Below are 57225 nucleotides of genomic sequence, written 5' to 3' on the forward strand. Positions count from 1 at the left end.
TACTCACCCGTTCGCCACTAATCCACCCGAAGGCTTCATCGTTCGACTTGCATGTGTTAAGCACGCCGCCAGCGTTCGTCCTGAGCCAGGATCAAACTCTCCAACAATGTCAAATTTGATCGAGGCATGTTTAATGCTCTCAAAGGAACCCCAAACGAGGTTCAAAAACAATAAGCTCTACTGGCTTAGTTCACTAGCACACTGTTGAGTTCTCAAGCAACACGCTTTGTTTCAAAGCGATATTCACAAGCTTTTGGTCGAGCATACCGAATCCTACGCTGTTAGTCGTAGGGAGTCGGCGGCCGCTCGTGGGCCGACGCTGAACATTACCTGGTCCGGTTCGCGGTGTCAACCCGCTCGGCCCTGGTTCCTTGCCTCGGGGCTTTCGGCCCCGGCGGCCCGGTGTTCCTGGCGACGAAGAGAAGATTACATGCCCCGGAACCCCCTGAAAACAGGGGGGTCACTTAACGACATCGCCGCAGGTCAGCCGGTGTGAACCACCCTCATCCGACGGTCTTCAGGTAGCGAGGCGGTTTGCGGGCGGGCGCGACGCGCTCGAAGTCGGCCGCGTAGGCGAGCACTCGGGCGTCCGTCCACTGCCCCGCCATGAACGAGACCCCCACCGGGAGCTCGCCGACGAACGCGGCCGGCACGGTCACCGCGGGGTAGCCCGAGACCGCGGCCGGCGTCGACGACGGGATCACGTCGTTGTCGCCGGTCTTGCAGTCGGTCTTCCAGGCGGGCGGGTTCGTCGGTGCGGCGATCGCGTCCAGGCGGTACTTCGCGAGGGTTTCGTCGATCGAGCGTTTCGCCAGATCGGTGAGCTCGCGGCGCATGGCCTGGTAGCCGGGATCGGACGGGGCGGGCGCGGCGAGCGCCTGCTCGAAGAGTTCTTGCCCGGCGAAACAGGTCCGCTCCAGCGGGTCGGACCGGTTGTAGTCGATGAGCGCGGCGAGGTCGCGCGGACCTTCCGGGCGCGTGGCCAGGTAGCGATCGATGTCCCGGTGGAACTCGGTGAGCAGCGCCGGGAACTCCAGTTCACCGAGCCTGGCCTGGTACGGCGGCGTTACCTCGACGACCTCGGCACCGGCCTTGACCAGCGAATTCCTGGTCTTCGTCATGACGGCATCGACATCCGGGCCGAGCACGGGCAGGCGCCAGAGGCCGATCCGGGAGCCCTTCAGCACGCCCGGCCGGAGGTGCGCAGCGTAGTCGGTCGGCTGGTTCGGCGGGTACGCGCCGGTGGCGGGGTCGCTCGGGTCGCGGCCCTGCAGCGCGGACAGGGTCAGCGCGACGTCGACGACGTGCCTGGCCATCGGGCCCGCGGTGTCCTGTTCGACCGAGATCGGCACCACGCCGGTGCGGCTGACCAGGCCGAGGCTCGGTTTGTGCCCCACCGTCGCGGTCATCCCTGCCGGGCAGACGATGGAGCCGTCGGTCTCGCTGCCGATCGCGACCTGGGCGAGTGACGCGGCGACACCCGCGGCGGATCCGGCGGACGACCCACACGGGTTGCGGTCGAGCACGTACGGGTTGTTCGTCTGCCCACCGACGCCTGACCACCCGGAAGTAGGTTTGGCGGCGCGGAAGTTCGCCCATTCGGACAGGTTCGCCTTGCCGAGGACCACCGCGCCCGCGTCACGCAGACGGCGGATCAAGGTCGCGTCCTTCGCGGGCTTGCTGCGCAATGCGCGCGAACCCGCCGTCGTCTGTATGGAGCGGGTGTCGACATTGTCCTTCACCAGGACCGGGATGCCGTCCAGCGGCCCGCGCGTCTTGCCGGCGCGACGCCGGACGTCGCTCTCCGCGGCTTGCGCGATCGCGGCCGGATTGACCACGATGACCGCGTTCACCTTCCGGTCGACCTTGTGGATGCGATCGAGATAAGCCGAGGTCAGACCGACCGCGGTCAGTCGTCCGGAGGACATCCGGGCCTGGAGCGCGGGGATGTCGGCGGAGTCGAGATCGAGTGGTTTCCCGGTGGCGGACGCCGCCGGCGCGGCACTCGCCACGATGGTCGCGGCGACCACTGTGACCACTGTCGTCAGAACTCGGAACACCGGTCGCCGCACCATCAGGTCTCCTTCGTCTAGAGAACCGGAAGCAGGGTCCGCAGCTCGTACGGGGTCACCGCGCTGCGGTAGTTATCCCATTCAACACGTTTGTTGCGCAGGAAGAAGTCGTAAACGTGCTCTCCGAGCGCTTCGGGCAGGAGTTCCGATTTTTCCATCTCCGCCAGCGCCTCCCCGAGGTTCTGCGGGAGCTGGGCATATCCGGCCGCGCGGCGCTCGGCGTCCGACAGCTGCCAGATGTTGTCCTCGGCGGGCGGTGGGAGCTCGTAGCCCTTCTCGATGCCCTTGAGACCGGCGGCCAGGATGACCGAGTACGCCAGATAGGGGTTGCACGCGGAGTCGAGCGTGCGGATCTCCACGCGGCGTGACGACGCCTTGCCCGGCGAGTACATCGGGACCCTGACCAGCGCGGAGCGGTTGGCGCGGCCCCACGAAACGGTCGTCGGGGCCTCGCTGCCGCTGATCAGGCGTTTGTAGGAGTTCACCCATTGGTTGGTGACCGCCGAGATCTCCTTCGCGTGGTGCAACAGCCCCGCCACGAAAGCTTTACCCGTCGCCGACAACTCGTACGGGTCTTCGGCGTCGTAGAAGGCGTTGCGGTCACCCTCGAACAGGCTCACGTGGGTGTGCATCCCGGAGCCCGGCTGGTTGGTGAACGGCTTCGGCATGAAGGTCGCGCGGACGCCCTGCGTGAGCGCGACCTCCTTGACGACGTAACGGAAGGTCATCACGTTGTCGGCCATAGTCAGCGCGTCGGCGTACCGGAGGTCGATCTCCTGCTGGCCGGGCGCGCCCTCGTGGTGGCTGAACTCGACCGAGATCCCCATCGCCTCGAGGGTTTCGATGGCGTGACGACGGAAGTGGGTCGCCGTGGCGTGGCTGGCCTGGTCGAAGTAGCCGCCGTTGTCCGCGGGCTCGGGCTCGCTGCCGTCGTCCGGCAGGCTGGCGAGCAGGAAGAACTCGATTTCAGGGTGGACGTAGCAGGTGAAACCCGCTTCGGCCGCCTTCGAGAGCTGCCTGCGCAGGACGTGCCGGGGGTCCGCCCAGGACGGGGAGCCGTCCGGCATCGCGATGTCGCAGAACATGCGCGCCGAGTACGGGCCGCCGTCCGGGGTCTCCCACGGCAGGACCTGGAACGTGGCCGGGTCGGGCTTCGCGACCATGTCGGACTCGTAGACCCGGGCGAATCCTTCGATGGCCGATCCGTCGAAGCCGATCCCCTCACTGAAGGCGCCCTCGAGTTCGGCCGGCGCCACCGCGACGGACTTGAGAAACCCCAGCACATCCGTGAACCAGAGCCTGACGAAACGGATGTCGCGCTCTTCCAAGGTACGGAGCACGAACTCCTGCTGGCGATCCATGGCCGCACCCTAACGAGAACGTGTTAACGACATGTTTCGCGACGCGCCGATCGACCGGAAGTGGTGGATCACCCGACGAGAACCGGTTCGGGTTTGGCCGCCTTGGTGATCGCCAGCGACGCGACCGAGGCGACCACGGCGAGGCTCGCCGCGATGTACCAGGCGAGCGCGTAGCTGCCCGACGAATCGCGGATCGCGCCCGCGCCGAAGGCCGCGAGACCGGCGCCGAGCTGGTGACTGGCGAAGACCCAGCCGAAGACGATCGGCCCGGCGGCGCCGTATTGCCGGACACAGAGCGCGACCGTCGGCGGAACCGTCGCCACCCAGTCGAGGCCGTAGAAGACGATGAACGCCCACATGCTCGGTTCCACCGTTCCGCTCAGCAGTTGGGGGAGCAGCGCGAGCGAAACGCCGCGAAGGGCGTAGTAGACGCCGAGGAGGATCCGCGGATCGACGCGGTCGGTGAGCCAGCCCGAGGCGATCGTGCCGACGACGTCGAAGATCCCGACGAGGGCGAGCAGGCCGGCGGCGGTCGTCTGCGGCATGCCGTGGTCGTGCGCCGCGGGCACGAAGTGGGTACTGACCAGGCCGTTCGTCGTGGCGCCGCAGATCGCGAAGCCGACGGCGAGCAGCCAGAACGTCCTCGTGCGCGCTGCCGAGCCGAGTACCGAGAGCGCGCGGCGGACGGAACCCCCCGTGCGGGTGGCAGGGGCGACTTCGCCGGGCTCCGCGCCGTAAGCGGTCAATCCGACGTCGGACGGGTGATCGCGAACCACCAGGAGAACGACGGGCACGACGGCCAGTGCGGCGATGGCGATGACGAGCGACGCCGTCCGCCAGCCTTCGTCGACGGCGAGGTTCGCCACGATCGGGAGGAAGATCAGTTGGCCGGTGGCGCCCGCCGCGGTGAGGACCCCGGTGACGACGCCGCGGCTGCGGACGAACCAGCGGGCGGCGACCGTCGCGGCGAAACTCATCGCCATCGAGCCGGTGCCGACGCCGACCAGGACGCCCCAGCAGAGGATGAGCTGCCAGCTCGCGTTCATGAACACCGTGCCGCCCGCGCCGATCGCGACGACGAACAACGCCGTCGAGGCGACGCGCCGCATGCCGAAGCGCTCCATGAGAGCCGCGGCGAAGGGCGAGAAGAGGCCGTAGAGGACGAGGTTCACGGAGACAGCCGAGGCGATCGTCGCGCGCGACCAGCCGAACTCGTTGTGAAGCGGGTCGATGAGCACGCCGGGAGCCGCGCGGAAACCGGCGGCGGCGAGCAGGGCGATGAATGCGGCTGCGGCGACGAACCACGCGCGGTGGAGCCGGGTCTCGGATTGCACGGGTACAGCGTCACGGGCGGCGGCGCTCGGCGAAAGCGGCCGGAAGGACACTGTGCGAAAGATTCGGGCCACGCCATAGGCTTCGGTCATGCGCTGCCGTCACCTCGTGCCGGCGCTGCTGCTCACGATCGGGCTCATCGGCGGCTGCGCGGGGTCTCCCCCGCTGCCGCCTGCCCAGGATTACGTGAGCGCGGCGGCCGACTCCCTCGTCTCGTTGCGCAGCGTGCGGTTCACGCTCGGGGTCAACGGCGTCGTCACCGGGCTGCCGGTGCGCGGGCTCGACGGCGACGTCAGCCTCGAGGGTGGGGCGGTCGGTAATGCCGACCTGCAGGATGACTTTGAACGGATGAAGGTCAAGTACCGGCTGTCGGGTTCGGAGATCACGCTCAGCGGACCTCGCGGGGAGCGCGTGATTCCGGCTTCGGAGCCGTACACGCCTGAAGCGATGCTCGGGCCCGAAGGCGGGCTTCGGCGACTGCTGACCGGGGCGACCGAGCTGAAGGGTGAGCGGTGGGAGCGGGTGCAGGACACCGAGTCGTTCCGGATCGCCGCGAAGGTGCCGGCCGCGGTGATCGGCGGGATCGTGCCGGAGATCAAGTCGGACGTGTACGTGAAGCTGTGGATCTCACGGGACGAGCCGCGGCGGCTGGTGCGGGTGTGGCTGCAGGTGCCGCCGACGAGGCCGGAGGAGTTCGCGGTGATGCTGGAACTGGCGTTGACCAGGCATAACGCGGTGGTGGTCGGGGCCGGGCGGTAGCAAAGGTCCCTTGCTCTGTTTTGGCGGGAAATGGCTGGTCAGCGGGGTCGGCGATAGCAAAGGTCCCTTGCTCCCCCGCTAGGAGCAGCGGGTGTCGGGAGCGGGTAGCGCACCGTCGGTCAGGTAGGCGATGCCGGCCTTGTCGACACACTCGTTCCCGTCGAGGAACACCGTGTGCTGCGCTCCCTCGAACGTGAGCAAAGCTCCCTTGAGGTCCTGCGCGAGGTTCACGCCGGACGCGTACGGTGTCGCCGGGTCGTCGGTGGTGGAGATGATCAAGGGCTTCGGCAGGCCGTCGACGTCCGGCTGGTGCACCTCCGAGGTGGCGGACACCGGCCACACCGAGCAGATGTCGAGCTCGCTCATGTCCGGGGTGCCACCGGCGAGGAACGGCGCGCCCTGGAACATTCGCTGGTGGGCGCCTTCGATGACACGCCTGTCGGCGATCCGCGTGCTGTCGACGCAGCGGACCGCGAAATACACGTCGAGGATGCCGGTGTAACGGCCGTCCGTTTCACGGCCGTAGTAGTTGTCGGCGAGCGCGACCAGGGTTTGGCCGCTCCCCCGTTTCAGCTCGGCGAGCCCGTCGTTGAGGAACTTCCATGCGTCCTGCGAGTACAGCGCGGCGCTGGTTCCGGTGATGGCGTCCTCAAACGAGAGCTTGCGGGCCCCCGCGGGCACCGGTTCGGTGATCAGCGGCCGCACCAGATCCTGAAACGCCTTCGTCACCGCGCCCGAGTCGCGGCCGAGCGCGCAGTCCGCGCGGGCGGCGCACCACTTGCCGAATTCGGCGAACGTGTTCTGGAACCCGGCCATCTGCGTGACCAGCGATTCTGCGGTGTCGAGTTCGGGGTCGACCGCGCCGTCGAGGAGCAACGCCCGCACCTTGTCCGGATAGGCCTCGGCATAAGCGGTCCCGATCTGGGTGCCGTACGAGAAGCCCAGGTAGGTGAGCTTCTCGTCGCCGAGGGCCGAGCGCAGGACGTCGAGATCGCGGACGACGTCCCTGGTCCCGATGTTGGCGAGTAGCTCTTTACCGTGCTTCGTGCGCTCGGCGCACTTCGTGGCGTACGCCCTGGCGTCGGTGAGCTGCTTCGCGATCCCGCCGGGTGACGAGTCGCTTTCCGAATCCTCGGCGCGGTCCGCATCGCGTTCGGCGTCGGTGAGGCAGACGAGTTTCGGTTCGCTGGTCCCCACTCCGCGCGGATCGAAGCCGACGATGTCGAAGCGTTCGGCCAGCGCCACCGCGGGCCGGGACTTCGCGATCCGCGCCGCGGCCGAGACGCCCGAGCCACCTGGGCCGCCCGGATTGAGTACGAGGGAACCGATCCGCCTGCCGGTGTTCTTCGTCTTGTGCCGAAGAACTCCGATCGAGATCGTCTCGCCGTCCGGCTTCAGGTAGTCGAGCGGCACGGTGAGCTTCGCGCAGTCGAACGCCTTGTCCGAGAAGGACTCACACGCACCCCACGCCAGCTTCTGCTGAGTGAACTTCTCCAGCGCCTTCGGGTCCGGCGTCGGTGACGCGGTGGTCGTCGGAGACGCCGTCGGCGCGGGTTGCGGCTGCTGCGTCGTGCATGAGGCGGCCAGCACGGCGACGACGAGCACGGCCGGGACGCGGCGAAGGCTCATCTCGCGATCTTCGCAGCGTCCCGGCCGCTCAGGGACCTTCGCGCCGAACTCGTTACTTGGCGGCGCAGCGCGTGCCCTCGTCCGGCAGGGCGCCGTTCACCAGGTAATCGATGCCGATCCGGTCGACGCACGACACGCCCTGGAGGAAGACGGTGTGCTGGTTGCCCTCGAACGTGAGCAAAGCTCCCTTGATCGCTTTCGCGAGGTTGACGCCCGCCTGGTAGGGGGTCGCGGGGTCGTTCGTCGTCGAGATGACCAGCGTCTTCGGCAGCCCTTCGACGTTCGGCTGGTGCGGCTCGGACGTGTTCGGCACCGGCCAGAAGGCGCAGGAGTCACGCGCCGAACCGTCCGGCCTGCCGTCGTCGAGGAACGGCGCCGCCGCCGCGTACCGCTTCTGCGCGTCGAGGATCTTCGCCGGATCGGTGACCCGCGGGTCGTCGACGCAACGGATCGCGACGAACGCGTCCTGCGTCGTCCCGTAGCGGCCGTCGGCACCGCGTTCGTTGTAGAGATCGGCCAGTTTCTCCAGGCCGTCGCCGCGCTGGCGCTTCAGGTCGTTGAGCGCGGTGTTCAGCGGTTCCCAGAGATCTTCCTGGTAGAGGGCCTGTATCACGCCTGTCGTCGCGTCCTCGTACGACAGTTTCCGGCCGTCGCTGACCGGCACCGGGAAGTCGATCAGCGGCCGCACCAGATCCTGGAACGCCTTCGTCACGCCGACGGCGTCACGTCCGAGGGCGCAGTCTTCGCGCGCGGCGCACCAGTTCGAGAACTCCCCGAACGCCTTGCCGAAGCCCTGCCCCTGCGCGACCAGCGACTCCACCGCGTCCTGCTCCGGGTCGACGGCTCCGTCGAGCACCAGGGCGCGGACGTTCGCCGGGAACGCCTCGGCGTAGGCGGATCCGATCCGCGTCCCGTAGGAGTAGCCGAGGTAGCTCAGCTTCGGCTCGCCGAGGACCGAGCGCAGGATGTCCATGTCCTTGACGACGTCACGCGTACCCAAGTTCGCGAGCATCGCGGAGCCGTGCTCGGTCCGCTCAGCGCATTTCGCCGCGAAGTCCTGGGACTCGGCCTCCTGCTTTTTCACCCCCTCGGGTGAACCGTCGGTCTCGCTGTCGTCCGCGCGGTCCGCGTCGCGTTCGGCGTCGGTCAGGCAGCGGACCTGCGGCTGGCTCGCGCCGATCCCGCGCGGGTCGAAACCGACCATGTCGAAGCGTTTTCCCAGCTCGTTCGTCGCCGTCCGGGAAGCGAGACCGGCCGCGGCCTGCATCCCGGAGGCGCCGGGACCGCCGGGATTGACCACGAGCGCGCCAATCCTTTCGTCGGTTTCCAGCGCCTTCCGGCGCAGCAGGCCGAGGGTGATCGAGTCGCCTTCGGGTTTCGCGTAGTCGAGTGGGACGGTCAACCGGGCGCACTGTGCGTCCTTCACCCGAAACGCCGCTTTCGCGTCATCGGATGTCGCGTAGGGTGCACAGTCGGCCCAGGTCAGGCTCTGTCCGTAGAACTTCTCGAGTCCGGCGGGCACCGGTCCGGTCGGAGCGTGCGACTCGGTGGCCGGAGGCGGCGGCTGGGTTCTACCCTCTCCCGACGAGCACGCGGCGACGGTGACCGCGAGCAGGCCGGACAGCGTGATCGCGGCGAATCGACGGGCACGGGACCTGGCGCTGACATGAGTGGACACGGTTGGATCGTGCCATCGGCCGTGGAACTCGGCCGCACCACCACTGCGTTGGTGATACGAGTGCGGACGGCAGAAGAGCAGACGGGAGCACAGGGGTGGCAGCACTGATCAGCCGGGTGGGCAAGAAGCTGCGCCGGATCATCCAGCGGCCGGGCAGCGTCGAGCTGACCCGCTACGAAGCGCTGCTGCCGGCCATCGAGAAGCTCGAGCCCGAGTTGGAAAAGCTTTCCGACGAGGACCTGACAGAGCGGGCCGGCAAGCTTCGGGACGCGGCTTCCTTCGGCAACGACCAGCTGGTCGAGGTCTGCGCGCTCGGTCGCGAGGCCGCGCGGCGGGCGCTCGGCGAGCGTGCCTTCGACGTCCAGCTGCTGGGCACGATGGGCCTGCTCAGCGGGCATATCGTGCAGATGGAGACCGGTGAGGGCAAGACGCTGGCGGGTGCGCTGGCGGGCGCCGGGTACGCCCTGCGCGGGAAGCATGTCCACGTCGTCACGGTGAACGACTACCTCGCCCGCCGTGACGCCGAGTGGATGGGCCCGATCTACGACCTCCTCGGCGTCTCCGTCGGCTGGATCGAGCCCGCGCATTCCCGCGACGAGCGCCGCGAGGCGTACGCGAAGGAGGTCACATACGGCGCTGTCAGCGAGATCGGCTTCGACGTGCTGCGCGACCGCCTGGTGACTCGCGAAGAGGACCTGGTCCAGCGCGAGCCCGAGGTCGCGATCGTCGACGAGGCGGACTCCGTGCTGGTCGACGAGGCCCGCGTGCCGCTGGTGATGGCGGGGTCGATCGACCACACCGACGCCGACGAAGAGGTCGCGAACATCGTCCGGCGGCTGCGGCTCGGGCTGCACTACGAGACCGACGCCGACGGCCGCAACGCCTGGCTGACCAAGGCGGGCGCTTCGGTGGTCGAGAAGGCCCTCGGCGACGACATCAACCTTTACGACGAGACGGGTTCGGACCGGCTGCCCGCGGTGAACGTGGCGCTGCACGCGCACGCGCTGCTCACCCGCGACGTCGACTACCTCGTGCGCGACGGGAAGGTGCAGCTCATCAACGCCGCACGCGGCCGCGTCGCCGAACTGCAGCGCTGGCCCGACGGCCTCCAGGCCGCCGTCGAAGCGAAGGAGCAGGTGAAGGCCACCGACCGCGGCGAGATCCTCGACTCGATCACCGTGCAGGCGCTGCTCGCGCGGTACCCGGAGGTCGCGGGGATGACCGGTACCGCGGTCGCGGTCGCCGAGCAGCTGCGCGAGTTCTACAAGCTCGAGGTCGCGGTCATCCCGCCGAACACGCCGAACATCCGTGAGGACCAGGAGGACCGGATCTTCGGATCGCCGTCGCAGAAGCTGCGCGCGATCGAGGAGGAGATCCGACGGGTGCACGAGACCGGGCGGCCGATCCTCGTCGGCACCCAGGACGTCGCCGAATCCGAAGAGCTGGCCGAGAAACTGGCGAAGGCCGACCTCGAATGCGTCGTGCTCAACGCGCGCAACGACGCCGAGGAAGCCGAGATCATCGCCGACGCCGGCAAGAAGGGCGCGGTCACCGTCTCGACGCAGATGGCGGGCCGGGGCACCGACATCCGGCTGGGCGGCAAGGACGGCGACGGCCGCGACGAGGTCGTCGAACTGGGCGGCCTGCACGTGATCGGCACCGCCCGCTACCCGTCGAGCAGGCTGGACGGCCAGCTGCGCGGCCGGTCCGGACGCCAGGGCGACCCGGGCAGCGCGGTGTTCTTCGCCAGCCTGAACGACGAGCTCGTGCTGTCGAACGCGCCGGACATCCCCGAGGGCATCAGCTCCGACGTGGGCAGCGGCGAGATCGTCGACCCGGCGGCGCTGCGGCAGATCAACCACGCGCAGCGCGTCGCCGAGGGCGTCGACCTGGAGATCCACCGGAACACGTGGCGCTACACGCGGCTGATCGAGCGGCAGCGCGGCGAGCTGCTGGAGCACCGGGACAAGGTGCTGCGGACGGCGCACGCGGCGGAGGTGCTGGAGAAGGCGCACCCGGAGAAGTTCAAGGAGCTTTCGGAGGCCGTCGACGACGAGGCCCGCGTCGAGCAGCTGTGCCGTGAGGTGCTGCTGTTCCACGTCGACCAGCTGTGGTCGGACCACCTGGCGTTCCTGACGGACGTGCGGGAGAGCATCCATCTGCGGGCGCTGGCACGGGAGACGCCGATCGACGAGTTCCACCGCGCGGCGATCCCCGAGTTCCACAAGATCATCCCGGAGGCTGCCGAGCGGGCGGCGAAGACGCTCGAGGAAGCCGAGATCACCGAGAACGGGATCGACCTCGGTGACGCCGGCGTGCGGCGGGCGAACACGACGTGGACCTACCTGGTGCACGACAACCCGTTCGATTCCGACTTCGAGCAGACCATCAAAAAGGTGCGGAGCATGATCAAGCGCAAGTAGCGCGCGGGAAGCGGGGGACCTTTGCTCTCGCTTCTCTCAACGTTGAGAGAAGCGAGAGCAAAGGTCCCCCGCTCCCTTTTTCGCCCGGCCGGCCCCCAGGTGGGCGATTCGGCACATCCGGTCGTCCCCTCGGGCGCCGGTGGGTGAGAATGTCGGCATGCCGCAACTGCGCATCGCACTGGCCCAGGTCAACACCACCGTCGGGGACCTCGAAGGCAACGCCGAGCTCACCGTCGAGTGGACTCGCAAAGCCGCCGAAGCAGGCGCCCACATCGTCGTCTTCCCGGAGATGTCCCTCACCGGCTACCCCGTCGAGGACCTCTCCCTCCGCCCGACCTTCGCGTCCGCCTCGAAGCAGATGGTCGAAGCGCTCGCCAAGCGGCTCGAAGACGCCGGATGCGGCGAGGTCCTCACCTACATCGGGTACCTCGATCTGGACGAGACCGGCCCGCGCGACGCGGCGGCCGCGCTGTACCGCGGTGAAGTGGTCGCCCGCCAGTTCAAGCACCACCTGCCCAACTACGGCGTCTTCGACGAGCACCGCTGGTTCAAGCCGGGCCACGATCTCGAGGTCGTCCGCTTCCACGGCGTCGACGTCGGCATGGTCATCTGCGAGGACGTCTGGCAGGACGGTGGCCCGATCTCCGCACTCGGCAAAGCCGGGGTGGACTTGGTGGTCGCGCCCAACGCTTCGCCTTACGAGCGCGCGAAAGACGACATCCGCCTGCCACTGATCGCTCGCCGCGCGGCCGAGGCCGGGGCGCCCCTGGTGTACACGAACCAGGTCGGCGGTCAGGACGACCTCGTCTTCGACGGCGACTCGATCGTGGTCGGGGCGGACGGACGGCTGCTGGCGCGCGCGCCGCAGTTCGTCGAGCACCTGCTCGTCGTCGACACGGAACTCGAGTCGGGCGGGCACACCGCCGAAGGCGAGTTCGAGGGCCTGCGGGTGAAGCGCCGAGTGCTCAGCGAGGAGCGGGTTCCGGCCTACACCCCGCGCACCGAGTCCACGATCAGTGAGCCGCTGTCGGACGAAGCCGAGGTGTGGCACGCCCTGGTCGTCGGCCTGCGCGACTACGTGCACAAGAACGGCTTCTCGTCGGTGACGTTCGGCTTCTCGGGCGGCATCGACTCCGCGGTCGTGGCGGCGCTGGCCGCCGACGCCCTGGGCGGCGACAACGTCTACGGCGTTTCGATGCCTTCGGAGTACTCCTCGGAGCACTCGAAGGGCGACGCCGAAGACCTCGCCCGCCGGATCGGCGCGCACTACCGTGTCGAGCCGATCGCGGACATGGTCAAGGTCTACGTGGAGCAGCTTCAGCTGACCGGCCTCGCCGAGGAGAACATCCAGGCCCGTGTTCGGGGCATGCTGCTGATGGCGCTGTCCAACCAGGACGGTCACCTCGTGCTCGCCACCGGCAACAAGACCGAACTCGCCGTCGGCTACTCGACGATCTACGGCGACGCCGTCGGAGCCTTCGCGCCGATCAAGGACCTGTTCAAGACGCACGTCTGGCACCTGGCCAAGTGGCGCAACGCGGAAGCCGAGAAGAACGGCGAGACCCCGCCGATCCCGGAGAACTCGATCACCAAACCGCCGTCGGCCGAGCTGCGGCCGGGTCAGCTGGACAGCGACTCGCTGCCCGACTACCTGATGCTCGACGACATCCTCGACGACTACATCGAGGGCGACCGCGGTTACGTCGACCTGGTCGACGCGGGTTTCGAACCGGAGACCATCGACCGCGTGGTGCGGATGGTCGACAAGGCCGAATACAAGCGCCGCCAGTACCCGCCGGGCACCAAGATCACGTTCAAGGCGTTCGGACGGGACCGGCGGCTGCCGATGACCAACGGCTGGCGAGAGGGCACTGTCGTGACTCGCTCAGCTCAGCGCGACCTGCTTCCCCGCTGAGTTCGTCAGCACGGCCACCAGGCCGGGCTTCGTGTCACGCCGGACGAGCATGTCCATCCCGAGCGCGCGGACCGCGGATTCGACCGCGACGGGCTCGGGGTGGACGCCGGTGAGCATGAGCAGCGGGATCGACGGGAGCCCCCGCGTCGTCGGATGCGGAGTGCTCCCCCAGTCGATGAGGAAGGGCGCTAGCCCGCCGAGGCCGCCGGCGCCGGTGAGACGCCAGGTCAGCAGTTCGCCGTCGTCGGTGGTTCGCGACATCTCGGACGCTTCGCCGGGGTCGTAGCCACGTTCACGCGCTTCGGCGATCGCCTCGTCGATGCCTTCCACTCGTGCGGCCCAGGTGATCAGGGCGGGAGCGGTCAGCTCGTCGATGCCGAACGGGCGCGGTCCGATGTGCTCGGGTTGATCCGGGTCGGGGCCGACCACTTCGAGATAGGCACCGGCGCCCAGATCGGCCAGGTAGTTGGCCGTGCCGAACCCGACGTGCCTTCCGCCGCGTTCCGGCGTGACGCCGGTCAGCTCGGCGACGCGCGCGACGGCCTCTTCGAGATCCGGCCCGGCGTAGACGAGGTGATCGAGCACGAGGTCGTTCATGTCCATACTCCTACCGCAGCCACGGCTCCAGCGGCACCGCGGCATGGCCGTCGATCCGAAACTGTCGGACCGCTCTCGTACTCTGGGCACATGACGGCACCGGGCTACTGCGTGTTCGGCACCGCGATCGGCGACTGCGGTATCGCGTGGTCCGAACGCGGGATCGTCACGGTCCAGCTCCCCGAGGGCAGTGAAGAGAAGACGAGGGCGCGACTGACCGCGCGCCTTCCCGAAGCGACCGAATCCATGCCGCCGGGCGAGATCCAGCGCGCGATCGACGGGATCGTCTCGTTGATGGACGGCAAACGCACGGATCTCACCGGCATCGGCCTCGACTACGAAGGAGTACCGGACTTCCACCACCGCGTCTACGAGTTCATCCGCACCATCCCCGCGGGCAAGACGCTGACCTATGGCGACATCGCGAACATCCTCGGTTTGCCCGGCGGCGCGCAGGCCGTGGGGCAGGCGATGGGCCGGAACCCGTTCCCGATCATCGTGCCGTGTCACCGCGTACTCGCCGCGGGCGGTAAGGACGGCGGCTTCTCCGCGCGCGGAGGGGTCGCCACCAAGCGCCGGATGCTGGTCATAGAAGGCGCTTTGGCGGACGAACCGACCTTGTTCTAGCTGCTCGGGTTCTAACCGCTTTGGGCCGGGGACCAGGGCTTGAGCCACGGCGTCTCCGGCCAGCCTTCCGCGGCGGCCATCAGCGGGATCGCCGTCGCGCCGTCGATGTGCTCGCGGATGATGTCGGCGTGCCCGGCGTGGCGCGCGGTCTCCTCGATGAGGTGGAGCAGCACCCAGCGGACCGACCACGCGTCGACGTCCTGTGGATACCAGGGCACGCCCTTCGGCACCGGAACCGGCTGGCCGAGGTCGGCGATGCCGGCGATGACGTCCGAAGTACGGCGAGCGACCTCGTCGTAGCGCGCGAGGACGCTTTCGACCGTCTCCTCTGGCGTCATCACGTACCCGGCTTCGTACTCCTTCATCGCTTCGTCCATCGGCTTCGAGGGCTTCTGGAGAAGGATGTCGATCCAGCCGTCTTCTGTGAACGCGGTGTGCTTGATCAGGCCGCCGACGCTCAATGAGCTTCTGGTCGGGACGGCTCTGGCCTGTTCTTCGGTGAGGCCGTGCGCCGCGATCCGCAGAACGTGGCGCTGCTGCTCGAGGTAGGCGAGAAGACCTTCGCGCTCGTCGGCGACCGGGGGAACGTTTCCAGCCATGGCGGCTCCTTCCGTTGGGAAGGGGATCATGGCATCCGATCGCGGCTTCGTGCGGCGATTCGGCGCGGAAGAGAGCAAGGGACCTTTGCTATCACTTCTCTCGACGTTGAGAGAAGTGATAGCAAAGGTCCCTTGCTCCCCCGCTAGCCCTGCGGCCGGACGAACGGGAACAGCACCGTCTGCCTGATCGACGCCCCGGTCAGCATCATCAGCAGCCGGTCGACGCCGATGCCGAGCCCGCCGGTCGGCGGCATGCCGTGTTCGAGCGCGAGCAGGAAGTCCTCATCCAGCTCCATCGCCTCGACGTCCCCGCTCGCCGCGCGCAGCGACTGGGCCTCCAGCCGCCGCCGCTGTTCGAGCGGGTCGGTCAGCTCGGTGTAGGCCGTGCCGACCTCGGAGCCGAACGCGATCAGGTCCCAGCGCTCGGCCAGCCGCGGGTCCACTCGATGCTGCCGGGTCAGCGGCGAGACGTCGGTCGGGTAATCGGTGTAGAACGTCGGCAACACCGTCGCGCCTTCGACCAGGTGCTCGTGCGCCTTCAGCACGAGATCGCCGTGCCCGGCCTCCTCGTTCACCGGCACTCCCGCCGCGCGGCACAGCCGCTGGAGTTCGGCGACGGAGGTGCCCGCGTCGATCGTTTCCCCGAGCGCCGCCGAAACGGCTTCGTGCACCGGGATCACCGGCCAGTCACCGGAGATGTCGTACTCGACGACCTGCCCGTCCGGCCCCGGACGGCGAACGACCTGCGCGCCGTACGCGGCTTCCGCGGCGCACTGCACGAGTTCCCGCGTCAGCGTCCGCATCGTGTTGTAGTCGGCGTACGCCTGGTACGCCTCCAGCATGGTGAATTCGGGGTTGTGCGTCGCGTCGACGCCTTCGTTCCGGAAATTCCGGTTCAGCTCGAAAACCCGCTCGACGCCGGCCACGCACAGCCGTTTCAGGTACAGCTCGGGCGCGATCCGCAGGTACATCCGCATGTCGTAGGCGTTGATGTGCGTGATGAACGGGCGGGCGTTGGCGCCGCCGTGCACCGTCTGCAGCATCGGCGTCTCGACTTCGAGGTAATCGCCCTGGTGCAGCCGTTCCCGCACGGCCCGCACCACGGTCGAGCGCATTCGCAGCATCGCCGTCGAATCCGGGTTCACCGCGAGGTCCAGGTAACGCTGCCGCACCCGCGTCTCGGGATCGGTGAGGCCCTTTCGCTTGTCCGGCAACGGATGCAGGCTCTTCGCCGTGACGGTCCACTCATCGACGAGCACGGAAAGCTCACCGCGGCGCGACGTCACGACCTGCCCGCTCACACCAACGTGGTCGCCTAGATCGACACCGCGCCGCCAGCCGCCGGGATCGAGCACGGAAGCGTCGAGCATCAGCTGGATCTCACCACTGAAGTCCTTCACCCGTGCGAAGCAAAGCCCGCCGAGATTACGCATCGCAAGCACCCGGCCCGCGACTCGAACCCGGTGACCGGTATGGGTATCCGGGCCCAGATCGCCGAACTTCGAGACGACGTCGCCGAGCAGGTCCTCTCGGGCGAAACCGACCGGATAGGGGTCGATCCCGGCTTCCCGCAAGCGATCCAGCTTCGCCATCCGCACCCGGACCTGGTCGGGGCGCCGCACCTGTTTCGGCGCGGGAGTGGCCGCGTTCGCTTCGATGCGGTGGACCTCGGCGACGAATTCGTCGGTGACGGTCTCCAGTTTCAGTGCTCGCCCCGACCGTCCTGTCGGGACGAATCCTTCGAGCGCGCCGGCGACGATGCCGACCCGCGGCAGCCGTCGAGCCGAGGAGTAGCACAGGAAACGCGGCTCCCAGTCGGGGCCGTACTTGGCGTTGGACCGGTAGAGCGATTCCAGCTGGAAGAAGCGCGACGCCATGCTGAGGACGCCGCGCCAGGCGCGCAGCACCGGGCCCGCGCCGATCCGCTCCCCCTCGGAGAAGACCGCGCGAAACATCGCGAAGTTCAGCGAAATCCGTTGTGCGCCAAGGTGTGAGCTCGCCGCGACGACCTCCGCGACCATGTATTCGTTGAGCCCGTTTTCGGCGTCGCGGTCGCGCCGCATCAGGTCGAGGGACAGCCCGCGGCGGCCCCACGGCACGAACGACAGCATGCCGCGAAGCTCGCCCTTGGCGTCGTACGCCTCCACCATCACGCTGCGGCCGTCGCTCGGATCACCGAGCCTGCCGAGCGCCATCGAGAACCCGCGCTCGGTTTCCGCTCCGCGCCACTGCTGTGCCTGCAGCAGGAGCTTGGCCATCTCCTCGGCCGGAATTTCGCTGTGACGGCGGACTTTCGTGGTGTATCCGGCCCGTTCGATCCGTTTGACGGCTTGGCGGACCGAGCGCCGTTCCGGCCCGGCGAGGCTGAAGTCACGGACGTCGAGGACGGCTTCGTCACCTATTTCCAGCGCGCGCAGGCCCGCGTCGGCGTAGACCTTCGCGCCACGTTCACTCGCGCCGAGCACGCCGGGCGTCCAGCCGTAGGTGCGCGCTTCGTTCAGCCAGGCCCGGACCGCGTCGGGCCAGGCGTCGGGATCCCCGATCGGGTCCGCGCTCGCGACGCTGGTGCCCGCGAGCACACGGTAGGCCACGGCGGCACGGCCGTTGGGCGAGAAGAGGACGCTCTTCTCGCGCCTGGTGGCGAAATAACCCAAAGAGTCGTCTTCGCCGTGTTCGGCAAGAAGGCGACGTACGCTCAGTTCTTCCTCGTCCGTCCTCAAGCGACGGCTACGCACTCCGCGGAAGAGCGTGTACAACGCGGCCGTCGCGACGGCCGTCGCGCTGAGGTCGAGCACGAGGTCGAGCCAGGCAGGCCCTTCACCGATGCCGACCCGGCGAAGCTGGACGTTCTCACCGGTCGTGTGGTTGACGACCCAGGCGAAGCGCGCCCAAGTGTCGGCGAGACGCCCCGGGAAGGCTTCGCTCAAGCCCCAGCCGACGAGGATGACCGCGGCCAGGCCACCGAACAGGACGGTGAGCCCGTCACGCCACGCGCCGGGCGCGAGCCGGGCCGGGAACGCCGGACGCAGAATCCACAGGAACGCGATCATGCCGAGGGAGATCAGGTCGGCGATCGCCAGCACCCACACCTGATGCGGGATGTGTCGGACCTGCCACGGGCCGAGTTTCAGCAGCTCGGGCCACCACAGCAGGGCGGCCTGGAAGGCCAGCGTCACCGCCAGTCCGCCGACCTGGAACAGCAGCAGTGTGTAAAGCGCGGCTCGTTTGCGACGGCGGAGCGCGGCGCCGAGGACGACGAGCAGCAGGACGATCACGAGACTCGCGTTCGTCGGGATGCTCAGTGCCGAGAAGGCGATGTCACCCGTCCTGAGCACCGGCCCCTTCACACCGCCGGCGAGCAGGAGGATCACCGAGAACACGGCCGCGAACTGGACGAGGGTGGCGACGATTCCGCCTGCCCTCGCCTTCCACGGCGCGACTCGGCTCACTGGGTTTGCCATTCTGGTCCTTCGCGGTACACACAGGAGATCGACAGCTGCACTTACTTGACGTCACACAACCCCGTGTGGTTGTCAACGATCATCATCCTCTGGTCTGAATTTCCTCATTCGCGGGTGTGACGGCGCTGTGTGAAGCTGGTCGCAGGGCCTTGGGACGGTCATATCGGCATGTCACGCTTGGCCTGTTCAGCTCCACGACCCGGGGACCTCTCCGAGGCCTCGAGGGAAGGACGGTCGACAAGGATGTCTGCCACCGAAAAGGATTCCGGCGAGCTCGCGGCTCCGTACGGGACCGGCGCGGCACCCCAGGCCACATCGGGGAAGAAGGTCCGCGTACATCACCTTCGTGACATGAAAGAGCGCGGCGAAACCTGGCCGATGCTCACCGCCTACGACATGTACACCGCCGCGCTGTTCGACGAAGTGGGCATTCCCGTGCTGCTCGTGGGGGATTCGGCGGCGAACAACGTCTTCGGCTACGACACTTCGCTTCCGGTGACCGTGGACGAACTACTCCCGTTGGTCCGGGCGGTGACCCGATCGGTGAAGCGGGCGCTGGTCGTGGCCGATCTGCCGTTCGGCTCGTATCAGCTCTCACCGCAGCAGGCACTGGAAACCTCGGTGCGGTTCATGAAGGAAGGCCGCGCGCACGCGGTGAAACTCGAAGGCGGACGGAAATTCGCTCCGCATGTCGAGGCACTGACTTCGGCCGGCGTCCCCGTAATGGGACATATCGGATTCACACCGCAGAGTGAACACAATCTGGGCGGCTACCGAGTCCAGGGACGCGGCGAAGCGGCCGAAGCGCTGCTCGCCGACGCGCTCGCCCTGGAGGAGGCAGGCGCCTTCGCGGTCGTCATGGAGATGGTGCCCGCCGAAGCCGCGAAGCGGATCACGCACGAACTGAAGATCCCGACCGTCGGCATCGGCGCCGGGCCCGACTGCGACGCGCAGGTGCTCGTCTGGCAGGACATGGCCGGGCTTCGACGCGGCAGGACCCCTCGCTTCGTGAAGAAGTACGCCGATCTCGCCGGCGTGCTGGCCGGGGCCGCGAAGGCGTTCGCGGAGGACGTCCGGCGAGGCGAGTTCCCGGCTCCGGAGCACTCGTTCCACGACTGAGTCGCCTCTGACCTGCAAAAAGAGAGCAAGGGACCTTTGCTACCACTCCCGCCGGAGAGCGCGGCAGCAAAGGTCCCTTGCTCCCCCGCGGGGCACTGCGTGGGCTTCTGGTCACCCAACGCACCAAGATCCACACGGTCACCACGCGGCGTAGGAGGTGTGTGGAAATAGGGACACTCAACGTCTCTATTTCCACACACCCCCGCCCGCCGGGGAGCGCGGTAGCAAAGGTCCCTTGCTCTCTTTCCGCAGGTCCGCGCAGGGCGACCCTCCTTTAGTTGTTCACATACGTGAACTTCAATCATGTCCTTGACGCGCGTTCGTAAAGAGGCTTAACGTCTAGGCCGTCGCCGCCACGACCGAGCTTCGATCCCTCGACGAGGAGGACCACGGATGCGTGTTCGTGAGCGGGTTCTGACCCTTGCGACCGGCGCCGCTTTGCTGTCCACGCTGGCGGCGTATCCAGCTCAGGCCGCGACGGTCCGCGTAGGGACTTCGGAGCAGCTAACGGCGGCGCTCGCTTCGGTCACTCCGGGCACCGTCATCGAACTGGCGGCCAGCACGACCTTCACGGGCAACTTCAAGGCGGCGAAGAGCGGCACGTCCAGCAGCCGTATCACCCTGAAGGGTCCCCGAAGCGCGGTCATCAAGGCCTCGGCCGGGCGCACGCTGGAACTGACGGGCAGCTACTGGAACCTGACCGGCTTCACCCTCACCGGTGGCCAGAAGGGCTTGATGGCGACGGGCGTCAAGAACACCGTCGTCGACGGCATCAAGGTCACCGGCGTCGGCCACGAGGGCATCCATTTCCAGTACACGAGCACCGACAACGTCGTGAAGAACTCCGAGGTGACCGACACCGGCCGCGAGTACGCGGGTTACGGCGAAGGCATCTACTTCGGTTCCGCGAAGGGCAACTGGCCCGGCGGCACGGCCGACCGGAGCGACCGCAACAAGGCGCTGAACAACAAGATCGGCCCGGACGTGCGAGCCGAATCGATCGACATCAAGGAAGGCACCACCGGCGGCGAACTGCGCGGCAACGTCTTCGACGGGGCCGGACAGAGCGGCGAGCACTTCGCCGACAGCTGGGTGGACATGAAGGGCAACAACTACGTGGTCGCGGACAACCGGGGCAGCAAGGTCTTCGTGCACGACGCGACCTACGGCGGCTTCGAGGTGCATGTCCAGCTCGACGGCTGGGGCCGCGGCAACACCTTCTCCGGCAACACCGCGGACGTGCGGTCCCCTTACGCCTACGGCTTCTATCTCGTGAAGGCCGCGACGGGGAACAAGGTCTGCGCGAGCAACAAGGTGACCGGTGCCGGGAAGGGATTCGCGAACGTGACCGCCACGGCGGGCTGCTGACGCGACCGAAGACCGGGGGCCCGCTCAGCCCGGCGGCGGGGGCGGGCCCCCACCCTTCGGACACTCGCCGATTCGGGCAGAGTGTCCTTATGGATGACCTGTACCCGCCGATCCACGTGCGCGCCGAGGGCATGCTCGACGTCGGCGACGGGCACCGGATCTACTGCCAGGAAGCCGGGAACCCGGACGGCAAACCCGTGGTCGTCCTGCACGGAGGCCCTGGGAGCGGCATCTCCTCCATGGCGCGGCGGCATTTCGACCCCGAGGCCTACCGGATCATCCTGTTCGACCAGCGCGGCGCCGGCCGCAGCACCCCGCAGATCGGCACGCCGGACGTCGACCTGTCGGTCAACACCCTCTGGCACCTCGTCTCGGACATGGAAAAGCTGCGCGAACGGCTGAATCTCGACCAGTGGCAGCTCTTCGGCGGCTCGTGGGGCGTGACCCTCGCCCTCGCCTACGCCGAAACCCACCCGAGTCGCGTCAGCGAGATCATCCTGCGCGGCGTCTTCACCGTCCGCCGCGGCGAACTCGACTGGATCTACAACGGCGGCGCCGCGAACCTCTTCCCCCGTGAGTGGGAGGACTTCCTCGCCCCGATCCCCGAAGACCGTCGCGACGACCCTCTGTCGGCCTACCGCGAACTCGTCTATCACCCCGATCGGGCGATCCGGGAACGCGCGGCCATCGCCTGGAGCACCTGGGAAGGCGCGATCGTCTGCCTGCGCCCGGATCCGGCCTTCCACAACCAGTACGCGTCGCCGGAGTTCGCGGTCACGTTCGCCCGGCTGGCACTGCACTACTTCTGCCACGGAGCGTGGCTTGAGGAAGGGCAGCTGATCCGGGAAGCCGGGAAGCTGACCGGGATCCCTGGCGTGATCGTGCAGGGACGGTACGACGCGGTGTGCCCGCCGACGACGGCTTACGAGCTGCACCGGGCTTGGCCGGACTCGAAACTGGAGCTGGTGGAAGCGGCCGGGCACGCGGTGACGGATCCGGGGATGCTGGCGGCACTCAAGGCCGCGACGGATTCCTTTCGCTAGGAGCGGCTACAACCGGCCACCCGAGGTCGTGTCGCCGGAAAGCCGTTGCGCCAGATAGACCGGCACCGTCGAAGCCAGGATCAGCACCGCCGCCACGACGTTGACGATCGGGGCCTGGTTCGGCCGGAACAGGTTGTTCAGGATCCAGATCGGCAGGGTCTCCAGTCCCGTCCCGAGGGTGAACGTCGTGACGATGATTTCGTCGAACGACAGGGCGAACGCCAGCAGGCCTCCTGCCAGGAGGGCCGAGCGCAGCATCGGGAAGGTCACCAGCCGGAACGTCGTGAGCCCGTCGGCGCCGAGGTCCATCGACGCCTCTTCGAGGTTGCCGCCCATGCGCCGCAGGCGCGCGACGACGTTGTTGAAGACCACCACGATGCAGAACGTCGCGTGCGCGACGATCGCGGTGAACAGGCCGAGGTCGATGCCGAGGATCGTGCGGAAGGCGTTGTTCAGCGCGATACCGGTGACGATACCGGGCAGCGCGATCGGCAGGATGACCAGCAGCGACACCTGGTTGCGGCCGAAGAAGCGGTACTTCTGCAGCGCGAAAGCCGCCATTGTGCCGAGTACCAAAGCGATCGCGGTCGCGGCGAGTCCTGCTCGGACACTCGTCCACAGTGCGTTCAGCGCGCCCTGGTTCTCCGCGGCCCGCCCCCACCATTCGAGCGTGAAGCTCGACGGCGGCCAGCCGAAGGTGGTGTCCGCGTTGAACGAATTGAGCAGGACCACCAGCAGCGGGAAGTAGATCACCGCGAGGCCGAGCACCAGCGCCGCGAGCAGAAGGTATTTGGTCGTCCGGGAAAGGCGCATCGCGCGCTCCTACAGGTTGTCCAGCGCGCCCGTGCGGCGCACGGCGGCAAGGTAGGCGAGCATGATCACCACGGGTACGGTCGCGACGGTCGCCGCGAACGGCAGGTTGTTGGCCGCGCCGATGTTGTCGTAGACGGCGTTGCCGAGCATCTGCGACGTGCCGCCGACGATCTTCACCGCGACGTAGTCGTCCAGCGACAACGAAAACGTGAAGATCGAGCCGGCGACGACGGCCGGGAAGGTCACCGGCAGCACCACCGAGCGGAACGTCCGGAACGGCCGGGCGCCGCTTCGATGTCAGCGTCGGCGAAGACCACTACGGGCGCTTTACCGCCGAGCTCCAGGTGTACGCGCTTCACGTCCTTCGCGGCCGAAGCGGCGACCTCGATCCCGGCCCGCACGGAGCCGGTGATGGACACCATCGCGGGGATCTCGTGCTCGACGAGCGCCCGTCCGGTGTCGCGGTCGCCGCAGATCACGTTGAGCACGCCGGGCGGCAGGAATCCGGCGCAGATCTCGGCGAAGAGCAGGGTCGACGCGGGCGTTGTGTCGGCCGGTTTGAGCACCACGGTGTTCCCGGCGGCGAGCGCGGGGGCGATCTTCCAGACCGCCATGAGGAGCGGATAGTTCCACGGCGTAACCTGCGCGCACACGCCGATCGGCTCTCGGCGGACGAAAGAGGTATGCCCTTCCATGTATTCGCCCGCCGACCGTCCTTCGAGGACACGCGCGGCCCCCGCGAAGAACCGCAACTGGTCGACGATCATCGGCAGTTCTTCGGTCGCGGTGAGCGCGATCGGCTTGCCGGTGTTCGCCGATTCGACGAGCACGATCTCTTCCGCGCGCGCTTCGACGGCGTCGGCGATCTTCAGCAGGGCGAGCTGGCGCTGCGCGGGCGTGGTCTCGCGCCAGGTTTCGAAGGCGGCGGCCGCGACCTTGAGCGCGCGGTCGACGTCTTCGGGGCCGGCGACGGCCGCGGTTCGGTACGGGCGGCCGGTGACGGGATCGACGACGTCGGCGACCTGGCCCGACGCGGATCCGGTGTACTCACCGCCGATGAAGTGCTTCAACTGCTGCACGAGAGCTCCTGGCTACTGGGCCTGGGGGCGTGAGGCGATAGCAAAGGTCCCTTGCTCCCTTGTGGGGCGGCGCGGGAGCTAAAACATATAAGTCCAGATGTTAAATGACAAGACGATGGGGCAAGATTGGTTCCATCGGGTAGCGGTACGGGCGAAGGGCCACCATGCGTAAGGGGATGTCGCACAGCGCGCGGTCAGCGATGTTCGCGCCGCTCGACCAGATCGGCCGGGCGGAAGCGGTCACCGCGCGGCTGGTCGACGCCATCACGCTCGGGCTGCTGGCCGACTCGGAGCAGCTGCCGAGCGAAGCCGAGCTTGCCGCCCAGTTCGGCGTATCCACCGTGACGGTCCGCGAAGCGCTCGTGGCCTTGCGGCAGCAGGGCCTTGTCGAGACGCGACGCGGCCGAGGCGGCGGAAGCTTCGTGAAGACGCCTGCTAACCCTTCGGCCGCTTCGTGGCGAGAGCGCCTTCGCACGGTTTCGCTGTCCGAGCTTCGCGACGTCGGCGATCACTACCTCGCCATCGCGGGCGCCGCGGCCAAACTCGCCGCCGAGCGGAGTTCGCCCGAGGACATCGAGCGGCTCGAATTGGCGACCGAAGACATCCGCACGGCCACCGGCGCGGAGGCGTCGCGTGCCGAGCGTCAGTTCCATCTCGAAGTCGCCGCGGCCGCCCAATCGCCGCGACTGACCAGGGAAGAAGTGCAGCTGCAGAGCGAACGAGGCGGATTGCTGTGGCTGCCGCTCGAGCCGCACGGCACCCGCGAGAACGCCTACGCCGAACACCGCGCGATCGCCGCCGCCATCGCGCAGGGAGACGGCGAGCTGGCCAGAAAGCTCACCGAGGAGCACATCCTCGAAGCGATAGACCGGCTGGCGGACGTGCATTTAGACCTTCTGGCCCCTTAAGCTGCGGCATCCGCGCATCCGAGGTGAGCATCGTGAACGACACACCGTCCGCCGGTTCCGAGGTCGTCGAACAGGTATCCACCCTGGTCGAGGACGTCTTCGGCCGGCTGAAGCCGCTACTGGCCGGCGCCGAGGGGCTCCTGGCCGCCTCCACCGATGCCACCGCCGAAGACCTGACCCGCCTCCGGCCGCAGGTCTTCGACGTCCTCGGCGGCCTGGTCGTCGGCGCCGGGTTCATCAGCGCGCCGAACGCGCTGGCCGATCAGGAATTCGGCTTCGAATGGTGGACCGAAACCGGTGAGGCAGAGCCGGCGCGACTGGTCATCAGCCTCGATCCGGCCGGCGAGAACTTCCTGGACTACACCCGGCAGTCGTGGTTCACCGTCCCGCGTGACACCGGCCGCCGCCATATCAACGGCCCGTACGTCGACTACCTCTGCACCGACGAGTACACGCTGACCTTCTCCGTCCCCGTCCAGCGCGATGGGACTTTCGCGGGGGTCGTCGGCGCGGACATCTACGTGGGTGAGGTCGAGCGCCTGCTGGCACCGAAACTGCGTGCGCTCGGCGGCCGCGCGGCGCTGGTCAACGCACAGGGCCGGGTGATCGTGTCGAACAACGCGCGCCAGGCGACCGGTTCTCTGGTGCGCGACGTCGACGTCCCGGCCTGGTGGTCCGCCGGCGCGGAGCCGGTCACGACGGAGACCGGCACGCAGCTGCGACGCTGCGGAGACTCGCCGATCGCCCTGGTCAGGTCCGAGCGCTGACCTGCAGCGCGAGCCAGAATTCGGCGCGCACCCCGGGAGAATCGAGATCACGGCCGGTCAGTTCGGCAACCTTGCGCATGCGGTTGCGCAAGGTGTGCCGGTGGACGCCGAGCCGCGCGGACGCCAGATCCCAATGACCGTGGTGTTCGAGCCAGCAGGACAGTGAGGCGACCAGTTCGCCACGGCCGGTCTTGTCATGGCCCCGCAGCGGCGCCAGCAGACTGTCCGAAAACGCTTGCGCCGCTTGGGAATCGACCATCTCCAGGAAGCCGCGCCCGGCGTGCTCCGCGAACCGGACCAACGGGGACCGTTCGGCCTTCGCCGCTTCCGCCGCCTGTTTCGCCTGTCGGAGCCCGGCCGGGAAATCCACTGTGGACACCGGATCGGACAGACCGGCGTGCAGCCCGCCGATCCGGGAAGCTTGCCGGGCGACCGCCTCCACATCACCGAACGCGATCATGAACGCCCCCGACTCCCCGAAGAACGCCTTGTCTCCGGCCACTTCGGCGTCGAGCGCGTCGGCGAGCGAGCGGCGCGCATTCGCGGGGCCTGCGACGGCCAGCACGGACCACGGCGCTTCCGGGACACCGCCCCAGAGCGACTTCATCGTCCGTGTGGCGAGTTCGGCGTGCCCCGCGGCGAGCAGGTCGCACAGTCCTGACCTCAGCCGCCGCACGGCGTCCACGTGCTCACGGTTCTGTTCCAGCGCAAGGGAAAGCAAGGACACGGCGGTGTTGACGATGTGCTGCCCCGCGGCATCGAGCGGCTCGCAGGTGCCGACGGCGAGCACACCGCGCGCACGGGTGTCGAGCGTCTGCAGGACGACCTCGTACTCCCCCGCCACCGTCACGAGCGTGCCCGCCCGCAGCCGCGCGAAGTCATCCTGGATTTCGTCGGCGAAGGGTCTCGCGGAAGGCGAAGCCTCAGTGACCGCACCGGACGAGTCGAGCAGGAGCACCCAGCCGTCGACCAGTTTCGCGAGTTTGCGCACCACGCCACCGGGGCCGCCTTTGCCGACGGCCGTCCTGGTCAGTTCCTGCTGCCCCTTGCCGGTGCGCACGAGCGAGGCGTACTCGTCGGCGGCGACCGCGCGCGAGACCGCTCGCGTGATCGCGATGAACGGCGTCTTCCTCGGCACTTCGAGCACCGGGAGCCCGACCTCTTCCGCGGTGTCCACAAGAGACCGCGGAATGCTCTCGTGACTGAGGCCGACGCCGAAGCCGAGCCCCGCCACGCCGGCGTCGACGAGCCGCCGGACGTACCCGGGCGACGTGGTCTCATCGAGGGTGAGGCCGGTGGTCAGCAGCAGTTCGCCGCCTTCGAGGAAGGCCTGCGGATCGGTCAATTCGGTGGGGTGGACCCAGCCGATCGCGCGGTCGAGCCCCGCCTCGGCCGCGCGCACCCGCAGGCCGAGCGGACGTTCGGCCACGAGGGCGGCGAGGGTCAGTGCCATGTTGTCCAACTCTACGCCTCGATATCGACAAGATGTCGAGCTGACGCGGACCGAGCGGGCTCCCATTCTGGAGGGCGACCCCGTCCCTCGCGTCCGCAGGAGTCTGGCCGTGACCGTCACCACCGAAACCCAGCGCAGGCTGCGCACCGAGATCCCCGGCCCCGCCTCGCGCGCCCTGCAGGAGCGACGTGCCGCCGTCGTCGCCGCGGGCGTGAGTTCGGTGCTGCCCGTCTACGTCACCTCGGCCGAGGGTGGCCTGCTCACCGACGCCGACGGCAATGTCCTGATCGACTTCGGTTCCGGCATCGCGGTGACCAACGTCGGCCACGCCGCGCCCGCCGTCGTGGACCGCGTCCGTGAGCAGGTGGAGCGGTTCACGCACACGTGTTTCATGGTCACGCCGTACGAGGGGTACGTCGAGGTGTGCGAAGCACTCGACAAGCTGACACCGGGCACCCACGAGAAGCGTTCGGTGCTGTTCAACTCCGGCGCCGAAGCCGTCGAGAACGCGGTGAAAATCGCTCGCGCCGCGACCGGGCGCCAGGCCGTCGTCGTCTTCGACCACGCCTACCACGGCCGCACCAACCTGACGATGGCGCTGACCGCGAAGTCCATCCCCTACAAGCACGGTTTCGGCCCGTTCGCGCCCGAGGTCTACCGCGTACCCGGCTCGTACCCGTACCGCGACGGGCTGTCCGGTTCCGAAGCGGCGCGGATCGCCATCGACCGCATCGAGAAGCAGATCGGTGGTGACCAGGTCGCGGCCGTCGTGCTGGAGCCGGTGCAGGGTGAGGGCGGCTTCATCGAACCCGCTCCCGGTTTCCTGCCCGCGCTTTCGGCCTGGTGCACCGAAAACGGTGTCGTGTTCGTCGCCGACGAGGTGCAGACCGGCTTCTGCCGCACCGGCGAGTGGTTCGCGTCCACGCACGAAGACGTCGTTCCCGACCTGATCGCCACCGCCAAGGGCATCGCGGGCGGACTGCCGCTCGCCGCCGTCACCGGCCGCGCGGAGCTGCTCGACGCCGTCCCGCCGGGCGGGCTCGGCGGAACCTACGGCGGTAACCCGATCGCGTGCGCCGCGGCGCTCGGCTCGATCGAGATCATGCGCCAGGAGAACCTCGCGGCGTCGGCGAAGCGTATCGAGAACACGGTGCTCCCGCGGCTGCGCGCGCTGGCCGAGGAGACCGGCGTGATCGGTGACGTCCGCGGCCGCGGCGCGATGCTGGCCGCCGAGTTCGTGCAGCCGGGCACCACCGAACCCGACGCCGACCTGACCAAACGCGTCGCGCAGGCCTGCCACCAGGCCGGCGTCGTCGTCCTCACCTGCGGCACCTACGGCAACGTCGTCCGCCTGCTGCCGCCGCTGTCCCTGTCCACCGAACTGCTCGACGAGGGCCTTTCGGTCCTGGAGCACGCTGTCCGTACGGAGGCCGTCAAGTGAGCACTTTTCCTTTCTGGGTAGCCGGAAAGCCGGTCACCAGCGACGAGACCGTCGTCGTCCGTCACTCCTTCGACGGAAGCGAGGCGGGCACGCACCACGTTCCGTCCACTTCGGACATCGAGACCGCCGTGCAGGCGGCGCACGATGTCTCCGACGAGTTCGCGACGCTGCCCGCGCATGTCCGGGCGGGCGCGTTGGACCACGTGTCCCGAGTTTTGGGTGAGCGGTCCGAAGAGCTGGCTCAGTTGATCACCGCCGAGTCGGGCAAGCCGCTGAAGTGGGCGCGCGGCGAGGTCGGGCGTGCGGCGTCGACGTTCCGCTGGGCCGCCGAGGAGGCTCGCCGGTTCTCCGGTGACCTGCAGCGCCTCGACACCGACCCGGGCGGCACCGGACGGCTCGCGCTGGTCCGCCGCGTGCCGAAGGGCCCGGTGCTGGGCATCACGCCGTTCAACTTCCCGCTGAACCTGGTGGCGCACAAGGTCGCGCCGGCGATCGCGGCCGGCGCGCCGATCGTGCTCAAGCCCGCGCCCGCGACACCGCTGACCGCGTTGCTGCTCGGCGAGATCCTCGCCGAGACCGATCTGCCCGCCGGGAGCTGGTCGATCCTCCCGGTGAGCAACGAGGAATCGGCTCGCCTGGTCTCGGATCCGCGGCTGCCGGTGGTGTCGTTCACCGGGTCGGTGCCGGTGGGCTGGGGTATCCGGGACAGCGTGCCGCGCAAGCACGTCGCGCTCGAACTCGGCGGCAACGCGGCGGTGCTCGTCTGTCCTGATTGGACGGATCTGGACTTCGCGGCGCAGCGGATCGCGACGTTCGCCATGTACCAGGCGGGTCAGTCGTGCATCTCGGTGCAGCGCGTCTACGCGCACGCCGACGTCTACGACGAGCTCCGGGCGAAGGTGCTGGAGCAGGTGCGCGCGCTCGGGACCGGCAACCCGCGGACGGACGGCGTGGACGTCGGGCCGCTGATCAACACCGACGCCGCTTCCCGGGTGGAATCGTGGATCACGGCGGCGGTCGAGGCGGGCGGCGAGCTGCTGACCGGCGGGAAGCGCGACGGCGCGACCGTCGAGCCGACGGTGCTCGCGAACGTGCCGGAGGACGCGTCGGTGATGGCCGACGAGGTTTTCGGACCGGTCGTGTCGATCACGCGCGTGGACTCGGTGGAGGACGGGGTGCGCCGGATCAACGACTCGCGCTTCGGCCTGCAGGCGGGAGTGTTCACGCGCGACCTGCCGACGGCGTTCGACGTGTCCGCGAAGCTGCGCGTCGGCGGTGTGCTCGTCGGCGACGTGCCGAGCTTCCGCGCCGACCAGATGCCCTACGGCGGCGTGAAGGACTCCGGCGTCGGCCGCGAGGGCCCGGCGTCGGCGATGGCGGACTTCACCGAGGAACGCGTCACCGTCCTGACCGGTCTCACCCTCTGACGACCCGCGTTTCGTCCTCTGGATGCGTTACTACCGCATTCAGAGGACGAAATGCGTGAGGTGGGCGTGGGCTTCGACGAGCGAAGGGCCGTACCAGGTCAGGTAGCGCCCGGATACCAGGACGTGCTTCGCGCCGGGGAACGCTTCGGGGCCGTCGTCCTCGGTGAACTCGTACGGCTCGTCGGGCAGTATGAGCAGGTTCGCGTCTCCGGCCGCGAAGCGCGCTTGGAGCTCGTCGAGCTTCGGACGCGGGTAGCGCTCTTCGTGGTCCGCGTAGACGTTGCCGATTCCGACGCGATGCAGGACATCGCCGCCGAAGGTGTCCCTGCCGAGCACGACCCACGGCTTCCGCCAGACCGGCACGACCGCGCGGAACCGCTCCGGCAGGGTCTCCCGCCAGATCTCTTCGGCCTCGACCAGCCAATCCGGCTCGGCGAGGTCGTAAGCCTGCGTCAGGATTCGCCGGATCGAGGCGAGCGCGCCGGGCACGGTCGCCGACGCCTCCATCACCCAGACCGGAATCCCGTTGGCACGCAACCGTTCCACGTCCTCCGGCCGGTTCTCCTCGGAGTTGGCCAGCACCAGATCCGGTTCGAGTTCCAGCACTTTGTCCACGTTCGGGTACTTCGAACCGCCCACCCGCGGGACGTCCAGATCGGCCGGATGGGTGCAGTAGTCCGTGGCCCCCGCGAGCCTTCCCGGCGCGCTCACCTCGACGGCCTCGGTCAGCGACGGCACGAGCGAAACCACCCGCGACGCCGGTTCGCGCAGCGGGACCACTTCACCGAGATCGTCGATCATGCCCGCTCGAACGACAGTTTCCGCTTGTCGACGTCCACCGCCGTCAGCCGGACGCGGATCCGCTCGCCTTCCGGCGGCTTCTCGCCCGCGCATTTGCCCATCACCGGCGGATTCTCGATCAGGATCTCCGACTTGGCGTCGTCGGCCCGCAGCACGATCGCGTCGAACTCCTCGCCGATGTGCTCGGCCATGACCCACGCCTCGACCTGATCGATGCAGGCACGTTCGACCTTCGCCGCCAGCGTGTCGGACGCGGTCATCTGCTCCGGCACCTCCGAAAGCGCCGCGCGAACCCACTCGGGTACTTCGCGGCCCGCGCTCACGGCGAGACAGATCTCGGTGGCGAACCGGTCGACCAGCCGCCGGATCGGCGCGGTGACGTGGGCGTAGGCACCGCCGATCCCGGCGTGCGTGGTCAAGGCGGGCAGTTCGCCGTCGAACGCGGTGTACCCGGCGCCACGCAAAAGCCTGGTGGTGTCGGCGAAAAGCGCCATGGACGCGGGCTGACCGGGATCGAGCGCGGCCAGGAACTCCGACACGCTCTTGCCCTCGGGCCAGTCGATGTTCAGCGCCTGCGCGGACCGGCGCAGCCAATCGACCGCTTCGGCGTCGGGCTGGGGCAGCGTGCGCAGGACACCGATCCCGGCGCCGATCATGATCTTGGCCGCGGCCATGCCGGTGAGCAGCGAGATCTCGGCGTTCCACGCGTCGACGTCGTTGCGCGGCCGCTGGATCAGCGCCCAGCCGCCGTCGGGATCGCCGCTGATCTCCTGCTCCGGCAGCTGCAGCTCCACCGCTCCGCGCCGGATCGCGAGCTCGCGGCGCAGACGGCCCAGCTCCGGCAACGCGGCGACCGAGGGATGCGGATCGCCCGCGTCGATCGCCGCCTGGACCGTCTCGTAGTCGAACTGTTCGGTGGACCGGACCAGCGCCCGGCGGACGTTGGTCGCCGTCGGCTCGCCGCCCGCGTCGACATCGATGGTCCACAGCACAGCGGGCCGGGTCTCCCCCGGCAGCAGGCTCGCCGCGCCCTCGGACAACACCGGCGGGTGAAGCGGGACGTTGCCGTCGGGCAAGTAGAGCGTCTGCCCGCGGCGGCGCGCCTCCTTGTCGAGCGCGCCACCCGGCGGGATGAACGCGGCCAGGTCGGCGATCGCGTAGTGGACGCGGAACCCGCCGCCCTCGACGCGCTCGACCAGCACCGCCTGGTCGAGGTCCTTGGCGCCGGGCGGATCGATGGTGACGAAGGGCAGGCCGGTGGCGTCCTCGCGTTCCCCCGCCGACTCGAGCGGATCGACGACCGCCGCCTCCGCCTCGGCGAGCACGTCGGGCCCGAACGACTCCGGCAGCGAGAACTCGGCTCGAAGGTGACCGAAGTCCCCTCCCGCCGCGTGTGTCCTGATCACGAGTGGAGGCACCACTTAACCCTATCCCGATCCGGCGCCGTTGATCGCCCGTTCGGGTGCGGGCCGGTCGGGTGTACGTTACGAGCCGAAATGAAAACCGATACCCTTTTCACAACGACAGGAAGGGCCGTGGCGTGAAGATCGCGTTCGTCGGGAAGGGCGGCAGCGGGAAGACCACGCTGGCGTCGCTGTTCACCGCGTACCTGGCCGGCGGCGGGAAACCGGTTCTGGCGATCGACGCGGACATCAACCAGCACCTCGCCGTCGCGCTCGGCGCGAGCGAGGAAGAGGCCATCGCGTGGCCGACGCTGGGCGACCACATGGGCCTGATCAAGGAGTACCTGCGCGGCGACAACCCGCGGATCGCGGACGCCGCCTCGATGATCAAGACGACCCCGCCGGGGCGCGGGTCGCGGCTGGTCCGGCCGTTCGAGGACAACCCGATCTTCCAGGCCTGCTTCCGCGAGTTCGGCGGCGTGCGGCTCGGCGTCACCGGGCAGTTCGACGAGGACGACCTCGGCGTCGCCTGCTACCACTCGAAGATCGGCGCGGCGGAGCTGCTGCTGAACCACATGATCGACGACGCGGGCGAGTACGTGGTCATGGACATGACCGCCGGCGCCGACGCGTTCGCGTCCGGACTGTTCACGCGGTTCGACGTGACGTTCCTGGTGTGCGAACCGACCGTGCGCAGCGTCGGGGTGTACCGGCAGTACGCCGACTACGCGCGGGACTTCGGGGTGCGGCTGGTCGTCGTGGGGAACAAGGTCACCGAGGACGAGGACATCGAGTTCCTGCGCGAAGAGGTCGGCGACGCCCTGCTGGGCTGGATGGAGAACTCGCGGCACGTCCGCGCCGCCGAACGCGGCCGCGCGCGCCCGATCGGCGAACTCGAGGCGCACAACCTCGCGACGCTGGGCTCGATGCTCGCGACCGTCGACGGCGAACAGCGCGACTGGGCGCGCTACCAGCGCCAAGGCGTCGAGTTCCACCTCCGCAACGCGCGGGCGTGGGGCAGCGGGCGGGCCGGGGAGGACCTCACGGCCCAGGTGGACCCGGAGTTCGTGCTCGGACCGGCGTTGGCGCGGCAGGACGCCTGAGCCCGTTGCGAAAGGTTGCGAAAGCCACTTTCGCAACGTTGAAGGTTGCGAAAGTGGCTTTCGCAACCTCGGCGGAGGCGAAGCGGGCGGCCGGTTTCGCGTGACTGGATGGACGACACGTGTGATCAGACGGACGACACGCGTGACTGGATAGACGACACGCGAAACCGCCATCCGGGCACCAGCGCGGACCACTCGCTAGCGATCAGTCGCCGTTCCACTTGGCGTCTTCGGCGTCGGCCTGCCTGGTGCGTTCCTTGGCGATCTCCAGGGCACGCCTGGCCGTCGCCTCGTCCGGGTACGGGCCGAGGAGGTCGACGCTCCGGCCTCGTTCCAGGTGCTCGACCTGGTTCGTCTTGGTGTTGAAGTACCAGCCCTGATCCGGGTTCGGGTCGCTCGACATACGTCAAGACTGACATCACCCGGACGTCCTGTCATCACTTGCGATAGCGGTAGGGGATCTCCGTGGGATCGCCGGTGGGACCGAACTCGCCGCCCTCGGGCGGGTCGACCTTGGAGCTTTCCGGCACGTTCTCGCCGAGTTCGTCGAACCAGCCGCGGTGCATCGGGATCCCGCGCGGCGGGGTCGGCGGTTCGGGCGCGACGGGGCCACCTCGTGGCGGCGAAACGGGTGACATCGGCTGCGGCGAAGGACCGGCCGGGGGCATCGCGGACGGCGGCGGAGTCGTGACCGGCGGCTCCGGCTCGGCCTGCGATGGCGCGGCGGCGGCCGGGGGTTCCGGAGTGGCAGGAGGCGCGCTCACCGGCGGAGGCGGCGGCGTCTGATTCACCGGCGGGGGTTGTGTCCGGGTGGGCTGGGGCAGCGGAGGCGGCGACTGGGACGCGGGTGCCTGCGGTGCGGGTGCCTGAGACGCGGCCTGAGACGCGGGCGCCTGCGAAGCGGGTGCCTGAGACGCAGCGGCCTGGGACGCAGGCGGCTGCGGGACTGGTGCCTGAGACGCAGCGGCCTGGGACGCAGGCGGCGGCGCGGGCGCCTGGGCCGCGGCTTGCGGCGCGCCGGCCTGCGGGGCTTGCGACTGGGCCGCGGGTCCCTGAGACACGCCAGCCGGAGGTCCGGCTGACTGAGGCGCCGGTGTCTGCGGGGCGGGCGCCTGAGGAGCAGGAGCCCCCTGATTGCCCGGCAACGGCGGCCCTGAAGGCATGACCGTGCGCCACACGGGCGCGGGCCCGATGTTCATCGGCGCCGGGGCGCGTGGCGGCTGGCCGGTCACGGGCGGCGTGGCCTGCGAAGGCGCCGGAGGTGCCTGCCGCTGCGACGGTTTCGGGATCGGGTCGAGGCACGAGACGAGCACCGTGGTGTTCGCCGGGTCTTCGATCTTCCGGCCGCTGCGCTCGCGGTAGACCATCTCGCCCTCGGTGTCCATCTCGACCAGGTAGCCGGCCTCCGCCAGCTGCTCCTCGTCGAGATCGACGAGCTTTTCGTAGCGCGACGGGACGACCCGGTAGATCGGCCAGGCGAGCCGGGCGTTCTCCTGGTGGAACTGGGCGAGCAGGGCGGCCATCTGCTGCTGCCAGGGCAGCGACATCCCCTCGGCCAGCGAACGCGGCAACACGACGTAACCGGGATCGACGCCCGGCCAGCCCTGGTTCAGCTGGTCGGCGAGCGGGGTGCTCGACGCCGGCCGCGCCGCCTGCCGCGCGGGCTGGACGGTACCGAAAAGATCGCGGGGATCGACCTCCGGGCCGCCTCCCGCCGCGGGCTTGCCTCGCCTTCCGAATTTCCGTGCCACGTTCTTCATCCTCTGCCAGTGTGCGGCCGCGTGCCGGTGGACAGGCCGCCACTTCGGGTGAATCCGATGGTGCCGCGATCGCGGCACCACGCGCTCACCATGCTAAACGCCAGGACGGACCGCCTGCGCGACCACTTCGGCCTCGTCGAAGGAGAAGTCGCGGATGTGCACCGGCACCCCGGTCTGCTGCGCTTCGACGATCTTGCCGTCGCCCAGGTACATCATCACGTGGTGGATGGTCGCCGGGTTCGACGGCACGGTGGCGAGGAACAGCAGGTCACCCGGCTGCGCCTGCCGCACCGGCAGCATCGCGCCGCCCTTGTACTGGTCACGCGAAACCCGCGGAATGATGATCCCGGCCGACTCGTAGGCCCGCAGCATCAGCCCGGAACAGTCGTAGCTGTTCGGTCCCGTGGCGCCCCAGACGTACGGCTTTCCCTGCTCGGCGAGGGCGAACTTGATGGCCTGCGCGGCGGCCTGGCTCGGCGGCACCACGCTGCCGACGCTCGTGCCGCAGCCGACGACGTCGACGATCTGGCCCTCGTTTTCGACGAGGAGCGCCGCCATCGGCTCCCAGTTGTGGTACCGGTCGGGGAAACCGGACCGCTCGACGCGCTGGGCGGCGTCACCGGGCCGCATGTTCTCCCAGTTCGGGACCGCGAGGAGGACGTCGTAGAACTTGTTGACCTGGTACGGCGGGTCGGTCACCTGGGCGACGGTGCCCCAGCCCATCGACGGCCGCATCTGGAAGATGCCGAGCGAGTCGCGGTCGCCGTAGGTCAGGTTCCGCAGCTTGGACTCGGTCATCCCGGCCTGGATCGCCACCTGCCACGCGCGCGGGGACAGCGTCCGCTGCTTGCCGATCGAGATGATCAGCGCGACGATCCCCTTCTGTTCTTCGTCCAGCTTGTTGATGTCCGAAGCACCGCGATCGGTCTGTCCCGGCAGGGTCGGCCCGATCGAGGCGTCGCAGGAGGTCTTGACGACCCCGCCCGACTGCGCCTCGACATGGTCGGTCACCACCTTGGTGACCGTGCTCGTGGTGACCACCGCGGCGAAGACCGCGGCGATCAGCACTCCGACGATGAGCCCGATCTTCATCGGGTCAGCCCGCTTGGGTGAACTTGGTGACCCGCCATCCCGGGTTCGTCTTGACGACGGTGACCCGGACCTTGGGCCCGTCCGTCGGGACGTCGACCTCCATCGATCCGGTGAGCGAGGAAACGACCTGCGGATCCCCGGTCACCCTGGTGGCCTTGATGTTCGCGGGTTCCACCGTCGTGAGTTCCCCGGCGAGGTACTCGTCGGTGGTGTACGGCCGCAATCCGTCCAGCCACTGCTCGGTCGTCGTACCGTCGGGATGATTCGCCCATGCCGTCACCCAATTCTTGGCGACCCGGACACCGTCCTGGTCAGGTGGCGCGGAAGACGGCGGAGGCTGGGTGGTGAGCCTCGGCGGCAACGTCGACGTCACGGTCACCGGCGCGGCGACGCCGGGGCGTGAGGTGGCTGTCGCCGAAGAACCCGGCCCGCTGGCCGTCTGTCCCGGTTTTCCGATGGCCTTCGGCAGCAGGATGCCCAGCGCGGTGAGCAGCACCGCGAGGATCACCAGCGTGCCGACGAGGTGGCGGGGCGAGCGCAACGGCCAGCCCCACAGTCTGCGGTAGACGGCGGTGCGCCCGCGGTTGGTCCGGATCGGCATCGGTCACCGGCCCACTGCGCGGTCTGTGTCCCGGACTTCCTCGCGGACCTCGAGCCCGCGCGACGGCCGGTACAGCACGAAGACCGGCTTGCCCGCGACGACTTCGGGGTCGACGCGGCGAGGGCGCGGTGTCGAAGGCCCCGCTTGCACCGGCACGGCACCCGAGTAGTCCGGAGTGGTGTAACCGCCGCCCGCGGAGTTCATCCGCGAGGGCACCACGACCGGTTCCGGTTCGTCGCTCCAGCGCCGGTCGGCGACCGGTGAGGTGTCGACCCGGCGGCTCGGCACCTGGATCGGGCTCCGCCCGCCGGAAGTGAACATCGAGTCGCCGGGAGTGCCCGCGGACGGGTTGTACTGGCCGAACACGGGAACGCCTCCGCCACCACCGGAGGGCAGCGCGGGCATCCCGCCGCCACCGCCGACGGCACCCGGCCACGGCGCTCCCGACCAGGCCGCCGCGGGGCGGATCGCGCCGGAACCGTTGTCGAGCCGCTGAGAGCTGGCGAAGATCGTCGCCTCCGGCCGGAACCGCCCACCACCGACCGTCGCGCCCACCGGACCGCGCAGGTCGCCGTCGACGACGTCGTCGGTGTCGCGGACGTTCTGCCAGAACGCGTCCTGCGGGGTCGGCTCGTTGTTCTTCTTGCGGAAGCGGGAGAAGAGCCCGCCGCGCGGTGAAGGCATCGCGCCGCCGACCATGCCGACGGACATCTCGACCATCTGCCACAGCCGCCGCACGGGACGGCCGATCATGAACAGCAGGACGGTGATGATGGCGGCCAGCACCATCTTCGTCAGCAGGGACAGCGAGTTCCCGGCGGTGAAGATCGCCTCCAGCAGGAGGGTGTGCACGCCGGCCAGCACCGAGAGCACCATCAGGTTGAACGCGACCGCGCCGACCACCTTCAGGATGCGCTGCATGATCTGGGGCTGGAGCAGCGCGATCAGGCCGATCAACGGGGCCGTCAGGACGAAGATCCTGATCAGCACCTGCGCGAGCAGCACCGTGGCCTTGGCCAGCAGCTGGAACAGCGAGTAGAAGATGCCCTGGCCGAGTGAAAGGAAACCGGCGCCGACGCGGCTGCCGTCCTCACCCGTGAAGTACCCGGTCGCCGGGCCGAGTTTGGTGGAGATGTCCTTGAACGCCGCCTTCTTGGAGTCGACCAGCGCGGCGTCGGCGTCCCCGCCCTGCTGGATCTGACCCCAGGTGAAGGCACGCGCGTCGAGGAGAGCAGGGCCGTACTGGATCGCCTGCGGCGAGTCCGGGCTGCCGAATTCGCCGCGGAGCCAGTTGTCGTAGACGACCCGGCAATGCAGCTCGGTCGGGACACGGTCCCAAGGCTGGCGCGCGGCCACGGCCTCAGGAGTCGCCTGACACGGCTGCGGCGCGGGCGGCTGCGGCTGGGACGGCGGCGGCGTCTTAGCCTCCTCGATGAAACCGGCCTGGATATTGGTCGTGGTCTGCACGATCGCGTTGTCGATCGGATCGAGGAATCTCAGCAGTGCCAACGAGGACGCGGCCAGCCAGACCGCGGCGAGCCCGTACAGCGCCCGTTTGCTGACCGCCGCGAGATCGCCGCGCCAGATGTTGCGGAACAACATGATCGACATGATCAGCGCGGCCAGCCCGAACAGCTGCGCGTAGATGTTGTTGTAGACCTTTTCGGCCCCGGCCTTGACGGCGTTGTACAGCGGGCTGAGCAGGCTGCCCTGCAACACGGTGTAGTGCAGCGAGTTGGTGGCACCGACGATGTTCTTGCCGATGTTGAACAGCTGGTTACCCGCCCAGGTGTCGATCGTCGAGTTGGGCGAGGTGATGCCCGCGAGCGGGCCGCAGTCGGTTTCGAAGGTGTCCCAGACGTGTCCGGCGTACCCGTAGACGTTGTACGGGCTGCCGCCTTCACCACGAGCGGTGGCGGGCGGGTCGAGCGCGCCGACCATGCCCGCGCCCGGCCGTTCCGGGTTCGGTGCCTCACCACAGGCCGCCGCCGACGCCGCCGGAGCGGTCGCCACGGCCTGAAGACCCAGGATCACCATGACGACGAACATCGTCGCGCGGCGGCTGGGTCTGGTCTTGCCCGGCCGCGGCCCCTCTTTGAGACGGCGGCGCAGCGCGTGCCAGCCGGCGGCGATCGCGAGCACGAACGCCAGGGTGAGCACCGTGTTCATGCGGCGTCCCTGCCGGTGCCGCCCTTGCCGGCGCGCGCGTGCTCCCCTTGGCTCCCGTTCCCGTTATGTCCATTTTGGACGGCGCCTTGCACTTCTCCGGTTTCGGCCGCCAACGGGTCCGGGGCGCCGAGCATCTGTTCGTCGGTGAGACCGACCTCCAGTTCGGCCGCGAGTTCGAGATCCTCTTCGAGCTCGAAGTCGTCCTCCTCCTCCGGCGGCGAAGCCACGAACTGCTTCTCCTCCGGGACCGCGAGCTCGTTGCCCGGCCTGGACGGTTTGGCGTCGGGCGAACCCGGCGTGGTGTCCATGACCCGGCGCAGGTGCTCCAGGTGCGGGCCGGAGAAGTCGACGCGGATCCGCTCCACGCCGCCGGCGCCGTCACCGAAGATGAACTGGCGGGGCTCGACGTCGCGCTGGAGATCGCGGGACGAGCCGGGGCGGCGGCCGAGCGCCGCGACGACCTGTTCGTAGCCGACGCCGACCGGGACCTTCAGCAGGCGCAGCGCGTCCGCCTGAGCGTCGTCGTCGTCGAGACGCCCGACGAACACCGAGTCCAGCAGCGCCACGAAACCCTGGATCTTCAGGAAGTCCGCGGGGATCTGCGAGGACAGCAGCACCCGGACGTTCCACTTTCGCGAGTCACGGGCGAAGCGGTTCATCAGCACGCGACCGGTCGGGACCTCGGAGAGGAAGAACGCCTCGTCGATCCAGACGCCCTTGCGCAGTTCCTTCGGCTTTTCGTACACCGACCGCTGCGTCAGCCACGCGGCGAGGTTCAGCATCTCGACGCCGAGGGATTCCGCGTCCGTCCAGTACTCGCGCGGGACGCCGTCCTTGGGCAGGGTCAGCCCCGCCATGGTCAGCACGGTCATCCGGTCGTCGCGGGTCTCGGCGTACGGGTCCGCGTCGGTCTCCGGGATGAGCAACGCCATCCGCTCACGCATCTCGTCGAGGAAGTCCGCGACGACGACGGCGTGCTCGTGGTGCTCGCTGGAGTCCCGGCGCAGCGCGTCGATGACCTGGCCTGGATCGGCTTCGAACCGGCCACCGACCGCGCGGACGGCACGCAGCAGCACGATCCGGGTCTGCGCCATCCGCGAGACCTCGTACGGCAGGACACCGCTGAGGACGTCGAGCACGAGACGGCGGCGAGTCGCGCCCGCGAGGGCCTTCTCCCGCCGCCACGACCGCTCGGGGTCGTCCTCGTCCATGAAGTGCTCGAGCTGCGGCTCGGCGACCACGCGGTACGGGTTGAGGATGCCGGGCTGCGCGTTGAGCAGGTTGATGTTCCGCGCGTACGGCCGCATTTCGGGCAGATCGCACAGGCGCGACAGCGGGCCCGACGGGTCGAGGATCGTCCAGTGCGCGCCCGCGCGGAGCGTCTTGTAGACGATGCCGCCGCCGAGGAACGACTTACCGCCACCGAGGCCGGCGACCATCGCCGTCAGACCGGAACCGTCGCGGATCTCCTGCGCCATCCACGGGTCCCACGCCACCGGGCGCCGGGTCGCGGTCACGGTCTCGCCGAGCAGGATGCCGCGGCGGTCGCCCACCTCGGCCGTCGCGGTCGGCACGGACGACGCCGCCCACACGACCGAACCTCGGCGCATGTACGCCGCCGAAGCCAGCGGCTCGCCGGGGATGAACTCCCTGGCCAGCGCGTACTGGGCCTCGGGATGCTCGACGGCGATCTTCGGCTTGTAGAGGTCGAGAAGCTGCTGGGCGAGGCGCAACGCGTCCCGCTCCGTCGGCCCGGACACCGCCAGCCGCCACCACGACCGGACCCGGGTGGCCAGCGCGGTGAAGCCCGACGTCATCTCGTCGTCGATCTCCAGCACCCGGCCCGCCTGGCGCGCCAGCGACTGCGGCGGCTCCAGTTCGTGCTCGTCGGTGTAGTGCTTGACCTGCGAGCGGACCTTGTTCATCTGGCGTTGGAGCTCCCCCGCCACTTCCTCGGGGCGCCGGACGTAGATCCGTGCGGACACCTCGACCGCGGCGGGCAGCCGGTCCGCGTGCTGGATCCACGGGTCGTCGACCTCGGGGATCTGGAGGCCGTGCATCTGGCCGACGGTGAGGACGGCGAGATGCCGCGAAACCCCGGCGTTCGACCCCGTGCGGCCGCGGACGGTCACCGTCGGCGCGTACGGCTCGGCGTGGAAATCCGCCGCGTCGGTGAAGCTGGCCAGGTCCTCGGGCTCCCAGGCGGCGCCGGGGACCGCGGGCATGTTGCGCGGCGCGGGCAGGCCCAGCGAGCACGAACGGTGCATCAGCCAGGACATCTCCTCGGCGTGCACCGGACGGCCTTCGAGCCCGGCGGAGCCGATCACCTGGTCGAGGTGCTCGACCTCGGAGTCGAGCGCGGCCAGCTCGGCGTCGACGGCCTCCGGCAGGATCTTGCGCAGCACCGGGGCGGCGCTCTCGACCGCGCGGTCGATCATCCGCCTGGTCTGCACCTGGACGCCGAGGTAGACCTCTTTTTCGGCCATCGAGCGGCCCATCAGCTGCTGCTGCTCGCCGATCAGGTAGTCGTCGAAGGACAGCGCGCCCTGGACGTCCTGAGGACGGCCGACGGCGTTGTGCACGTGGGCCTCGGCCCACATGCGGATCGGGTACGGCCGGTTGGTCACGCGCAGATGCAGCCAGCGGCCCTGCAGCTCCGCGTACTGCCCGGCGATGGCCGCGACCAGGTCGCGGCGTTGCGAGTCCGACCGGAACGACCAGCGCTGCGGTGCGAGCCGGTACCAGGCGTAGACCTCATAACCGGTGCGTAACAGGTGCCCGTCGATGCTTCGCGCCGCGATCGACGGGGTATAGGACGGTATGGCCGCCTCGCCGGGCAACCGCCTCCCCTTGCCGGCCTTCTTGGGTTGCGCGGAGCGGACCTGCTGGGGCGGGTGCCAGGCCCCTTGCTGCAGATCTCGATCACGTTTTCCTCGGCTTCCGCCGCGACCGAACAACGACTACCTCCCGGCCCGAGCCGCGGGGCGGCTCCGACGCGCTCGTGGTGTTCCCTGAGCTCCGGCGCCGCCGCCGTAGCCGTGGTGCTGGTACTGCCGTCTCCTGCGGTGCTTCGGTAGCGGGCGGCTCGCCCGTACCCGGACGCGGGAGGCGCTGGCCGCGCCGCCTGTGCCCGTGGTCCGTTCTCTGGGTGTGTTGAGCTCTTTCGCCGCCATCGCGGCCACGGCGCCCAGCGGACGTTCGTGGCTGATCTTGGCCGTGATCAATCTGGTGATCACAATTGTGGCGACGAAGGCCCAGGCGGTCGAGAAGAACCCGAAGCTCCAGCCCGCCCACCGTTCGACGGTGAGCACGAGCAGGAAGACCGGGATACCGACGAGCCACGCGACGTAGCGGGCTCTCCAGGGAAAAGTCGCTTTCGGCGGGCCGAGCCACACGGCATCGACCCGGTAGACCTCGTCATCGGTGCGGATACGCAACGCGAGCCCTCAGCCTGTGAAGAGGCCGGCGATCCACTGGCCCACGTTGACTCCGGCGCCACTCACCGCGAGGCCGATGATCGCCAGCGCGATCACGACACCGGCGAGTCGGCGCATGACACCCGCGTTGTCCCCTTTGCCACCGCCCAGCCACAGCAGGAGAAGGGCGACGGCCAGCAGCACCAGGGGAATGATGTTGTCGATCAGCCAGGTGCGGACGTTGCCGGTGCCGAGCTCTCCGCCCTGGGCCAGCGTGTCGAGGGTGGTCATGGTCATCATCGCATTACTCCCGGTGCGCGGAGAGGGGGTTCGCGCGGTTCTGGCTCGGTGGTGCTTCGAACATCATGGCGTCACGAGGCGTAGTGGTCAAAGCGCGCTCTGTAGATGTCGTTTTGTCTACAGTTCACAGAGCGAGGCACAGCACCACGACCATCCTCGGTCTCCATCATCGTTGCAAGGGTCGTCAGGATTAACCCCGGCCACCCGTATTTCGCAGTGTGCTGACGGACTCACTCGCTTGCGAGTCATCTGCTCACTGTGAGTACGGGTCGGCCGCGGAGATTTCGGCCTCGACCAGTGTGACATGACTCGTTCGGTGGCTTCTCCCGAGTCCGCCGGGTGAACACGCATTCGACAAAAATCATGAGTGCCGATCAAACGAAAGTCACACTTCCGTTACCCAAAGCGAAAACGGAGCGGCCATTTTCGCTACATAGCGTGATTATCGGCCCGTAGCGAACACATTCGCGGGAAAAGCGCCCGCTTCGAGAGCCTGGCGACTCAAAGGTCCGCACAGCTCGTGAAGCCGTTTCGTCTTCTCCTCGCCGAGGTGCTCCCAGGGCCCCGTCGACGCCGCGTTCGTGACGTCTTCGAGCCGTTCGCGAAGATCGTTCCCGGCCTCGGTCAGGCCCCCTTGGTCATCCAGGGTGCCCTTCTCGCGGAGGCGGGCGGCCGCGCTGTCCCACTGCTCGTCGCTCCAGCCGCGGGACGCCTTGGCCGCGGCGGGCAGGAACCCCTTGCCGGTGGCGGTGTGCGTGACGAGGGCGTCGAGCCCGTCGACGCCATGGGCGACGAGCGCGGCGATGTGGGCGTCGCCGCGATGCTCGCGCAGAAGGGTGATGGCGTGCCAAAGGACGAGATGCGGCTCGCTCGGCCAGTCGAGGCCCGCGTGCCCGGCGTACAGCGGACGGCCGTCGACCTGGCAGCCGCCGGTCGCCTCACGGGCGAGCTCCGCCGCTTCGGCGACCTCCTCGGAACCGAGCGTCTCCTTGCCGAGCAACCGGGTCAGCGTCGCGTCGACGGCTTCGAAGCGGGCCTCGATGATTTTTTCGGGCGTGGCCAGCGTCCACGCGCGCGGGATGTGGCGGGCGACGAGTTCGGGGTTGAAGTTGTAGAACGTCGCCGCGACCACGCCCGGCCCCACCGCGCCCATCGGCGCCGCGCGGCCCGCGAAATACGTCATGCGCCCCGGCCGGAGACCCGCGCCGGTGAGCGCGGCTTCCGTCTCGGGAGCGAAGTAGGTAAGGGAATGCAGTACATCGAACGTTCCGCGGAACCGTCCCGTGACCCGACTCGCTTCACCCATGCGCGCACCTTACCGGCAGGTAAGTACCGGGCGCAGGTTTCGCCGTCGAATGGAGCAAGGGACCTTTGCTACCGCTTGGGCCGCGTGGGGGGGTTCGAGACAACCAGGCCCGCCGGCGCCCACGACCGCCTCGGCGCCGGAGGGAGCAAGGGACCTTTGCTACCGCTTGGGCGACTGACCTGCGAAAAGAGAGCAAGGGGCCTTTGCTACCGCTGGAGGGCGAGGGTGTGTGGAAATAGGGACGTTGAGTGTCCCTAATTCCACACACCCCCTACTCCGCGTGATGACCGCGTGGATTCGGCTGCATTGGGTGACCGTGTGGATTTCGGGACATCTGACGTCCCAAAACCCACACAGTCACCACCACCCACGGCCCCGAATGGAGCAAGGGACCTTTGCTACCACCGGCGAGCCGAGGGCGGAACCGAAGCCGTTCGGCTACGTCATACTCCTGAAGCCGGATCACCACAGCGCACGGGGAGCGACGATGTCCGCCCAGATGGAACAACTGATCGCCCAGTTCGAGAATTTCCAGGCCAAGGTGCGCCAGGCCGAGACGCGTTTCGCCGAGGTCGGCGACATGCAGGAGCGGATCGCGCAGGTCGAGACCACCGTGACCTCCCCGTCCGGCGAGGTCACCGTCGTCGCCGGGGCGGGCGGGACCGTCACCGATCTCCGGCTCAGCGCGGGCGCCATGCGCCTCGAAGCGGGCCACCTGTCCTCGGTGATCATGAGCACCCTGCAGAAGGCCGTCGCCGGCGCCGCCCGGCAGCAGGCCGGGATCGTGGACGACACGTTCGGTCAGGCGTTCGGCCTCAACACGTCGGAACAGGTTCGCGAGGCACAGGCCGAGGCGTTCGGAACCGCCGAGGAAGAGCCCGCGTCACAGCAGCAGCAACCGCAGCAGCCGCCATCCCGGCCGGCGCGCCGCCCCGCCCCGCGGGACGACGACGACTACTTCGACGACGGCTCCTTCCTCCGCCGCAGCTGACCGAACCGACCGAGGGACTCCCACGATGTCAAAGGGAATCGAGACGAATATCGCGGCGATCGCCGCGTACGCCCAGCAGCTCCCCTATTACGAGCAGGAAGCGGAGAAGTTCGGCGCCAAGATCGACGCCGCCGACGTGACCGACGAGGCGTGGGGCGTCGTCGGCATCTGGGCCAAACAGGGCTACACCGACCGGCTCGGCGAACTCCGTTCGCTGATGAACGACATGAAGGACGGCGTCGACGGGTTCATCGCCAAGCTGAACAAGGCCGCCGAGATGTACCGGGGCATCGAGGAAGCCGGGAAGGTCGAGTTCGGCAAGCACGAGGCGACCATCGACCAGACGCTCGGAAAGCAGGGGTCATGACCGAGGACAAGTCGAGTATCGCCGACGGGCTGAACGTCCAGGCTTACGACGAGAGCATGAGCGCGAACCTCGATCGCGCGATGGGACACGTCCCCGTGGCGGGCACGATCTACAAGTCGGGCAAGTCGATCGCCGGGCACGCCCAGCAGGCGGCCCAGGCGGACGACCCGGCCGAACTGGCGTCCGCGGGTGCCGCGCTGGTCGGTGACGGGGCGGCGTTCGTCGGCGCGGCCGCCGCGGACATGGTCACCTTCGCCATGGACCCGATCGGCTGGCTGGTCAGCCACGGGCTGAACATGCTGCTCGAGCTGGTCCAGCCGCTGCAGGACGCGTTGCACCAGGTCACCGGCGACGGCCCGGCCATCGGACACGCGTCGGAGAACTTCGTGACCCTCGCGAACGGCTTCGTCGCTCTCGCCGAGGACTTCGAGAAGACCGGTGACGCGGCGCTCGCCGAGTGGGTGGACGACGCGGGCAACGCGGCGAAGGAAGCGCTGGGCGACTTCTCCTCCGGTATCCGCGGCATCGGCTCGGCCGCCGGATCGGTGGCCGAAGTGCTGCAGATGTGGTCGATGGTCATGGTGGTCATCGAGGAGCTGATCAAGGGGATCATCACCGAGCTGATCTCCTGGCTGATCACCATCTGGTTGCCCGCGCTGGCCGCGTCGGTGATCAGCTTCGGCAGTTCGGTCGCCGCCGCGATGACCGCGTCCATCGCCAAGGCCGCCAGCGTGCTGCAGAAGGTCACCAAGTATCTCGGCAAGTTCGGCAAGCTGCTCGACACCTTCATCGAGTACCTCGCGAAATACTCGACCAAGGTCGTGGAAGCGACGAGGAAGTTCCGGATCGGGACCTTCGCCGGTGAATCGAAGTTCTCGCTGAACGTCCTGGAGAACACCGCCGGGGTCGCGCTGACCCCGAGCAACCGGGCGCTCACCACGATGTTCGGTACCGCGGTCGGCGCGCGCCCGCTGGTGTCCGGCGCGGCCGTCAAGGGCGGCATCGGAGCCGCGAAGGGCGCGTACACCGAGGGCAAGGAAGCAGTCACGCCGGAGGGGGAGAACGAGCCGTGGTTCAACAAGAGCGAGATCGGTGGGGACAAGAGTCCGGAGGAGACCCGCGGGAACCTCGACATCTGAACGAGTCCCGGCAGCGGGCGGCGGACAAGATCTTCGCGCACCAGGACCGTATGGAGGACAAGGCGGAGAAGGCCCAGGTCCGTCCCGGCTTCCGTGAACGGGTCGAGGAACTGATGGCCGGGCAGTGGCACGAGCCGGTCCTCGTGCTGCGGCTGGGCGACACCGACCTGGGTTTCGACGTGCCCGGCAGGCGTCTGGACGGCACGGTCAAGGGCAAGCGGCTCGTCCGGCGATTCTTCTGGAACGGGTTCCGCGGCATCGGCGGCGCGGCGGTCTACGTCTTCGCGCTGCTGAACGGCGCGGGCAGCGGCGGCGGCAAGGGCGGCCACCCGTTCCAGCGGGAGATCCGCGTGAAGGGCCCGGCGAACGCGCTGGTGCTCGACCTGACGGACCGGCTTCGCAAGGCGAGCGGCCCCTGGCTGGTGTGCTCGCCGTCCGCGATCGCGGTGGTGGACACCGGCTCGACCTACCGGGACCCGGCCGACGCGCCGCCGCCGGAAATCCTCTGGCAGGCCAGGAAACCGCAAGCGCCCGAGATCGACTTCCGCAAACGCGTCATCACCTGGCCGGACGGCTCGAGTTTCGCGTTCAGCCTGCATGGCCGCGCCGAGGAACGGCATCTGCGCGACCGTTTCGAGTTCCCGGACACGATCCACTGGACGGGGCGGCCTGACGGCAACGCGCCGAGGTAGCTCGCTCGGCTCCACAGCGCTCAGAAGTAGTACGGACGAGCCGGCGTGTAAGCCGGATCCTGTCCTCGCCCCGCCTTGCGGCCGGGCGAGTGGCGGCCATCCATCTAGGCCCGCCGTCGCCGACGGGCTCGAGCGGCCTACCCGCAGGCTCGGGCGGGCAGCCCTCGATCGCCTGCGCAGGAGCCTCGCGGCTCCCTCTTGACCTTGCTCCGGGTGGGGTTTACCTAGCCGTCCTGGTCACCCAGGACGCTGGTGGTCTCTTACACCACCGTTTCACCCTTACCTCCGCCCGCGAAGCGAACGGAGGCGGTCTGTTTTCTGTGGCACTGTCCCGCGGGTCGCCCCGGGTTGCCGTTAACAACCACCCTGCCCTGTGGAGTCCGGACTTTCCTCGAACCGGTTTCCCGGCTCGCGGCCGCCCCGCCGACTCGTCCGTCGGCGAATCCTACTGCACGGGTCCGGGCAGGCAGTTCAGGTTGCGCCACCCGTCGGGTCGGACGACGAACCACACGTGGTCCGTGCCCTGCCCGGTCCATGCGCCGGGCCGCGCGTTGGCGAATTTGTAGAGCGGCCGGCCCGCCAGGGTCACCTGTTCGGCGCCTTCCGGACGCGTGATGGTGTCGATGAGAGCCGGCGCGATGCCGGTCACCGATGGCGTGCCGCTGGTCGTGACGGGCGTCCACACGATGGCGCAGTCGCCGAGGCACGCCGAGCGGGCCTTGTGCGGGTCGTCGCGTTCATACCGGAAGAGGACGGCGCCGGTCTCGTCGAGGACGGCCTGCCCCATCCGGGTCAGGTGGACGGCGGTGAGCCGCGTGCCGGACGGCACGTCCGCCGGGGTGCCGGGCCGCGGGCCGGGGAGGGCTTCGGTGACCGGCGCCCGAGCCGTCCGCGACGCGGGTTCAGCCGCCTGCCACCACATCGCGGCCCCCACGACGAGCGCCGCGATGACGACGAGCATGGTCAACCGCGATCGGCGCATCGGGCGTCTCCGTTTCTCCCGGGTGGCTGACGGGGTTCTGCTCCGCGATCTTGTTGGTCCAGTGGAGGACGGCGGTCGGGCTGTCGAGGCCGACGACGCCGACCAGACGCCCCTTGCGGACGAAACCGGTGACGGGCCGTTCACCACCGACGGGGGAAGCGAGCGCGACGGTGTCGGTGCCGAGCTTCGGGATGCCGCCCGCCTGGATCCGCATACCGTGCTGTTCGGACCAGAATCGCGGCACCGGCGCGAACGGGCGCGCGGTCTGCGGGCCGTCGAGCAGGTTCTCCGCGGCCGCCCGGCCCATCTCGACGGCGTTGAGCCAGTGCTCGACCCGTCGCGGTGTCTCGTCGAAACGCAGGTTCGGCCACTGCGCGACGTCGCCGGCGGCGACGATGTTGTTCATCCCGAGCACATGACAGGTCGGCGAACAGACGACGCCGTCGTCGAGCGGCAGCTTCGAGCCGCGCAGCCACGAGATCGACGGCACGGTCCCGACGGCCACGACGACACACGAGACGTCCAGGATCCAGCCGTCGGACGAGCGCAACCGCAGGCCGTTCGCCGTGGTCTGCCAGCTGTCGACGGACGCGCCCAGCGCCAGCCGCACGCCCCGCGACCGGTGCAGCGCCGACAGCTTCTGGCCGATGTGCTTGCCGACGGCCTCGCCGAGCAGGTGCGCCGACCGGCCGATGATGGTGACCTCCCGGCCGATCTCGCGCAGGCTCGCGGCGACCTCGCAGCCGATGAAGCCGCTGCCCAGCACCGCGACGGGCCCGTGGTCGGCGGCGAGGTTGTCGCGCAGTTCCGCGGCGTCGGCCAGTGTCCGGACGACGACCACCCGCGGATGTCCGTGCGGCACACCGGAAAGCCGCCGCGGTTCGACACCGCTGGCGATGACGAGCCCGTCGTAGGGCAGTTCCTCCGCGCCGGGCAGATGGACGATCTGGCGACCCGGCTGCAGCTCGGTCACCGGGGTGTTGAACCGCCATTCGGCGTCGATCTCGCCGGGCCGGGCGAGGAGCATTTCCGCCGGATGGGTGGCGCCGGTCAGCAGTTGCTTGGACAGCGCCGGCCGGTGGTACGGCAGCTCCGGCTCGTTGCCGACGATCACCAGTTCGCCGTCGAACCGCAGTTCCCGCAACCGTTCCGCGCAGCGCAGCCCGGCAAGCCCGCCGCCGACCACGACGATCCGTTCGCTCATCGTCCAGCCTCCTGCAGACGGCTCAGCCGGATCGCACGCATCGGACAGGCTCTCGCCGCGGCCTGGGCCAGCGGTACCTGTTTGGCGCCGGGTTTCCGGAGGTAGCGCAGCTGGCCGTCGCCCTGCAGCTGGAAGACCTGCGGCGCTTCGGCCTGGCAGATGGCGTAGCGGTGGCATTTCTTGTCGTCGACGGAGATCCGGACCGGTTCGGCCCGGCCGGTCCCGCCTTCGAGCAGCCCCAGCCGGGCCAGCGCCCACGGCGGGAGCACCCGGAGCACGGTGAGCACGACGGCGGGGGTGAGCACGGTGATCCCGCCGAGCCAGACCGTCGCGAGGTTCCCGTTCGCGGCCGCGCCGAGCCAGGAGTGGATCGCCAGCAGACCGACCGCGAAGTAGCCGGCCTGATGGAACCGCTGCCCGCGGCGATCGGTCACGCCACGGCGTACCGCGGCGGTGACGGAGACGGCGATGAACAGTTCCAGCCCGACGACCCCCGCCGCGTGCCGCGCGAACCCGCCGCCCGCGAACGGGAGCAGCAGCGCGAGCACACCGAACGAGCCGTCGTCGAGGAACAGATAGGACAGTCCGTGGACGGCACCGGTGGCGAGGCTGAACGTCGCGAACACGACGTGACCTCCGCGCAACGCCTCGTGACCGGTGACGCGCCTGATCCAGCCGGTGGCGCTCAGCACGCCCCACACCAGCGTCAGGCACATCGTCAGGTAGGCGAACCGGCCGGAGAACGCGGCGATTTCCCGCACCCCGCTGTCGTGCGGCGACGAGGGCGGGATCACCGCCAGGAGTGAGGCCGTCATGCTCGCCTGCCCTGCGCGCCGAGAACCCGGAGGAGCCCGAAGGTCGCTCCACCGGCGATTCCCACCATGAGCATGCCGAGCGCGAGGTCACCGCCGTCGAGTTCGTTGCCACCCGCCGAAACGACCATCAGCGAGGTGGTCTCGGCGAGGCCCGTGCTTTCGAGCAGGGTCATATGCCGCATGACGGTGTCGACGGCGGCCTGGGCGAACGAGCGCATCTCGTCGTCGCGGGTGGCGGCGCGGACGTGGGAGGCGAGACCGAAGATGCTCCCGTGCGCGGCGCGGGCGCGGTTGACGTAGAGCCGGTCGAAGTCGGCACCGGCGGCGCCGGTGATCTCGCCGGCCCAGGAGCGCTGATCTTCGGTGGGCTCGGTGGGCAGTTCGACGCGGACCTTCGAAGCGAGTGCGCGCGCCTGCGCGTCGAGGCGGTCGTGGTCGTCGGCGAGTTCGCGCCCGACCTCGCGAACCCGCTGCGCGCTCCCGCGCTGTTCCGCCTGACGGCTCACCGGGCCTTCCCACAAACTCCCTTGGCGTACTCGCACGAGGAGCTCCCGATCATGGGAGTCGATTTCCGCGAAAGCGTCGGCGGGCGTTCCCATCCAAATCACCATGCAGCCGATCACCACTCCAAGAAGCCGATAGATCATTTCACCCGTCCCCGTCCTCGAAGTGCCTCACTGGGAGTACGGCGAACCGGAGCGGCCGGTTCGATCTCTGCCCGCGCAGCCAGTGTGATGTGCATCACACAACACATTTAGAACCGTTTCCGGTCGGCATACGTACCGGACGACTAACGGTAAACAGAGCACTACTGCACATGGCCCACGGCGATAGTCTGCGCTACGGTGTACGAACCTGTGAAATCCTCCACCGCTGGGGAGGTCGCGAACTTCATGGAAGCAGTGGGCAGAGAATGCGGGCTCGGCGGCGACCCTCGCTCGAGCGAGCTTTCCGACGAGCTGATTGCGTTGCTGTACAAGGAGTTCCGGGCAACCCTGTTCAATCAGGTGATGTATCTGACCGGCCATGATCACCAATGGACGGAGGACGTCGTCCAGGAAACACTGATTCGCGCCTGGCAGCATTCCGACACGTTGAACCGGGAGCCGGGAATGCTGCGCGGCTGGCTGCTCACGGTCGCTAAGCGGATCGTGATCGACGGCTGGAGAAACCGGCGCGCGCGTCCGCAGGAGGTGGAGCTGGACAGTTCCGAAAACGCCGAAATAGCGGATCAGACCGAGCAGTCACTGTCCGCACTCGTCATTTCCGAAGCGCTACGCTATCTGGACGGCAAATATCAGGCCGTCATCTACGAGACGTATCTGACCGGACATACGGTCCGGGAGGCGGCGGTGATATTGGGAATCCCGGAGGGAACGGTCAAATCACGGCTGTACGCGGCCATGAAGACATTGCGACGGTCGTTAGGAGAGCTGGGTTCGCGATGAGGAAGCGAAAGGTGAAACACACCGATGTGGCGGCCTACGTACTCGGTGTGCTCGACCAAGCCGAGGCTCACGCCTTCGAAACACATTTGAAGGGCTGCGTGCGCTGTGGCCGCCAGGTCGCGGAATTCGCTTCGGTGGAAGACGCGCTGGCCAAGGCCGACCTGCGCTACCTGTCCCCCGCCGCTCCACCGCGGTGCGGGCGGCTGTCGCTGATCGCGGCCAACCTCGTGGTGGTCTTCCTGGCGTGCGTCGTCGCGGCCTTGATGTCGTCACAACGGTCGTCCCGGCGCGTCTCGTCGGATGCGGGCATCTCGACCCCTGCTCCCCTCGATGACCAGCGATTACTCCCGATACCGCTCACGTTCGAGTAGTCTGCCGCAACCCCGACACGAAGGTCTCTACGGTGCATACCGAAGTAAATCCCGAGAGCCCCTTCGGCGGGCCTTCGGTACCGAAGCACCGCGCCGCCGGGCTGCTGGGCCGCGACAGCGAACTCGACACGATCACCGGGCTGCTCCAGGCCGCCCTGAACGGCCGGGCCGTCAGCGCCGTGGTGGTCGGAGAGTTCGGCATCGGCAAGTCGGCGGTGCTCACCGCGGCCGGTGAGCTCGCGGTAGCGGCCGGGTTCACCGTCGCGATCGCCACCGCCTCCCGGCTGGAGACGCATCTGAGCGGCGGTGTCGGCCGCCAGCTGATCGAGGGGCTCGCCCACGCGCCCGCCGTCCCCGGCTCACCGCGGCCTCGCACGCCGCATGTGACCGAAATCCTGCCGGATCATCCTCCCCGGACCGAACACGAACAGACCGAGGCACTCGACGCCTTTTTCCACGCCGTCCGGGGCGCCGCCGAACAGGGGCCGGTCTTCCTCGGCATCGACAACATCCACCTCGCCGACCCGTGGTCGATGCGCTGTCTCGCCTACATCCGCCATCGCGTCGAGCACCTGCCCGTGCTGGTCGTGCTGACCTCGGTGATCGGCCATCTGCAGACCGGCGAGGTCGCGCTGCTGGAGATGTCCGGCTGCACTCCGGCGACGATCCTGTTGCGCGGGCTCGGTACCCGGCACGTCGCCGAGTTCCTTCGTGTCCCTCCCGGGCGGTTCGCCGAGGAATGCCGCGAGGTCACCGGCGGCAATCCGTTCCTGCTCGGCGCACTGGCGCGCCGTCTGGTCCCGGGAATGGAGCTGGACACCGCGGGTTCGGCGATGATCGGCGAGGTGCTGCGGGTCCGCATGCACGAGTACACCGCCGCGCCGAAGATGCTCGAAGCCGTCGCGATCCTCGGCGAGGACGCGAGCTTCGACCTGCTGGCCCGGCTCGCCGGGGTCGACGAGAGCACCGCGATGGAAGCCATCGACACGATGGTGCGCGTGCACCTGCTGACCAACAGCCACCGGCCGGCGCTGACGTACCGGTTCGTCCGCAACTCGGTGCTCGCCGACATGCCGCTCACCACGAGGGCGGTCACCCAGGCCAGGGCGGCCCGGCTCCTGCACGACGCGGGCGCCGCGCCGGAGCGGGTCGGCGCGCATCTCCTGGAGGCGACCGCGATCAGGATCCCGTGGGCGGTCGACGTCCTGCGGCTGGCCGCGCGGCATTCCGTGGTCGAGGGCGACCCGGAGCTCTCCGTCCGGTTCCTGTCGCGGGCGCTGGAGGAACGGCTCAGCGAACGCAAGCGGATGGCGATCCTGCTGCAGCTCGCGCACGCGGAATTCCATTGCGACCCGGATTCGGCGCCGGCCAGGGTGCGCGAGGCAGTCGACCACATCGACGACCGCGAAACCGCGGCCTTCGTCGCGACGGCCATGATCCTTTCGCTGTGCTGCGGCCCGGACGCGCGGCTGGCGATCAACTCCGCGGGCCAGTTCGCCGCCCGGCTCGACGCGGGCGGGCCCGACGCCGTCTGGCCGCTGCTGTGCATGACCTATCTCGCCGAGGCGGGCAGCAGGCTCGGGCCGCCGCCGGACTTCCGCGATTTCGAGCGCCAGTGGGCGCCGCTGAACGATCCCGCCGCACAGCAGAGCCGGTCGGGGTTGCTCGCGCTCGACACGGTGCGAAGCGGGAAGTCCTCGGCGAACGCCGTCCGGCATTTCGAGGAGGCGTTGTCCGGCGAGCAGCCCGAACTGTTCGAACAGCCCTACTTCTTCACGCTCGCGACGGCCGCGCTCGCCGACGAGCCCGCGCTCACCGACAAACTCTGCCAGGTACTCGACACGAAACGCCTGCCTTGGGACTTCCACGTGCCGAAGGGCGCTCTGGCCACCCTCGCCCGCGGGATAGCCCTGCAGGCGGGCGGCGATCTGGTGCGGGCGAGCGTCCATTACGAATCGCTGGTGCGGCAGTTCGACGAACGCGGCGCCACCAGCCGATGCCCGATCGCGGTGCTGTGCGCGGCGCGGCTGATCGAGGTCTCGGTCGACCTCGGCCGCCACGAGGTCGCGAACACGCTGCTGGGCAGAATCGATTTCGCGGCCACACAAGCACTTTTCACGCACAATTACCTGCTCTACGCCCGCGGCAGGCTCCGCGCGGCCACCGGTGAACCCGAGCTCGGCTACGAAGACCTGCGCGGCTGCGGCCGCCGTCTCGAACACCACGGCATGCGCTTCCCCGGCTTCGCCCCGTGGCGCGCGCACGCCGCCCGCACCGCGCTGGCGCTCGGCCGCACCGACGCGGCCGCCCGGCTCGCCGAGGAAGACCTCGACGCCGCCGGACGCTGGGGATCGCCGAGAATCCTCGGCGGCGCGCTGACCACCGCCGGTCTCGTCCGCGACGACGGCCTCGGTGAGGAGGCCGAACGCCTGTTGACCAAGGCGGTCGACGTACTCGGCGAATCGACCGCGAAACTGGCGCTGGCCGAGGCGCTGACCGAACTCGGCGTGTTCCAGGCCCGGCGCGGGCAGGCCGAGAAGGCGATCGGCACGCTGCGGATGGCCACGCAGTCGAGCAAGCACTGCGGGGCGCGGCCGCTCGCGAGACGGGCCGCCGAGGCGCTGCGGGACGCGCGCACGAGCCTCACGACGGCGAAGGACAACGAACACGGCCTCACCAAACAGGAGTACCGCGTCGCGCTGATGGCGTCACAGGGTCTGACCAACCGGGAGATCGCCGAAGCGCTGCACCTGACCCGCCGCACCGTCGAACTCCATCTGTCCGGCGCCTACCGGAAGCTGGGGATCACCGGCCGCCCCGAACTCACCTCCGCACTCCGCGTTTAGTCCTCTGAATGCGGTGGTCGCGCGAGGCAAGTACCGCATCCAGAGGACGAAATGCGGGGAGTCAGGGCAGGTAGACCGTCTGGCCCGGGTGCATGGTCGGGCCGCAGTCCTTGAGCGGACCGCCGAAACGCGCCTTCTCGACGTCCGGCATGGTCTTCACGGCGTACTCCTGGACGGCCTTCAGCTTCTCGGGGCTGGAGACGGCGTCCTTGCGCACGAAGTCCCCGTTGCGCGGTCCGCTGCCCGGGTACACGAAGATCGGCTCGTAATCGCGGTCGATCCGGGGGTCGACGGTGATGCCGTTGCCCGCGGCCCACGGGCCCCACGAGTGGATGAAGGTCGGCTTGACCTTCTCGAACACGTAGTCGCGCAGCCCCGGCAGGTCGCCGTTCTTGAGGAAGTCCGCGACGTCCGCCTCGACCAGCCCGGCCATGTCGACCAGGTGCAGGCGGCTGGTCATCGACGAGCCGCCGAGGTCGGGTAGCAGCAGCGACGCCTGCTGGAGGCCGAGGATGTCGGCCATGGTGTTGAAGCCGCGGCCGAAGCGGTCGGCGATGAGGCACGCGGGCACCGTCGGGACCTCTTGGAACTTCTTCGACGCCGACGCGAAGCCCATCCCGGACGGGATCGCGGCCGCGACCAGCACGAGTACCACGACGGTCCGCAGCACCGCCCGCGAGCGGCGCAGCAGTTCACCGGCGGCCAGGGTTCCCGCCAGCACGGCGAGGATCCAGATCGGGGTCGCGAACCGGTGCTGGCCCATCCAGTCCGGGACCATCACGCCGTACGCGATGATGCCCAGCGCCAGCGGCACCAGCAGCGCGATCAGCGCGCGCCGCCATTCCGCCCGGACCAGCGCGAAACCGATGGTCAGCGCCAGCAGCATCGTCCCGGCGACACCGGCGTAGCCGACCAGCTCGAACGGCTGCTTCAGCGCCGAAAGCCCGGGCAGGCCCTGTCCCTTCGCGATGGACGGGTTCGCCAGCAGCCTGCCGAACTCCGCGATCCGCCAGGCGAGGTACGCCCCGAACGGGATCGCGAACGCGACCACCGACACCACGATCAGCTTGACGCTCTGGCCAAGGAGCGGCTTCCGCAGCTGGAACAGGACGACGAGCGGGTACGCGCCGCCGTAGATCAGGCCTTCGGGGCGGGTCAGCGCGGCGAACGCGACCAGCACGCCGGACCAGACGGCGACCTTCGCGGTGAGCACGGTGTCCTTGCGCACGGCCACGAACAGCAGGGCGGCGAGCCAGGCGACGGCCATCCCGAACAGGGAGTTCTCCAGGCCGGAGATCGTCCAGATGACGAACGACGGGATCGCGGCCAGCGTCAGTCCGACGACCAGCGTCGCCAGCCAGGCGAAGCGCGCGAAGATCTGCTTCGCCACGATGTGGCACGCGGCCAGCGTCCCGGCGGTGAACAGGAGCCCCAGCAGCTTCGGGAACAGGACGTAGTCGGGAACGCCGAACAGCATGCCGCTGTCGAAGACGCCGACGAGCTTGCCGAGCACCAGCGCCACCAGCCACGTGGAGTTCGACCAGCCCTCGACCGACGGCTGCCCTTGCTGCAGCACCGGCCCGAGCCCGTCGGCGAAGCTGCGCGCGTAGGAGAAGGTGATGGCCGCGTCGTCGACGATCCAGTGGCCGTAGAGGGTGGCGTGCCAGGCGACAGCCGCGACCCCGGCGAGCACCGCGAGGTACGGAGCGATGCGGGCGGCCAGGCCACGCCGGGCCGGCGTCTCCGCCGGGTCGGGCACGTCTTTTTCGGAAGCTTCGCTGAGTGCGCTCGCCGTCATGTCCCCGTCTTTGCCTTTTCGCTCACGTGCCGTCGCCGAAACTGTAGCCAATACCCCATCGGCCGCCTGCGACACGTCATATCCAGGCGTGATCCGCGCCACACCTTCCGATCAGGAAAGATGCGAGATGTCGTTCACCAGCCGGACCGACGCGTTGCCGTCCGGGTAGAACTCGACGATCGACAGCGAAGCCAGGTCCAGATGCAGGCGGAACAGCAGCGACGGCCCGGCGTCCAGGCCCATCCGCAGCAGCGCCTTGATCGGCGTGACATGGCTGACCAGCACGAGCGTCCGGCCGCCGTACTTCGCGATCAGCTCGTCGCGGGCCTTGCGGACCCGGCGGTGGACACCGTCGAAGCTCTCCCCGCCCGGCGCCGTGATCGAGGTGTCGGAAAGCCAGCTGGTCTGGAATTCGGGGTCGCGGTCCATCGCCTCTTTGAAGGTGAGGCCTTCCCAGTCGCCGAAATCGGTCTCGATCAGCCCCGGGTGGGTCTCGACCCGGCCGCCGAGCGCGTCCGCGATCGCCTGCGCGGTCTGCTGGGTGCGGATCAGCGGTGAGGCGATGATCGGCGCGGCCTCGCCGTCGACGATCAGGCCCTCCATCGCGCCGAGGCGTTTCGCGGCGGCGGCCGCCTGCTGTTTGCCGTGCTCGGTGAGCGGCACGTCGCCGCGGCCGGAGTAGCGTTTCTCGACCGACATCGCCGTCTGGCCGTGCCGCACGAGGAGCAGCTTGGTCGGTGTCCCGGTCGC

General features: G+C 68.9%; 46 protein-coding genes, 1 rRNA gene, 1 other RNA gene and 2 pseudogenes (1 of these 50 only partly in view). 19 read left to right on the forward strand and 31 right to left on the reverse strand.

Features of this window, described 5'->3' with window-relative positions:
- From ACLJQ7_RS40310 to ACLJQ7_RS40325, 4 genes are all read right to left on the reverse strand, one after another.
- A 16S ribosomal RNA gene (locus ACLJQ7_RS40310) occupies positions 1–107 on the reverse strand; the annotation flags it as partial.
- A 396-nt stretch (positions 108–503) separates the two neighbouring features.
- On the reverse strand, positions 504–2075 hold the full coding sequence (locus ACLJQ7_RS40315; protein WP_410653460.1) for an amidase: 1572 nt from the start codon (positions 2073–2075) through the stop codon (positions 504–506).
- Positions 2076–2089: 14 nt separating this feature from the next.
- Positions 2090–3433 carry a type I glutamate--ammonia ligase gene (gene glnA / locus ACLJQ7_RS40320; RefSeq protein WP_005168007.1) on the reverse strand — a complete coding sequence of 448 codons (1344 nt, stop codon included), beginning with the start codon at positions 3431–3433 and terminating at the stop codon, positions 2090–2092.
- A gap of 68 nt (positions 3434–3501) precedes the next feature.
- A complete protein-coding gene (locus ACLJQ7_RS40325) occupies positions 3502–4767 on the reverse strand; it encodes an MFS transporter (protein ID WP_410653461.1) in 1266 nt (421 codons plus the stop codon).
- Between the two features lie 88 nt (positions 4768–4855).
- Between ACLJQ7_RS40325 and ACLJQ7_RS40330 the strand changes: the two genes are divergently transcribed.
- A complete protein-coding gene (locus ACLJQ7_RS40330) occupies positions 4856–5524 on the forward strand; it encodes an LppX_LprAFG lipoprotein (protein ID WP_410653462.1) in 669 nt (222 codons plus the stop codon).
- Positions 5525–5602: 78 nt separating this feature from the next.
- Here ACLJQ7_RS40330 and ACLJQ7_RS40335 read toward each other — a convergent pair whose 3' ends face one another.
- Both ACLJQ7_RS40335 and ACLJQ7_RS40340 read right to left on the reverse strand, forming a co-directional pair.
- Positions 5603–7153, reverse strand: coding sequence for an alpha/beta hydrolase (locus ACLJQ7_RS40335; RefSeq protein ID WP_410653463.1), 1551 nt, complete (start codon positions 7151–7153; stop codon positions 5603–5605).
- Positions 7154–7205: 52 nt separating this feature from the next.
- Positions 7206–8777: an alpha/beta hydrolase gene (locus ACLJQ7_RS40340; protein ID WP_410653550.1), complete on the reverse strand. Its 1572-nt coding sequence runs from the start codon at positions 8775–8777 to the stop codon at positions 7206–7208.
- Between the two features lie 149 nt (positions 8778–8926).
- Here ACLJQ7_RS40340 and secA2 point away from each other — a divergent pair, with 149 nt between their 5' ends.
- Entirely contained in the window at positions 8927–11254 is a 2328-nt protein-coding gene (gene secA2, locus ACLJQ7_RS40345; RefSeq protein WP_410653464.1) for an accessory Sec system translocase SecA2, read from the forward strand.
- Between the two features lie 157 nt (positions 11255–11411).
- The gene (locus ACLJQ7_RS40350; RefSeq protein ID WP_410653465.1) at positions 11412–13169 is read left to right on the forward strand and encodes an NAD+ synthase; all 1758 of its coding nucleotides are present in this window, start codon (positions 11412–11414) and stop codon (positions 13167–13169) included.
- Here ACLJQ7_RS40350 and ACLJQ7_RS40355 read toward each other — a convergent pair.
- On the reverse strand, positions 13140–13766 hold the full coding sequence (locus tag ACLJQ7_RS40355) for a VOC family protein (protein WP_410653466.1): 627 nt from the start codon (positions 13764–13766) through the stop codon (positions 13140–13142). The genes ACLJQ7_RS40350 and ACLJQ7_RS40355 overlap by 30 nt on opposite strands.
- Before the next feature lie 90 nt (positions 13767–13856).
- Between ACLJQ7_RS40355 and ACLJQ7_RS40360 the strand changes: the two genes are divergently transcribed.
- Positions 13857–14393 carry a methylated-DNA--[protein]-cysteine S-methyltransferase gene (locus ACLJQ7_RS40360; RefSeq protein WP_410653467.1) on the forward strand — a complete coding sequence of 179 codons (537 nt, stop codon included), beginning with the start codon at positions 13857–13859 and terminating at the stop codon, positions 14391–14393.
- 11 nt (positions 14394–14404) lie between these two features.
- On the opposite strand, the gene ACLJQ7_RS40365 is transcribed toward ACLJQ7_RS40360, so the two are convergent.
- Together ACLJQ7_RS40365 and lysX are read right to left on the reverse strand one after the other, a co-directional pair.
- Positions 14405–14992 carry a DinB family protein gene (locus ACLJQ7_RS40365; RefSeq protein WP_410653468.1) on the reverse strand — a complete coding sequence of 196 codons (588 nt, stop codon included), beginning with the start codon at positions 14990–14992 and terminating at the stop codon, positions 14405–14407.
- A gap of 143 nt (positions 14993–15135) precedes the next feature.
- The gene (lysX, locus tag ACLJQ7_RS40370) at positions 15136–18453 is read right to left on the reverse strand and encodes a bifunctional lysylphosphatidylglycerol synthetase/lysine--tRNA ligase LysX (RefSeq protein WP_410653469.1); all 3318 of its coding nucleotides are present in this window, start codon (positions 18451–18453) and stop codon (positions 15136–15138) included.
- A gap of 243 nt (positions 18454–18696) precedes the next feature.
- Here lysX and panB point away from each other — a divergent pair, with 243 nt between their 5' ends.
- From panB to pip, 3 genes are all read left to right on the forward strand, one after another.
- Positions 18697–19572, forward strand: a complete 876-nt coding sequence (gene panB, locus ACLJQ7_RS40375; protein WP_410653470.1) for a 3-methyl-2-oxobutanoate hydroxymethyltransferase — start codon at positions 18697–18699, stop codon at positions 19570–19572.
- A 393-nt stretch (positions 19573–19965) separates the two neighbouring features.
- Entirely contained in the window at positions 19966–20940 is a 975-nt protein-coding gene (locus ACLJQ7_RS40380; RefSeq protein WP_410653471.1) for a hypothetical protein, read from the forward strand.
- 89 nt (positions 20941–21029) lie between these two features.
- Entirely contained in the window at positions 21030–21983 is a 954-nt protein-coding gene (gene pip, locus ACLJQ7_RS40385) for a prolyl aminopeptidase (protein WP_410653472.1), read from the forward strand.
- Positions 21984–21989: 6 nt separating this feature from the next.
- Here the strand turns inward: pip and ACLJQ7_RS40390 are convergent, their stop codons facing one another.
- From ACLJQ7_RS40390 to ACLJQ7_RS40400, 3 genes and pseudogenes are all read right to left on the reverse strand, one after another.
- Positions 21990–22796 (reverse strand): ABC transporter permease, encoded by an 807-nt coding sequence (locus ACLJQ7_RS40390; RefSeq protein ID WP_410653473.1) that lies wholly within the window; start codon positions 22794–22796, stop codon positions 21990–21992.
- A 9-nt stretch (positions 22797–22805) separates the two neighbouring features.
- Positions 22806–23084 (reverse strand): annotated as a pseudogene (locus ACLJQ7_RS40395) (ABC transporter permease subunit); the annotation flags it as partial.
- Positions 23081–23875, reverse strand: a pseudogene (locus ACLJQ7_RS40400) (aldehyde dehydrogenase family protein); the annotation flags it as partial. The pseudogenes ACLJQ7_RS40400 and ACLJQ7_RS40395, both read right to left, overlap by 4 nt.
- A 164-nt stretch (positions 23876–24039) precedes the next feature.
- Here ACLJQ7_RS40400 and ACLJQ7_RS40405 point away from each other — a divergent pair.
- Together ACLJQ7_RS40405 and ACLJQ7_RS40410 are read left to right on the forward strand one after the other, a co-directional pair.
- Positions 24040–24783, forward strand: coding sequence for a FadR/GntR family transcriptional regulator (locus tag ACLJQ7_RS40405; RefSeq protein ID WP_034313079.1), 744 nt, complete (start codon positions 24040–24042; stop codon positions 24781–24783).
- A gap of 32 nt (positions 24784–24815) precedes the next feature.
- Positions 24816–25550, forward strand: coding sequence for a cache domain-containing protein (locus ACLJQ7_RS40410; RefSeq protein ID WP_410653474.1), 735 nt, complete (start codon positions 24816–24818; stop codon positions 25548–25550).
- Here the strand turns inward: ACLJQ7_RS40410 and ACLJQ7_RS40415 are convergent.
- Positions 25534–27003 (reverse strand): PucR family transcriptional regulator, encoded by a 1470-nt coding sequence (locus tag ACLJQ7_RS40415; RefSeq protein ID WP_410653475.1) that lies wholly within the window; start codon positions 27001–27003, stop codon positions 25534–25536. The genes ACLJQ7_RS40410 and ACLJQ7_RS40415 overlap by 17 nt on opposite strands.
- Positions 27004–27112: 109 nt before the next feature.
- Here ACLJQ7_RS40415 and gabT point away from each other — a divergent pair, with 109 nt between their 5' ends.
- On the forward strand, positions 27113–28444 hold the full coding sequence (gene gabT / locus ACLJQ7_RS40420; protein WP_410653476.1) for a 4-aminobutyrate--2-oxoglutarate transaminase: 1332 nt from the start codon (positions 27113–27115) through the stop codon (positions 28442–28444).
- Positions 28441–29871, forward strand: coding sequence for an aldehyde dehydrogenase family protein (locus ACLJQ7_RS40425; RefSeq protein ID WP_410653477.1), 1431 nt, complete (start codon positions 28441–28443; stop codon positions 29869–29871). Before gabT ends, ACLJQ7_RS40425 begins: the two co-directional genes overlap by 4 nt.
- Positions 29872–29910: 39 nt before the next feature.
- Here the strand turns inward: ACLJQ7_RS40425 and ACLJQ7_RS40430 are convergent, their stop codons facing one another.
- Both ACLJQ7_RS40430 and ACLJQ7_RS40435 read right to left on the reverse strand, forming a co-directional pair.
- Positions 29911–30672: a helical backbone metal receptor gene (locus ACLJQ7_RS40430; RefSeq protein WP_410653478.1), complete on the reverse strand. Its 762-nt coding sequence runs from the start codon at positions 30670–30672 to the stop codon at positions 29911–29913.
- Entirely contained in the window at positions 30669–32078 is a 1410-nt protein-coding gene (locus tag ACLJQ7_RS40435) for an RNB domain-containing ribonuclease (RefSeq protein WP_410653551.1), read from the reverse strand. The genes ACLJQ7_RS40430 and ACLJQ7_RS40435 overlap by 4 nt, the downstream gene beginning before the upstream one ends.
- Before the next feature lie 134 nt (positions 32079–32212).
- Here ACLJQ7_RS40435 and ACLJQ7_RS40440 point away from each other — a divergent pair, with 134 nt between their 5' ends.
- Positions 32213–33178 carry an AAA family ATPase gene (locus tag ACLJQ7_RS40440; protein WP_410653479.1) on the forward strand — a complete coding sequence of 322 codons (966 nt, stop codon included), beginning with the start codon at positions 32213–32215 and terminating at the stop codon, positions 33176–33178.
- A gap of 205 nt (positions 33179–33383) precedes the next feature.
- Here ACLJQ7_RS40440 and ACLJQ7_RS40445 read toward each other — a convergent pair whose 3' ends face one another.
- The 9 genes from ACLJQ7_RS40445 to ACLJQ7_RS40485 all read right to left on the reverse strand — a co-directional run bounded on the left by ACLJQ7_RS40445 (position 33384) and on the right by ACLJQ7_RS40485 (position 43822).
- Positions 33384–33581, reverse strand: a complete 198-nt coding sequence (locus ACLJQ7_RS40445) for a hypothetical protein (protein WP_410653480.1) — start codon at positions 33579–33581, stop codon at positions 33384–33386.
- A 34-nt stretch (positions 33582–33615) separates the two neighbouring features.
- On the reverse strand, positions 33616–34929 hold the full coding sequence (locus ACLJQ7_RS40450) for a hypothetical protein (protein WP_410653481.1): 1314 nt from the start codon (positions 34927–34929) through the stop codon (positions 33616–33618).
- 102 nt (positions 34930–35031) lie between these two features.
- Complete coding sequence (locus tag ACLJQ7_RS40455) at positions 35032–36030, reverse strand: C40 family peptidase (protein ID WP_410653482.1); 999 nt, start codon at positions 36028–36030, stop codon at positions 35032–35034.
- 4 nt (positions 36031–36034) lie between these two features.
- The gene (locus tag ACLJQ7_RS40460) at positions 36035–36631 is read right to left on the reverse strand and encodes a hypothetical protein (RefSeq protein WP_410653483.1); all 597 of its coding nucleotides are present in this window, start codon (positions 36629–36631) and stop codon (positions 36035–36037) included.
- Between the two features lie 3 nt (positions 36632–36634).
- Entirely contained in the window at positions 36635–38800 is a 2166-nt protein-coding gene (locus ACLJQ7_RS40465; protein WP_410653484.1) for a magnesium transporter, read from the reverse strand.
- Positions 38797–41757 carry an ATP-binding protein gene (locus ACLJQ7_RS40470; RefSeq protein ID WP_410653485.1) on the reverse strand — a complete coding sequence of 987 codons (2961 nt, stop codon included), beginning with the start codon at positions 41755–41757 and terminating at the stop codon, positions 38797–38799. The genes ACLJQ7_RS40465 and ACLJQ7_RS40470 overlap by 4 nt, the downstream gene beginning before the upstream one ends.
- A gap of 3 nt (positions 41758–41760) precedes the next feature.
- Complete coding sequence (locus ACLJQ7_RS40475) at positions 41761–42237, reverse strand: hypothetical protein (protein ID WP_073847573.1); 477 nt, start codon at positions 42235–42237, stop codon at positions 41761–41763.
- Between the two features lie 9 nt (positions 42238–42246).
- Positions 42247–42516 (reverse strand): hypothetical protein, encoded by a 270-nt coding sequence (locus tag ACLJQ7_RS40480; RefSeq protein ID WP_126736535.1) that lies wholly within the window; start codon positions 42514–42516, stop codon positions 42247–42249.
- Between the two features lie 442 nt (positions 42517–42958).
- Complete coding sequence (locus tag ACLJQ7_RS40485; protein ID WP_410653486.1) at positions 42959–43822, reverse strand: SCO6745 family protein; 864 nt, start codon at positions 43820–43822, stop codon at positions 42959–42961.
- Between the two features lie 487 nt (positions 43823–44309).
- Between ACLJQ7_RS40485 and ACLJQ7_RS40490 the strand changes: the two genes are divergently transcribed.
- The 4 genes from ACLJQ7_RS40490 to ACLJQ7_RS40505 are packed head-to-tail and all read left to right on the forward strand — an operon-like array spanning position 44310 to position 47011.
- On the forward strand, positions 44310–44813 hold the full coding sequence (locus ACLJQ7_RS40490; RefSeq protein WP_410653487.1) for a YbaB/EbfC family nucleoid-associated protein: 504 nt from the start codon (positions 44310–44312) through the stop codon (positions 44811–44813).
- A gap of 25 nt (positions 44814–44838) precedes the next feature.
- Positions 44839–45180 (forward strand): hypothetical protein, encoded by a 342-nt coding sequence (locus ACLJQ7_RS40495; RefSeq protein WP_410653488.1) that lies wholly within the window; start codon positions 44839–44841, stop codon positions 45178–45180.
- Positions 45177–46319, forward strand: a complete 1143-nt coding sequence (locus ACLJQ7_RS40500; protein ID WP_410653489.1) for a hypothetical protein — start codon at positions 45177–45179, stop codon at positions 46317–46319. Before ACLJQ7_RS40495 ends, ACLJQ7_RS40500 begins: the two co-directional genes overlap by 4 nt.
- A gap of 50 nt (positions 46320–46369) precedes the next feature.
- On the forward strand, positions 46370–47011 hold the full coding sequence (locus tag ACLJQ7_RS40505) for a hypothetical protein (RefSeq protein ID WP_410653490.1): 642 nt from the start codon (positions 46370–46372) through the stop codon (positions 47009–47011).
- 32 nt (positions 47012–47043) lie between these two features.
- Here ACLJQ7_RS40505 and rnpB read toward each other — a convergent pair.
- From rnpB to ACLJQ7_RS40530, 5 genes are all read right to left on the reverse strand, one after another.
- Positions 47044–47442: RNase P RNA component class A (rnpB, locus tag ACLJQ7_RS40510), an RNA gene on the reverse strand.
- 14 nt (positions 47443–47456) lie between these two features.
- A complete protein-coding gene (locus tag ACLJQ7_RS40515; RefSeq protein ID WP_410653491.1) occupies positions 47457–47993 on the reverse strand; it encodes a hypothetical protein in 537 nt (178 codons plus the stop codon).
- Positions 47914–49197, reverse strand: coding sequence for an NAD(P)/FAD-dependent oxidoreductase (locus ACLJQ7_RS40520; protein ID WP_410653492.1), 1284 nt, complete (start codon positions 49195–49197; stop codon positions 47914–47916). The genes ACLJQ7_RS40515 and ACLJQ7_RS40520 overlap by 80 nt, the downstream gene beginning before the upstream one ends.
- Positions 49194–50012, reverse strand: a complete 819-nt coding sequence (locus tag ACLJQ7_RS40525) for a ferredoxin (protein ID WP_410653493.1) — start codon at positions 50010–50012, stop codon at positions 49194–49196. The genes ACLJQ7_RS40520 and ACLJQ7_RS40525 overlap by 4 nt, the downstream gene beginning before the upstream one ends.
- On the reverse strand, positions 50009–50659 hold the full coding sequence (locus ACLJQ7_RS40530; RefSeq protein ID WP_410653494.1) for a DUF4142 domain-containing protein: 651 nt from the start codon (positions 50657–50659) through the stop codon (positions 50009–50011). The genes ACLJQ7_RS40525 and ACLJQ7_RS40530 overlap by 4 nt, the downstream gene beginning before the upstream one ends.
- Positions 50660–50905: 246 nt before the next feature.
- On the opposite strand from ACLJQ7_RS40530, the gene ACLJQ7_RS40535 reads away from it, so the two are divergent.
- The 3 genes from ACLJQ7_RS40535 to ACLJQ7_RS40545 are packed head-to-tail and all read left to right on the forward strand — an operon-like array spanning position 50906 to position 54677.
- Positions 50906–51460: a sigma-70 family RNA polymerase sigma factor gene (locus tag ACLJQ7_RS40535; RefSeq protein WP_410653552.1), complete on the forward strand. Its 555-nt coding sequence runs from the start codon at positions 50906–50908 to the stop codon at positions 51458–51460.
- Between the two features lie 11 nt (positions 51461–51471).
- Positions 51472–51831 carry a zf-HC2 domain-containing protein gene (locus ACLJQ7_RS40540; RefSeq protein WP_410653495.1) on the forward strand — a complete coding sequence of 120 codons (360 nt, stop codon included), beginning with the start codon at positions 51472–51474 and terminating at the stop codon, positions 51829–51831.
- 32 nt (positions 51832–51863) lie between these two features.
- Complete coding sequence (locus ACLJQ7_RS40545) at positions 51864–54677, forward strand: BREX system ATP-binding domain-containing protein (RefSeq protein ID WP_410653496.1); 2814 nt, start codon at positions 51864–51866, stop codon at positions 54675–54677.
- 61 nt (positions 54678–54738) lie between these two features.
- Here ACLJQ7_RS40545 and ACLJQ7_RS40550 read toward each other — a convergent pair whose 3' ends face one another.
- Positions 54739–56475, reverse strand: coding sequence for a hypothetical protein (locus ACLJQ7_RS40550; protein WP_410653497.1), 1737 nt, complete (start codon positions 56473–56475; stop codon positions 54739–54741).
- A 111-nt stretch (positions 56476–56586) separates the two neighbouring features.
- Positions 56587–57225: the 3' portion of a bifunctional RNase H/acid phosphatase gene (locus ACLJQ7_RS40555; protein WP_410653498.1), read on the reverse strand. Its footprint extends 474 nt past the window's final position; 639 of the gene's 1113 nt are visible here — the last part of the coding sequence; the start codon falls outside the window, past its right edge — the gene reads right to left on this strand; the stop codon is at positions 56587–56589.

The sequence above is a fragment of the Amycolatopsis sp. cmx-4-54 genome, assembly GCF_046548895.1.
GTDB lineage: Bacteria > Actinomycetota > Actinomycetes > Mycobacteriales > Pseudonocardiaceae > Amycolatopsis.

What these genes read in the sequence shown, in the direction of transcription:
- ACLJQ7_RS40315 (WP_410653460.1), bottom strand. Translation starts at nt 2,075, where the DNA reads ATGGTGCGGCGACCGGTGTTCCGAGTTCTGACGACAGTGGTCACAGTG.
- glnA (WP_005168007.1), bottom strand. Translation starts at nt 3,433, where the DNA reads ATGGATCGCCAGCAGGAGTTCGTGCTCCGTACCTTGGAAGAGCGCGAC.
- ACLJQ7_RS40330 (WP_410653462.1), top strand. Translation starts at nt 4,856, where the DNA reads ATGCGCTGCCGTCACCTCGTGCCGGCGCTGCTGCTCACGATCGGGCTC.
- ACLJQ7_RS40335 (WP_410653463.1), bottom strand. Translation starts at nt 7,153, where the DNA reads ATGAGCCTTCGCCGCGTCCCGGCCGTGCTCGTCGTCGCCGTGCTGGCC.
- ACLJQ7_RS40350 (WP_410653465.1), top strand. Translation starts at nt 11,412, where the DNA reads ATGCCGCAACTGCGCATCGCACTGGCCCAGGTCAACACCACCGTCGGG.
- ACLJQ7_RS40355 (WP_410653466.1), bottom strand. Translation starts at nt 13,766, where the DNA reads ATGAACGACCTCGTGCTCGATCACCTCGTCTACGCCGGGCCGGATCTC.
- ACLJQ7_RS40360 (WP_410653467.1), top strand. Translation starts at nt 13,857, where the DNA reads ATGACGGCACCGGGCTACTGCGTGTTCGGCACCGCGATCGGCGACTGC.
- ACLJQ7_RS40365 (WP_410653468.1), bottom strand. Translation starts at nt 14,992, where the DNA reads ATGGCTGGAAACGTTCCCCCGGTCGCCGACGAGCGCGAAGGTCTTCTC.
- lysX (WP_410653469.1), bottom strand. Translation starts at nt 18,453, where the DNA reads ATGGCAAACCCAGTGAGCCGAGTCGCGCCGTGGAAGGCGAGGGCAGGC.
- panB (WP_410653470.1), top strand. Translation starts at nt 18,697, where the DNA reads ATGTCTGCCACCGAAAAGGATTCCGGCGAGCTCGCGGCTCCGTACGGG.
- ACLJQ7_RS40380 (WP_410653471.1), top strand. Translation starts at nt 19,966, where the DNA reads ATGCGTGTTCGTGAGCGGGTTCTGACCCTTGCGACCGGCGCCGCTTTG.
- pip (WP_410653472.1), top strand. Translation starts at nt 21,030, where the DNA reads ATGGATGACCTGTACCCGCCGATCCACGTGCGCGCCGAGGGCATGCTC.
- ACLJQ7_RS40390 (WP_410653473.1), bottom strand. Translation starts at nt 22,796, where the DNA reads ATGCGCCTTTCCCGGACGACCAAATACCTTCTGCTCGCGGCGCTGGTG.
- ACLJQ7_RS40405 (WP_034313079.1), top strand. Translation starts at nt 24,040, where the DNA reads ATGCGTAAGGGGATGTCGCACAGCGCGCGGTCAGCGATGTTCGCGCCG.
- ACLJQ7_RS40415 (WP_410653475.1), bottom strand. Translation starts at nt 27,003, where the DNA reads ATGGCACTGACCCTCGCCGCCCTCGTGGCCGAACGTCCGCTCGGCCTG.
- ACLJQ7_RS40430 (WP_410653478.1), bottom strand. Translation starts at nt 30,672, where the DNA reads ATGATCGACGATCTCGGTGAAGTGGTCCCGCTGCGCGAACCGGCGTCG.
- ACLJQ7_RS40445 (WP_410653480.1), bottom strand. Translation starts at nt 33,581, where the DNA reads ATGTCGAGCGACCCGAACCCGGATCAGGGCTGGTACTTCAACACCAAG.
- ACLJQ7_RS40455 (WP_410653482.1), bottom strand. Translation starts at nt 36,030, where the DNA reads ATGAAGATCGGGCTCATCGTCGGAGTGCTGATCGCCGCGGTCTTCGCC.
- ACLJQ7_RS40460 (WP_410653483.1), bottom strand. Translation starts at nt 36,631, where the DNA reads ATGCCGATCCGGACCAACCGCGGGCGCACCGCCGTCTACCGCAGACTG.
- ACLJQ7_RS40465 (WP_410653484.1), bottom strand. Translation starts at nt 38,800, where the DNA reads ATGAACACGGTGCTCACCCTGGCGTTCGTGCTCGCGATCGCCGCCGGC.
- ACLJQ7_RS40480 (WP_126736535.1), bottom strand. Translation starts at nt 42,516, where the DNA reads ATGATGACCATGACCACCCTCGACACGCTGGCCCAGGGCGGAGAGCTC.
- ACLJQ7_RS40485 (WP_410653486.1), bottom strand. Translation starts at nt 43,822, where the DNA reads ATGGGTGAAGCGAGTCGGGTCACGGGACGGTTCCGCGGAACGTTCGAT.
- ACLJQ7_RS40490 (WP_410653487.1), top strand. Translation starts at nt 44,310, where the DNA reads ATGTCCGCCCAGATGGAACAACTGATCGCCCAGTTCGAGAATTTCCAG.
- ACLJQ7_RS40495 (WP_410653488.1), top strand. Translation starts at nt 44,839, where the DNA reads ATGTCAAAGGGAATCGAGACGAATATCGCGGCGATCGCCGCGTACGCC.
- ACLJQ7_RS40500 (WP_410653489.1), top strand. Translation starts at nt 45,177, where the DNA reads ATGACCGAGGACAAGTCGAGTATCGCCGACGGGCTGAACGTCCAGGCT.
- ACLJQ7_RS40505 (WP_410653490.1), top strand. Translation starts at nt 46,370, where the DNA reads ATGGAGGACAAGGCGGAGAAGGCCCAGGTCCGTCCCGGCTTCCGTGAA.
- ACLJQ7_RS40515 (WP_410653491.1), bottom strand. Translation starts at nt 47,993, where the DNA reads ATGCGCCGATCGCGGTTGACCATGCTCGTCGTCATCGCGGCGCTCGTC.
- ACLJQ7_RS40520 (WP_410653492.1), bottom strand. Translation starts at nt 49,197, where the DNA reads ATGAGCGAACGGATCGTCGTGGTCGGCGGCGGGCTTGCCGGGCTGCGC.
- ACLJQ7_RS40525 (WP_410653493.1), bottom strand. Translation starts at nt 50,012, where the DNA reads ATGACGGCCTCACTCCTGGCGGTGATCCCGCCCTCGTCGCCGCACGAC.
- ACLJQ7_RS40530 (WP_410653494.1), bottom strand. Translation starts at nt 50,659, where the DNA reads ATGATCTATCGGCTTCTTGGAGTGGTGATCGGCTGCATGGTGATTTGG.
- ACLJQ7_RS40535 (WP_410653552.1), top strand. Translation starts at nt 50,906, where the DNA reads ATGGAAGCAGTGGGCAGAGAATGCGGGCTCGGCGGCGACCCTCGCTCG.
- ACLJQ7_RS40550 (WP_410653497.1), bottom strand. Translation starts at nt 56,475, where the DNA reads ATGACGGCGAGCGCACTCAGCGAAGCTTCCGAAAAAGACGTGCCCGAC.